Genomic DNA, 53777 nt, shown 5'->3' with positions numbered 1-53777 from the left:
TAACGGCGGCCGCCCATTAAAAATTCCCCCAAATACCCCCGCGGGCGGCACCCCCGCGCCTTTTGGCGTCCAACACCAAAAACGGCGAGACGAAAGGCTTGCGCGTCAGCGCTCAATTCGAAAGCCGCCCGCACCCCCGCGATGTCGCTTTCAGGCAGGCGAACCAGCGCCTTAGCAGCTACCCACGATCCATGACCCGCGACACGACCCTCCAGGGCGTCATCCTGATGCTCGCCTTCTGCGTGATCGCGCCGCTTCTCGACGTGGGTGCCAAGCTTGCTGCCGAGAACGGCGTCCCCGTGGGCCAGATCACCGCCGCTCGCTTCGTGGTGCAGACCGCGCTGATGCTGCCCGTCGTCCTGGTCATGCGGCTGTCGCTCGGCCTGTCGCTGAAGGGCCTTGCCTACACCAGCCTTCGCGCGCTCCTGCTTCTCGTCTCGACCTTCGCCTTCGTCTCGGGGATCGAGGTGATGCCGCTGGCCGATGCGCTGGCCATCGTCTTCGTCGAACCCTTCATCCTGCTGATCCTGGGCCATTTCCTCTTCGGTGACCACGTCGGACCCCGACGCATCGCCGCCTGCGCCGTGGGCTTCATCGGCGTGCTCTTGGTCATCCAGCCCTCGCTCGCGGCCTTTGGACTCGTCGCGCTCTGGCCGCTGGCCACCGCCGTCCTCTTCGCGCTCTACATGCTGGTCACCCGGGCGATCTCGACCTGGATGCATCCGGTGACCATGCAGTTCCACACCTCCTGGACCGGGCTGGTCTTCTGCCTGCCGGTCATGGTGCTGGCCGACGGCTCGGGGATCCTGCCGCTGGACCCGATCTGGCCCGAAGGCTGGAACTGGCTCTGGCTCTTCATGGTGGGCTTCTGGGCCGCCGTCAGCCACATGTGCATGACCTACGCGCTGAAATTCGCGCCCTCGGCGACGCTTGCGCCGCTGCACTATTTCGAGATCGTGACCGCCGTCATCCTCGGCTACCTGATCTTCGACGATTTCCCCAACGCCATGACCTTCGCCGGGATGGCCATCATCGTCGCCTCCGGCCTTTACATCATCCACCGCGAACGCCTGGCTGCACGCGCCAAACGGGCCGGTCCTCCGGTCATGCCGCTTCCAGAAGCGCCCTGATCGCCGCATCGAGCCTGCGGCGCGGCAGGATGACCAGCATCCCGCGGCGGTCGAACTCCAACACCACGCTGCGCGCCACGGCCCGGTTCGAGGTGCCGATCATCCCGTCAGGGGCGAAGCTGATTCCCGCAACGGGCCATTCCAGCCCCTCGCTGCGTCCGGTTATACGGGCCATCGGAAACAATGACACCGGGTCGCCGGGCGCGACGGCCAGCTTGATCCGGGGCGGGGCTGCGAAAGCCAGGTCCTGCGGCCCGATCAGGATGCAGCGCCGGTCAGCCCGGGCGACCAGCGTGGAAAAGGCGGCGAGCCCGTGGTCAAGCCGCGCCCCCGCGAAACCCAGCGCCAGAACCAGCGGGGCGTCGATGGACCGCAGCGCCTTGTCAAAGTCCGTCGTCACCTGCTCGGCCACAAGATGCTGGCGTTCCAAGGGAATCCGCTCCCGCGCGGCGGACGAGATCGAATCCATGTCCCCGATCACCGCCTCGGGCACGACGCCCAGCCGGAGAAGCCGGTCAGCGCCGCTGTCGGCCGCCACGGGCAGGGGCGCGCGGGCGAGGGCCAGCTTGAGGTCACGCCCGGTGAACGGTCCCCCGCCGGCAAGGGTTACACCGTGGGTTGACTGGACAATCGGCGCATTCATGTAAGACTGTATCCAATTAAGGCAGGATTTCTGGGGTCCGGCCACAATCAATTCATCAAATTACCCCCGTCTGTCCATGCAATAGGACGCTGTGCAGGTAGTATGTGCGAACGAGCAAGGCGAAAGGCTGTCCAGCAATGACCAGTGAAAGCAAGATCCTGACCGTGTCCTACGGCACCTTCAGCTGCACGCTGGAAGGGTTTGACAACCCCTTCGACACGATGAAGGCCATTGCGGAATACTTCCGCGACCTGGCAGCGCAGGACCGCCATTTCGGCGCCGAGCCGCCGCCGCCCGATGCCGCCATGCTGCACCGCCTGGCCGAACGGGAAGTGTCGCGGATGGCTTCTGCCCGGGTGGATGAGGCCGCGCGCCTTGCCACGCCCGAGGGGACCGAGGCCACCGCGCCGCGCATCCAGATCAACCCGACCCTCCGCCGCGCCGCGCCGACGGTCGAACCCGAGTCGGCGCCCGCCGCAGCCGCCGATCCCACCGAACCCTCGCTGACCGACGCGATCCCGGAAGGCGTCGCCGCCAAGCTTGCGCGCCTTCGCCGCTCGGTGAACCCCTCGGTCCCGCTGACCGAAACGCCGGTCGAGGCCGATCCCGTGACGACCTTTGCCGCACCGGAAGCGGACCCCGTCGATGCCGTCTCCTCGGTCGAAGCCGAACCGCTGATCGACGCCGACGCGACCGAAGCCGTGACGGCCTTCCTCGCCCCCGAAGCGGCCGATGACGCAGGCGACGTAGCCGCGCGCCTTGGGGCCCTGATCTCCTCGACGCCCGCTGCCGCGGTCGAGGACGAGCCTGCCGTCGAGCTCGTGGCCGACGCCGTCGATCCCTGGTCGGACGATCTGCCCGAGACCGCTTCCGAAGCAGTCGCGCCGGAAGCGGCCTTCGTCGATCTGGATGCGGAAGTGCCGGTGGCTCTTGCCACGGACGACGCGGCTTTGCTCGAGGATGCCCCGCTGCCCGTCGAACCCGAAGACGAACCTGTGGCCCTGGCTGACGAGCCGGCGGAGGCGGCGGACCTGGCCGCGCTGTCGATCCTGGACGCCATGGACGACGCCACGCTTCAGGCACGGCCCGATACCCCCGTCGAGACCGATTTCTCGACCGAAGACGTGGCGCTTCTGGCCCAGCTTGACGGCACCGTCTTCGACGAGGAAAGCCTTGCCGCCACTCTCGACGAGACCCTGCCCGAGGATCAGCCCCTGGCGCTCGACATGGCCGACGCCGCCCTGCAGGATCCGCTGCCCAAAGCCATCGCCGAGGCCGCGACGGCCGACTCCCTGCCGGAAGAACTTGCAGAAGCGGTCGCCTTCGCCCCCACCCCCGCGCCTGCCCCTGCGGAAGCTGCCGAGGAGCCTCAGACGGGCAAGTCCGGCGGGCGTGCGCGTCGTGTCAACTCGCGCGTTGTGCGCATCCATCCGGACGACAACGCCACCCGCGTCTCGGACGCCGGCGACGCTGACGAGGTTTCCCGCCTGATGCAGCAGGCCGACGAGGTCATGGCCGACGAGGAAAACCGTCGCCGCCACGAGGCTCTCTCGCGCCTGAAGGCCGCGGTCGTTGCGACCGAGGCCGACCGTGCCGACATCGACTACGAGGCGCCCAAGGCCGAAACCGCGCTGAACCCCTATCGCGACGACCTGGCCGAGGCGATCCAGCCGCCGCCGCAAGCGGAACCCTCGCCCGCGCCGGACGTGAAGCCTGCACGCCGCAAGTCGGTGACCATCCGCCCGGCCGAGCCGCGCCCCGGCACCATCCGCCCGGGGATGATCAGCCCGCCGCCGCTCGTCCTGGTCTCGGAACAGCGCATCGACCGCGTCGGCCCGGCCGCAAGCCCTGCCCCCGCTCCCGCCCCCGCTCCGACGCCGGCGCCGCAAGTGGCGCACGGGCTCGCCCCCTCGGACGGTCAGCCGATGGTCGCGCTGCGCACCGGACGCCTGTCCGGCGCCATCGGGGCCGGTGCTGCCGTCGCCGCCTCCAGCATGCCTGCCCGGAACATCGTGCTGGAGAAGCCGTCCTACGGTCCCGCCGCTGACGCGGACGAGGATGAGGATCTGGCCGAGGACGCGAAAGAGATCAACGAGGCCGGCTTTGCCTCCTTCGCCGAAATGGTCGGCGCGCGGTCGATGGCCGAGCTTCTGGAAGCAGCCGCGGCCTACGCGACCTGCGTCGAGAACCGCCAGCAGTTCACCCGGCCGCAGCTGATGCGGCGGATGATGGCCTCGGCCGGCGGCAAGCCGGTCAGCCGCGAGGACGGGCTGCGCAGCTTCGGCACCCTTCTTCGGACCGGCCGGATCGAGAAGGTGACGCGCGGCCACTACAGCCTGGCCGAGAACTCGCCCTATCTTGCGGAAGCCCGCCGCCTGTCCTGAGTTTCTTCAGTTTATTTCAGCAGCCTCAGGCGGACGGGCCCTGCCCGTCCGTCTTTTCCGCATCCGGATCGGCCTGACCGATCCCGCGGAAGATGAAGCGGAACGGAAGCGCCCAGAGGAAGCCGAGAGCGACGTAGACCGCCAGCTCCACCAGAAAGGACGGCCGGTCGAAGAGGGCGACCACATTCACTGCCGCCACGATGTAAAGCGGCAGCCCGACCAGCAGGATCACCAGGGACCAGCGCCGCCGGGCCTTGTAACTTAACGCCATCTCGTCACTCCAGGATCGCGCGCGCGCCCCGCTTGCCCGCATCAGGGGAAGCCGCAGGCAAGGCGCTGTCGGTCAGTCCGCGAACGGATCCGTCACCAGGATCGTGTCGTCCCGCTCGGGCGAGGTGGACAGTAGCGCGACCGGGCACTGGATCAACTCCTCGATCCGCCGCACATACTTGATCGCCGCGCCCGGCAGTTGCGCCCAGGACCGCGCCCCGGCGGTGGTTTCCGACCAGCCTTCCATCTCTTCGTAGATGGGCTTGCAGCGCGCCTGTTCATCCGCCGCGATGGGCAGGTAGTCCATCCTCTTGCCGTCCAGCTCGTATCCCACGCAGATCTTCAGCGTCTTGAACCCGTCGAGCACGTCAAGCTTGGTCAGCGCGATGCCCGAGACACCGCTCGTCGCGCAGGTCTGCCGCACCAGCACCGCATCGAACCAGCCGCAGCGCCGCTTCCGCCCCGTCACCGTGCCGAACTCATGCCCGCGCTCGCCCAGGCGTTCCCCGTCCGCATCGTGCAGCTCTGCCGGGAACGGGCCTTCGCCCACGCGGGTCGTATAGGCCTTCACGATCCCCAGGACGAAGTCGATGGCCGTCGGCCCCACCCCCGTCCCGGTCGCCGCCTGCCCCGCGATGGTGTTCGACGAGGTTACATAGGGATAGGTCCCGTAATCGATGTCCAGCAATGATCCCTGCGCGCCCTCGAACAGGATCCGCTTGCCCGCCCGCCGCGCCTCGTTCAGCACCTTCCAAACGGGGCCCGCATAGGGCTTCAGCTTCGGCGCGATCTCCAGCAGTTGCGCCTTCAGCGCCTCGGGGTCCACAGGGTCCAGCCCCAGACCCGCCCGCAACGCGTTGTGGTGGGTCAGAAGCCGCCCGATCCGCGTGTCCAGCGTCGCCGCATCGAAGAGGTCCGCGACCCGGATCGCCCGGCGGCCGACCTTGTCCTCATAGGCCGGGCCGATCCCGCGGCCCGTCGTCCCGATCTTCGCGACCGTCGTCTGCGCCTCGCGGCCGCGGTCCAACTCACCGTGGATCGGCAGGATCAGCGAAGCATTCTCGGCCAGCATCAGGTTCTCGGGGGACACATCCACCCCCTGCCCACGCAGCTTCTCGATCTCGGCCACGAGGTGCCAGGGGTCGACCACCACGCCGTTGCCAATGACCGACAGCTTGCCCCCCCGCACGATGCCGGACGGCAGCAGCGACAGCTTGTAGACCGTGTTCCCGATGACCAGCGTATGGCCCGCGTTGTGCCCGCCCTGGAACCGCGCGATGACATCGGCGCGCTCGGACAGCCAGTCGACCAGCTTGCCCTTGCCCTCATCGCCCCACTGGGCACCCACCACGACGACGTTGGCCATGTCATTCCCCGAGTCAGTCACAAACCACGCGGGGTATATCGACGCCGGGCCAGAGGGGAAACCCTTCAATTGCGCCCCGGCCTGACATAGACCCGTTACAAACCTGTCCTAAGGGGCAAAACATGGACATCACGATCTACCACAACCCCGCCTGCGGCACCTCGCGCAACACCCTGGCCCTGATCCGGGCCGCCGGGATCGAGCCCACCATCATCGAATACCTGAAGACCCCGCCCAGCCGCGACACTGTCTGCGCACTCGCCGCTGCCACGGGGAACCCCTCCGCGCGCTTCTCCGCGAAAAGGGCACGCCCTTCGCCGAGCTTGGCCTGGCCGACCCGTCTCTGACCGACGACCAGCTTCTGGACGCGATCGAGGCGCACCCGATCCTCCTCAACCGCCCCATCGTCGTCTCGCCCAAGGGCACCCGCCTTTGCCGCCCGTCCGAGGCGGTGCTGCCGCTCCTCCCCCCGATGACCGGCACCTTCACCAAGGAAGACGGCGAAGAGGTGCGGCTCGGATGACCCGCCCCCTTGCGGCCGAGGCGCTTGGCACCGCCCTCCTCGTCGCCACGGTCGTCGGGTCCGGCATCATGGCCGAACGGCTGTCGGGCGGGAACACCGGCCTGGCACTTCTGTCCAACACGATTGGCACCGGCGCGATCCTGGTCGTGCTGATCACCATCTTCGGCCCCGTCTCGGGCGCGCATTTCAACCCGGTCGTCAGCCTCGTCATGGCCCTGCGCCGAGCGCTGCCCTGGCCCAGCCTTGCCCCCTATATCCTGGCCCAAATCGCCGGAGGCGCCATCGGAGCAATCCTTGCCAACCTGATGTTCGACCTGCCCGCCGTGTCCCTTTCCGACACCGTCCGCGGCGGCACCGGGCAACTCATCTCGGAAACCGCCGCCACCATCGCCCTGATGGGCGCGATCCTCGGCGGCCTCGCCACGGCCCCCCATGCCATCCCCTGGCTTGTCGGCCTGACGATCACCGCGGCCTACTGGTTCACCGCGTCCACGTCCTTCGCCAACCCCGCGGTGACGCTGGCCCGCACCCTCTCCGACAGCTTCGCCGGCATCGCCCCGGCCTCCGTCCCCGGCTTCCTTGCCGCCCAACTTATCGGAACCCTCATCGGCGCCGCGCTCTGGGGTTGGCTCTTCGCGCCTCAGCGGGACTGAAGCGCCGCGCCGAAGGCCGCCATCGCGGCGATCACCGGACCCATACCGCGGCCAAGCTCGGTCAGCGCATATTCCGTCGTCGGCGGCACCGTCGGGAACACCGTCCGGGTGACCAGACCCTCGGCCTCCAGCATCTTCAGCCGTTCGGCCAACATGCGCGGGCTGATCCCGTCCAGGCTGCGCATCAGTTCGGAATAGCGCCGCACCCCGCCCATCAGGTCGCGGAAGATCAGCGTCGTCCACTTGCCGCCCAGAACCTCATGCGCCCGGGCCACCGGACAATCGGGATTGCACTCCATGCTGCGAACTTTCTTCAGCTATAGAAATTGTAACTACTTCCTTTTTTATATCGACCAGCGCAGAACCCGTCCATAGCCAACCAACGGAGACCCGAACATGCTCAAACCGCTCCTCTGGATCATCGCCGCCTCGCAGCTGGTCCTTGCCGCCCTGACGCTCTTCACGCCGCTGCAGTTCTTCGGCTGGATGGGCCTGACGGTCCCGGCCGCCGACAACGGCTACATGATCGGAATGCTGGGCGCCCGCTTCCTGGCCTACGGGATCGGCATGGCGATGCTGGCGCGATCTGCCCAGCCGTCCCGCTTCTGGATCGCCAACATGGCCCTGATCCAGGCAGTCGATCTGGGACTCGCGCTGGTCTACGTGGGGCTTGGACTTGTGCCGCTGGCGGTGGCGGCCTTTCCAGCAATGAACGCCGCGCTTTTCACGGCGGGCCTTCTGTGGTGCCTGCGCGGCGCCGGCCTTCGCGCGGCTTAGGCAGCCGGCCCGTGGCCTTCTGCGGCCGAAGGCGCGGGGGCCACGGGTGGCGGAGGCGCGACATGCGACCGGGACAGGTACTGCGCCAGCACCCCGCGCACGTCGGGGCGCGCGAAGACATCCTTGCGGACATAGACCAGGTTGTACTGGTGGCGGTATTCGAAGTCGCGCGCCACCGGCATCATCCCCTGCCCGTCCATGTAGGCCATCACATCCTGGACCAGCATCTGGTCCTGCCAGAACCGCTTTTCCTCGACTTCGACGATCAGGCTCAGGCAGGACTTCAGCGCCGAGCCAAAGCCCGAGGTCACCTTGCCCAGCGCCCCCTCGACATCGATCCAGACCGAGAAGCTCTTCTCTGCCAGTCCGTGCCGCGCCAGGAAGCTGTCCAGGCGGCTTGCGGGGACCGTCACCGCCTCGTATTCGGTCTCGGCGCCGCCGCGCGTCAGAAGCGAGTTGTTGGTGGCCCGCCGCATCGGACGACCCGAGGCCGCGCGGCGGATCTGGAACGTCGCTTCGCCATCGGCATCGCTGATCGCCAGGTGATGATATTGCAGCGCCGGGGCGCGACGGGCCAGGCGCCGGACAAAGGCCCCGTGGGTATGGGGGTTGGCCTCGAAGGCATGGGCCTCGATCCCGCGCCGCGACATTTCCTGTGAGAACTGGGCAAAGAGCGCGCCGATTTCCAGCGTGACTTGCGGTTGCAGCACCGTCTGCAGCCCCAGGAACAGCGCCTGGACCGCCGCGGCCGACTGTCTGCGGCTGCCCCGGTCGGAAAGGTTGTGCAGCCGCGCCTGCTGCATCAGGACCAGATCCTGCATCCGGATCAGGTCCGCATGGCTGACACCGGTCTCGGCCATTGCTGCACTCCGCGCTCACAAGGTACTGGAGGATCGCTTAAGGGAAGCGCCGCCCCCGTGCAACGCTGGTCAAGGCGGCCCGGCCTGCAGGCTGGACAAGCGCCCATTCCTTTGTCACCCCTTGCAGCGGACATCACATGGGAACCGGCATCATGGGCTTCCTTCTGCGCTGGCTTGGCGCCTTCCTGCTTCTGGCAGCGATCTTCAACCCGACCTCGTGGAACTATGTCACCTGGGCCCGCGCTGCCTGGGGCGAGGAGACCCCGCTCATCGTCTTCACCGGCCTGATCCTGGGCGTGGCCGCGATGGTCTACCTTGTCGCCACCATGCGCTCGATCGGGATCCTTGGGGCCATCATCATCGCAGCGATCTTCGCCGCCGGGCTTTGGGTGCTGACCGACTGGGGCCTGATCGGCCTCGACAACTCGGCGCTGAACACCTGGCTTGCGCTCATCGTCCTGTCGCTGATCCTCGGCGTGGGGATGAGCTGGTCGATCCTCCGCCAGCGGCTTTCGGGCCAGCAGACCACGGACGAGGTCGATGGCTGAGACCTTCCTCTACCTCACGCTTGGCACCAACGACCTGGCCCGCGCCACCCGCTTCTACGACGCCGTTCTCGCCCCCCTGGGCCTTGTCCGCCGCGCGACGAAAGAGACCGAGGTCGGCTACGGCCACCCCGACGACCGCCGCGCGCGGCTTTGGATCACCCTTCCGTTCGACGGCAAGCCCGCGACGGTCGGCAACGGCTCCATGCCCGCCTTCCCCGCCCCCTCGCCCGAGGCGGTCAGGGCCTTCCACGCGGCCGCCCTGGCCCACGGCGGCACCGACGAAGGCGAGCCCGGCCTCCGACCCTATGGCCCCTCCTTCTTCGCCGCCTATGTCCGCGACCCGGATGGCAACAAGCTTTCGGCGGTGCATGGCGGCTGAGGCATCGGGGGACACTTGCGCCTTTGCCCCCTTCCGCCTAGATAGGCGCGTCAGCGTTCAGGAAGCCTCATGGAAAACGTCATCCTCACCATCCACCTGATCCTCGCGCTTCTCCTCATCGGCGTGGTGCTCCTGCAGCGCTCCGAGGGCGGCGGGCTCGGCATCGGCGGCGGTGGCGGCGGGACCATGTCGGCGCGCGGCGCGGCGACCGCCCTGACCAAGCTGACCTGGCTTTTCGCGACGGCCTTCATCATCACCTCGATCACCCTCACCATCCTGGCCACCAATGGCGGCGACGGTGGCTCTGTGGTCGACAGCGCCGCGACCGAGGGCACCGATACCCCCGCGACCGACCTGCCCGCGACGGGCGGCGGCTTGGCCGGCACCGACCTGACGCTGCCCGGCACCGCGACCGACGCGCCCGCGACCCCGCCCCGCGCGGACGAACCGGCGCCTGCCACCAACGACTGATCCACAACTGCTTGCCCCGCCCCACGGCCAAGCCCGCATGATCTAGCGGGTCGGGCGTTGCTAACCCTTGCGGGAGTCGCTATACCTCGACTCCCGTGGTGCCGCGATTCCACCCCACCCGAATCGCGTTGAAAAACACGGGAGACCGCCTTGGCGCGATACATCTTCATCACCGGCGGCGTCGTCTCCTCGCTTGGCAAGGGCCTTGCCTCCGCCGCCTTGGGCGCGCTTCTCCAGGCCCGCGGCTACACTGTCCGGCTCCGCAAGCTTGACCCCTACCTGAACGTCGACCCCGGCACGATGTCGCCCTTCGAGCATGGCGAGGTCTTCGTGACCGACGACGGGGCCGAGACCGACCTCGACCTTGGCCACTACGAACGCTTCACCGGCGTCCATGCGCGGACCACCGATTCCATCTCGTCCGGCCGCATCTATTCCAACGTGCTGGAGAAGGAACGCCGCGGCGACTACCTCGGCAAGACCATCCAGGTCATTCCCCACGTCACCAACGAGATCAAGGACTTCCTGAAGATCGGCGACGACGAGGTCGACTTCATGCTGTGCGAGATCGGCGGCACCGTCGGCGACATCGAGGGCCTGCCGTTCTTCGAAGCGATCCGCCAGTTCATCCACGAACGCCCGCGCGGCCAGTCGATCCTGATGCACCTGACGCTGCTCCCGTACCTCGCGGCCAGTGGAGAGCTGAAAACCAAGCCCACCCAGCACTCCGTCAAGGAACTGCAAAGCATCGGCCTCGCGCCCGACGTGCTCGTCTGCCGGTCGGAACACCCGATCCCGGACCGCGAACGCGAAAAGATCGCGCTCTTCTGCAACGTCCGCAAAGAGGCCGTGATCCCGGCCTACGACCTGAAGACCATCTACCAGGCCCCGCTGGCCTACCACCAGGCGGGCCTCGACCAGGCCGTCCTCGACGCCTTCGGCATCACGCCTGCCCCGAAGCCCAACCTCGCCCGCTGGGAAGACGTGATGGACCGCATGACCCACCCCGAGGGTGAGGTCCGCATCGCCATCGTCGGCAAGTACACCCAGCTGGAAGACGCCTACAAATCCATCGCCGAGGCCCTGACCCACGGCGGCATGGCGAACCGCACCAAGGTCCGCGCCGAATGGATCGACGCCGAGATTTTTGAGCGCGAAGACCCCGCCCCGTACCTCGAACGCTTCCACGCCATCCTCGTCCCCGGGGGCTTTGGCGAACGCGGCACCGAAGGCAAGATCAAGGCCGCCACCTACGCCCGCGAAAAGAAGATCCCCTATCTTGGCATCTGCCTCGGCATGCAGATGGCCGTGATCGAGGCCGCGCGGAACCTTGTGGGCGTCAAGAACGCAGGCTCCGAGGAATTCGATCACGAAGCGGGCGAAAAGCGTTTTACCCCCGTGGTTTATCACCTGAAGGAATGGGTCCAGGGCAACCACACCGTCCGCCGCAAGGCCACCGACGCCAAGGGCGGCACCATGCGCCTTGGCGCCTATACCGCGAACCTCAAGGACGGCAGCGCTGTCGCCCGCATCTACGGCACCAATGTGATCGAAGAACGCCACCGCCACCGCTACGAGGTCGACATCCAGTACCGCGACGACCTCGAAAAATGCGGCCTGATCTTCTCCGGCATGAGCCCCGACGGCAAACTGCCCGAGATCGTCGAGGTCAAGGACCACCCCTGGTTCATCGGCGTCCAGTTCCACCCCGAGCTGAAGTCCAAACCCTTCGCCCCGCATCCGCTCTTCGCGGATTTTGTGCGGGCGGCGGTGGAAGGGGCGCGGTTGGTGTGAGAAACCCCAATGGTTGAGTTTGGCGAAGACCAGCGATACGGAGTTGAAAACTCGGTCCTTTTGTATGCTGAGAGCTTCTACGTTTTAGGCGCGAACGATTTATATAGTGCAACTGCAAGGGACCTCGCGCGATCATGCTCGGATTCGTTTCATGTGTACCTGATTGGTCGACTTCCAGTAGTTGAACGCATTGATGTCTCCATGGCCAAGGGATACTTCACTACGAGGCTCTTGGTGGCTGGACGCGAGAGGTTTCTGGCGTTTCCATGTCCGTTAGACGCACATATTGAGTGGATTCAAGGGAGGAAGTATATTAGGAATCGAGCCGGTCACATTCTAGCGATTCCAAGCGATCAGGAACTCCACTCTGAACTGACGACTAAGCATAAGTGCTTTGACTTTGAAGTACTATATGTGGGGCAATCCTTCGGTGATGAAGGTGATCGAGATGCTATTGACCGTTTGCTGAAACATGAAACTTTGCAGAAGATATCCATTCTGGAGAACAAGGCAGGACACACGCTTGCAGTTCTTCTATTGAGCCTTCCTCGTCACCATTCATCAATTACGCTCATCAATCCAAGGGCGGCAGATACCACGCAGAATGAGGCAAGGATTGGAATTGGACTTCAGAATAGTAATGTTGCAACAGAACGGGATCGCGTTACACTTTTTGAAGCCTCACTTATTCGACACTTCAGGCCAGAGTACAACGAAAAGTTCAAAGATAGTTTTCCATCAACGAAAACAAAGGCACTTAAAGAATGTTACAACAAGGACATATTGTCAGTTATAGCAGAGATATCTTTTCCAGAGATACCATTCCGGATTTATTCGCAGCATGTTAGACCAGAAAAGTATGTATTTATAAACCACAATTTACATAGTGATTCAGACCGTCGCTTATATTTCTTTGATGAGCCGTCTGGACGATAGCGAGCGTCAGAGGTATTCTCGCACACTCATTCGGCCTTTGAAGACTTTGCGCCTCCATTTCGCGTAGGTCGGGCTTCAGACCGCCCCCCCTCACACCATCTCCACCTTCAACCGCTTCCCCACCGCCTTCGCGTAACGCCTCAGCGTCTCGACCGTCGGCGATACCCGCCCGCCCTCCAGCCGAGCGACCGCCGACTGGGTCGTCCCCATCCGCTCGGCCAAAGCCTCCTGCGTCAGGCCCGCCTCGGCGCGCGCGCGGATCATCGCTTCGATCACCGCATATTCGGCGTCGGCCTCGGCATAGGCCTTGGCGAACTCCGGGTCCTTCATGTTTTCCGCGATCAGATCGGCAAGCTTGGTCATCATTCCATCCTCGTCATCCGCTCAAAGGCCAGTTCGATTGCGCGTCTGGGTGTCTTCTGGGTCTTCTTTTCGAAGACGTGCAGCACCATTACCTTGCGTCCGTTCATCGTGACATACAGTCCGCGTGCGATGCCTTCCGCTGCCGACACACGCAATTCCCACAACTTGCCTTCCAGGTGCTTTGCGTGCGGTTCATGCATCCGCTCAAGCCCGACTTCTTCCACCACTCGCAACAGACGGAGCAGTTTGGCCCGCAACCCGGTCGGCAGTGCCGCAATCTCCGCATCCACGGCGGAATGCGTTTCAACGGCCCATCTCATCTTCGCTATATACCTTATCCGCTATGCCCGGTCAACCTGACAGGCACAAGCTTCCAAGATCATGGTGAAGAGTTGGTTAGCGTAGGTCGGGGCGTGCCCCGACTCTCCGCTCACCCCAGACACACCGCCACCGACCCGTCCTCGCGCGTCAGCCATAGACCCTCGGGCGAGACGACGAACCCCCGCACCTCACCCAGCGCCTTCAGCCAGGCGGCTTCGCGCTTCATCCGCTCCGGCTCCAGGCAGGCCATTTCGGTGACCGCCAGCGGACCAAGCTGCATCCATCCGGCATCGAGGTCCGCCGTGCCGGTGAAGCGGTTGCAGCCGGTGGTGCCTTCGACCTGCCCCTCGAAGTCGACCGTCAGCGACAGGCCCGCGCCGGCAGGCACTGCAACACCGTCGATCAGCAGCGGCTCCCAGCTTCGGTCGGTGATCCGGCCCACGGATACCGAGACGCCGGTCGCCGGATCGCCGTCGAAGGCCGGGGGCGTCGGGCCGCAGGCAAGGACGAGGCTTGGGTGCAGCACCACGGTAAGGGCAAGGAACGGACGGAGCATGGGGACCTCCCTTTGTCCTGCGCATTCTGGCCGCGGTGGAACGGGGCGCCAAGGCAGGTCCTCCCCACCCCGGAACGGAAAGGGCCAGGGCGCTTGCGGCCCCGGCCCTTGGTTAAGCCCACGTAAACGCGCCCGGCCAAGCCCTTGATTTCCCGAAGGCCACCAGGGCTGTCCCGCGTGGTCAGCCCAGCCAGCTCAGAAGCACCGGCTCGACCTCGTGCCAGCCTTCCCACATCATCTTCAGCGCGACGTAGAGGATGATCAGAAGGCCGATATAGGCGATCCAGCGGTACTTGTTCAGAAGGTTCGCAATATAGCTCGCCGCAAGGCCCATCATCGCGATGGAAAGCGCAAGCCCGATGATCAGGACCGTCGGATGGTCCTTCGCCGCACCTGCCACGGCCAGCACGTTGTCGAGGCTCATCGACACGTCCGCCACCACGATCTGCGTCGCCGCCTGCGCGAAGGTCTTCCGTGGCGCGTCGTCGGCCACCGCACCGTCCTTGTCGATGTCCTGGTTCGCCAGCGCCTCGACCGCCTCGACGTCGTGCTGATGCGCCCCGGCACGAAGCTCCTGCCACATCTTCCAGCAGACCCACAGCAGCAGGATGCCCCCGGCCAACAGGAGGCCCACGATCTCGAGCAGCTGCGTCGTGATCAGCGCGAAGCCGATCCGCATCACGGTGGCCGCCCCGATCCCCACGAGGATCGCCTTGGCCCGCTGCTCTTTCGGCAGGCCCGCTGCCGCCAGGCCGATCACGATGGCGTTGTCCCCGGCCAGCACAAGGTCGATGCCGATGACTTGCAACAGGGCGATGAACCCTTCGTAGGTGAAGATTTCCATGCGGGGCTCCCGTTCCGTTTCGCCGGTCCTACGCCCACAACGCCGCCGGTTCAACCCGGTTGCAGGACAGCCGTGGGGCGGTTAGGCAGGGCCATGCTGTCCTACCAACACCTCTACCATGCCGGAAACCTGGCCGATGTGCAGAAGCACGCCGTGCTCGCCTGGGTGCTGGACTACCTCACGCGGAAGGACAAGCCACTTACCTATATCGAGACCCATGCGGGGCGCGGGGTCTATGACCTGGGGGCCGACGAGGCGGTCAAGACCGGCGAAGCGGCTGCAGGGATTGCGCTGGCCGAGGCGCTCTTTCCGCCCGAACACCCCTACCGGCAGCGGCTGGAAGAGGCGCGCTCGGCCTATGGCGCGCGGGCCTATCCCGGATCGCCCCTGATCGCGGCGCTTGGGCTGCGCGAGGGGGACAGCCTCCACCTCGCCGAGCTGCATCCGCAGGAATTCGCGCATCTCCAGACGGCTGCAAAGGACTGGGGCGCGCATGTCCACAAGCGGGACGGGTTCGAGCTGGCGCTGGCCATCACACCGCCGACCCCCCGCCGCGGGCTGATGCTGATCGACCCCTCCTACGAGGTGAAGGCCGATTACGAGGCGATCCCGAAGCACATGGCCAACATCCACCGCAAGTGGAACGTGGGTCTTCTCATCCTCTGGTATCCAATCCTGAAAGGCGGGGCGCACGGCCCCATGCTGAAGGCGCTGGAAGCCACTTTCCCCGACGGCCTGCGCCACGAAGTCCGCTTCCCGCCGGTCCGCGAAGGGCACCGGATGGAGGGGTCGGGCCTCTTCATCGTGAACCCGCCCTATGGCCTGGACGAAGAGCTCAAGACGCTCACAACCCGGTTTGCGCGGCTTTCCAAGGCCGGCCAGAAGCCCTAGGTTTACCGGATGATCGATCTTCTTCGCCGTCTGATGGCCCCCGAACCTGCCCGCCTGCCCGAGCCGGATGCCGAGCTGGCGCTGGCCACCCTGCTTGTCCGCGTCGCCAAGACCGACGGTCTCTACTCGGCCGAGGAGGTGGAGCGGATCGACCGGGTGCTTGCTCACCGCCACGGGTTGGACCCCTTCGCCGCCGCGAAGCTGCGGTCCGAGGCCGAGGAACTGGAGCGGGAGGCGCCCGATACGGTGCGCTTCACCCGCGCCTTGAAGGATGCGGTAGCGCTGGAGGACCGGACCGAGTTGATGACGGCGCTCTGGTCCGTCGCGCTGGCCGACGGGATGCGCGAGGCGCATGAGGACCGGCTGATGCGGCTGGTCGCGAACCTTCTTGGACTGACGGACGTGGAATCGGCGCTGGCGCGACAGAAGGCCGAGCGGGAATGATCGCAAGCCTTGGGATGTACGATTTCGGGGCCGCCCAGGCCGCGAATGACCGGCTTTGGGCGCTGATCCGCAGTGGACTGCGCGGTCGGGGCTTTGAGGCGCCTGAGAGGCTGACCCGGGGCGAACACGCCTATTGGGACGCCTGGCAGTCCCCAGACCTCGTGCTGTCGCAAACCTGCGGCTATCCGTTCCGGGCGCGGCTGCACGGCAAGGTGACCTACGTCGGCACGCCGGACTATGGCGTGGAGGGATGCGCGCCCGGCTACTATCGGTCGGTCTTCGTCGTCCGCGCCGACGACCCACGCCAGACGCTGGCCGACTTCGATGGCGCGCGCTTCGCCTACAACGAGCCCCTGTCGCAGTCCGGCTGGGCTGCGCCGCAGACCCATGCGGCGAGGCTTGGGCTCCGCCTGCCCCCGGTGCTGCGGACCGGCGGACACCGCCTTTCGGCCAAGGCCGTCGCCGAGGGCCGTGCCGACATCGCCGCGCTGGACGCGGTGACCTTCGAGTTGATGCAGGGCCTCGACCCCGTGGCCGCGCGCCTGCGGGTCATCGCCCTGACCGACCCGACCCCCGGCCTGCCCTACATCACCGCCCCTGGTCGCGACCCCGCGCCGATCTTCGATGCGGTCGGTGAAGCCATCGCGGCCTTGCCACCCGCTGACCGGGCCGCGCTGCGGCTGCGGGGTTTCGTCCGCCTCCCGGTCGCGGATTACCTCGCGGTGCCCAATCCGCCCCCACCCGAGCAGTTTGCCGCGCTGATCTGATCAAATCACCGGCGACAGCCCTTGCAAGCGCCCAAATCGCCGTTGCAATGATGCACAATCTGCTTCCTACTGCCTGACCAAACCGCTTCCAGAGCTGGACCCCATGCCCGACGCTGCCACCGATACTCCGGTCATCGAGATCCGCGACCTGCACAAGAGCTATGGTCCGCTGGAAGTGCTGAAGGGCGTCGACCTGGTGGCCCCGCGCGGGCATGTGGTGTCGCTGATCGGATCCTCGGGGTCGGGGAAATCCACCCTTCTGCGCTGCTGCAACCTGCTGGAGGAAAGCCAGCAGGGCGAGATCCGCTTCGAGGGCGAGGCCGTGCGCTGGAAGGGTGAGGGGCACAACCGCCACCCGGCCGACCGCGACCAGGTCACGCGCATCCGCACCAACCTCTCGATGGTTTTCCAGCAGTTCAACCTTTGGTCCCACCTGACGATCCTGCAGAACGTGATGGAGGCCCCGGTCACCGTCCTGAAGCGCGACCCGAAGGAGGTCGAGGCCAAGGCGCGCCAGTATCTGGCCAAGGTCGGGATCGGCGACAAGGCCGACGCCTGGCCCGCGCAGCTCTCGGGCGGGCAGCAGCAGCGGGCGGCCATTGCGCGGGCGCTCTGCATGGAACCCCGCGCGCTTCTGTTCGACGAGCCGACCTCGGCCCTGGACCCCGAGCTGGAACAGGAGGTCGTCCGCGTCATCAAGGCGCTGGCCGACGAGGGGCGGACGATGCTTCTCGTCACCCATGACATGAAGCTTGCCGCCGACTGTTCCGACCATGTGATCTTCCTGCACAAGGGCAAGATCGAGGAGCAGGGCCCGCCGGAAAGCCTGTTCGGCAATCCCCGCAGCGAACGTCTGCGCGGGTTCCTGTCGGCGACGGCGGCCTGATGTCCTGCACGGGCGCAATCGCGGCGGCCGTGACCGGGCTGGTCCTGGCCTCGTCCGAGCCGATCACCATCGGCACCGATGCGCCCTTTCCGGAATACACCTATGTCGACGCCGCCGGTACGATCACCGGCTTCGAGAAGGACCTGATGGACGAGGTCTGCACCCGCTCGGCCTTCCGCTGCGAATGGGAACTGGCGAACTTCGACCAACTGATCCCGGGCGTCATGTCGGGCCGTTTCGACGTGGTGCTGGGCGGCATGGCGGTGACCGATGAACGCCGCGCGCTGGTGGATTTCACCCAGTCCTACCACGGCACCGACCCCGAGGAATGGTACATCGGCCTGCCCGGCGCGCCTTCCCCCTCCGCGGCGCTGGTGGGCGTCCAGTCCGGCACGGTGCACGAGGCGCATCTGCGACGGATGGGCTATCGCTTCACCGCCTACCCCACGGAACCGCAGGTTCTGGAGGCGCTGGCGAAGGGCGAGGTGGACCTGGCGCTCGGGCCGTTCCAGACCCGGTCCGACATCCGCAGCTTCGTCGCGGCGAAGGGCATGGACTACCTCTATTCCGAAATGATCCCTGACGACGGCGTGGGCATGGCCGTCTGCAAGGGCAACACCGACCTTCTGGACACGCTGAATGGCGCCTTGGACGCGATGCGTCGCGACGGAACGCTTGCAAGCCTGGAAGCACGCTGGTTCGAATGAACCATAAACCCATCCGACGTTAAGGGAGACTACAGAATGAGGAAACTTCTGATCGCAACCGCGCTGGTGACCGTTTCGGGGACGGCCTGGGCGCAGGACATCGTCCGCCTGGGGACCGAGGGTGCCTACCCTCCCTACAACTTCATCAATGACGCCGGTGAAGTCGCGGGCTTCGAGCGCGAGTTCGGCGATGAGCTTTGCAAGCGCGCGGGCCTGACCTGCGAATGGACCACCAACGAGTGGGACTCGATCATCCCGAACCTGCAGTCGGGCAACTACGACGTCATCATCGCCGGGATGAGCATCACCGACGAGCGTGAGGAAGTCATCGACTTCAGCCAGGGCTACCTGCCGCCGGCTTCCTCGGCCTACCTTGCTCTGTCGGCCGACACCGACCTGATGTCGGGCCCGGTGGCCGCGCAGACCGGCACGATCCAGGCGTCCTTCATCGCCGAGAACGGGATGCAGCTCGTCGAATACGCCACGCCCGAGGAAACCGTCGCTGCCGTGAAGAACGGCGAGGCGGTCGCGGTGCTGGCCGACAAGGACTACCTGGTGCCGATGGCGGCCGAGTCGAACGGCGAGATGGTGCTGCTCGCGCGCGAAGAGTCGATCGGTGGCGGCGTGGGCCTGGGCTTCCGCGACAGCGACGACGCGCTGCGCGAGAAGTTCGACGCGGCGATCAAGTCGATGAAATGCGACGGCACGCTCGACGCGATGATCACCAAGCCGGAATACTTCGGACCCGAGGCCAAGACCTGGGGCGACGCCGGCAAGGAAGGCTGCTAAGCCTGACCGGGCGGGCCTTCGGGCCCGCCCCTTCCACCACGGGACCCGCGAATGTTCGAAGCCTGCGCCGATCCGAAAGCCATCGAGGGCCTGACCTGGGCCGCCTGCTATCTCACTTCGGCCAAGCATCTGGACTTCTACTGGTCGTTCCTGACCGTCCTTCTTCTTCTCGCGATCACCGCGCCTGCGGCGCTGGGGATGGGATTCCTGGGCGCCACCGCCGCCCGCTCGCACATTCCGCCGGTCAGCTGGATCGGCAAGGTCTACATCTGGATGGTGCGGGGCGTGCCCGACATCATCTTCTTCCTCTTCTTCGTCATCGCGCTGGACCAGGCCATCGAATATTCGAAAAGCCTTGTCGTCTGCCCCAGCCACGAATGGCCCTGGCAGGGCCTGGAATTCCGCGTCTGCCCCGAGGCCAAGGTCCCGCTGGCCAAATCCTCGCCCTTCTGGCACCAGGCCTATGGCTTCATGCTGGCCGTCGTCACCTTCGCCATCGTCTTCGGCGCCTTCGTCGCCAACGTCATCTACGGCGCGATGAATGCCGTCCCTCGCGCCCAGCTTGAAACGGCCGAGGCCTACGGGATGAGCCGCCGCCAGGTTTTTCGCCGCATCCTGATCCCGCAGATGTGGGTCTATGCGCTGCCCGGCCTCGGGAACCTATGGATGATCCTCATCAAGGCCACGCCGCTTCTGTTCCTCCTCGGCGTAAAGGACATCGTCTACTACGCGCGGGAACTGGGTGGCTCCAAGACCCAGGCCTACGAATACCCGCATGGCGACTGGCGGCTGTGGTACTTCCTGGGGCTCATGGTCTTTTACCTCGTCTTCACCCGCATCTCCGAGATCGGCATCGCCCGCATCACCCGCCGCCTGAGCCACGGCCAAGCCACTGCGGGCGGCGAAGCGCTGCGAAAGGCTGCGGCATGACCTGCTGGGAAACCATTCAGGCCTATGGCCTTCGCTCGATCGGTATCGGCGAGAACCTTTTGCCGCGGTCGGACTTCACGCTGTGCCAGCAGTTCACCCTGATCGGCTCGGGGATGCTGTGGAACATCTACTTCGGGGTCCTCGCTCTGACCGCCGGGTTCTTCCTGGCCAATGCCATCGCGCTCGCGAAGAACGCCCGCAATCCGCTGATCCGCAAGCCCGCCGAGTGGTATGTCTTCGTCTTCCGTGGCTCGCCCTTGTTCATCCAGTTCTTCCTGGCCTACGAGGCGCTCGTCCTTCTGCCCAAGGGCGGCGTCGACATCCTGGGCATCCATCTCAACACCGCCTGGACCACCCGCGCTTGGGCGGGCGCGCTTCTGGTCCTGTTCCTGAACACCGCCGCCTATTCGGCCGAGATCTTCCACGGCGCGCTGAAGTCGATCCCGAAGGGCGACCTCGAGGCCGCCGAGGCTTACGGCCTGACCGGCTGGAAGAAGTTCATCCGCATCGAATGGCCGACCATGCTGCGGCTTGGCTGGCCCGCCTACACGAACGAGGCGATCTTCCTCTTCCACGCGACGACGCTGGTCTTCTTCTCGGGCTTCCCCGCCTTCCAGCAGAAGGGCGACGCGCTTTATTACGCGAACTACTTCGCGGACAAGACCTTCAACCCTTTCGTGCCCTATCCCATCGTCGCCTTCTATTTCATCCTGCTGACTCTGGCCGTCACTTTCTTCTACGGACGGGTCAACCGGCACCTGAACCGCCACCTGCCGTCAAACATCCGAGCCAAAATCCGCTTGCGTCCGCAGCTCATCCGATAGTAAGCTACTTTTGATCAAATTATCCGGGCACCCGCCCGGACCTTGCGGAAACGCCGAAAAGAAGGCCCGCGGGGGAGGAGATCGAAACAAGGGGAAGGACCAAGGGCATGGTCCAAACCTTGCGCATCAGGCGGGCACCCTTGTGCCCCGGGCGCGGGGATCGTGCCCTTCCTGTTTGAACATGACGATGAAGGATTGGCTTAGAAAGCACCCCGACGTGCGGACCATTCGCGTGGCCGCCGCGGATTTGAACGGACAGGCGCGGGGCAAGCGCGTTCCCGCCCGCTTTGCGGAAAAGGTCGTGAAGGACGGGACACGGTTCCCCTTCTCGGTCCTGAACCTCGACATCTGGGGCGAGGATATCGACGACAGCCCGCTGGTCTTCGAACAGGGCGACGCGGATGGCGTGTTGAAACCCACCGAACGCGGCTTCATGCCGATGCCCTGGCTGGAGGCACCGACCGCACTCCTGCCGATCTGGATGTTCCGTGAAAATGGCGCGCCGTACGAGGGCGACCCCCGCCACGCGCTGAACGCGGTCGTGCAACGCTACAAGGCCAAGGGCCTGACGCCGGTCTGCGCGATGGAGCTGGAGTTCTTCCTGATCGACGACTCGGGCAAGACGATGCAGGTCCCGGCCTCGCCGCGCTCCGGCAAGCGCCGCAAGGCGGCCGAGACCCTGTCGATCCGCGCCTTGGACGCCTTCGACACCTTCTTCACCGACCTCTACGACGCCTGTGAAGCGATGGACATCCCGGCCGACACCACCACGTCGGAAACCGGCCTCGGTCAGTTCGAGGTGAACCTGATGCATTGCGACGATCCCCTGCGGGCCGCCGACGATGCCTGGCTTTTCAAGATGCTGGTCAAGGGCCTTGCCCGCCGCCACGGCTTTGCTGCCAGCTTCATGGCCAAGCCCTATGCCGAATACTCCGGCTCGGGTCTGCACACGCATTTCTCGGTGCTGGACAGCAAGGGAGAGAATATCTTCGACTCCGGCGGCCCCAAGGGCACCGCGCAGCTGCGCCACGCGGTCGCGGGCTGCCTGGCGGCGATGCATGACTCCACCTTGCTTTTTGCCCCGCACTACAACAGCTACGAACGCCTCGTCCCCGACAAGCATGCCCCCACGGCAATCTCCTGGGGGTATGAGAACCGGACCGCGGCGATCCGCATTCCGGCGGGCAACCCCTCGGCCCGCCGGATCGAGCATCGCGTGGCGGGGGGCGACGTGAGGACGAGATGGAGCCGCCTGCCCCCGTCACCGGCAACGCCTATGCGATGGACCTGCCGCAGATCCCCGCCAGCTGGGAAGCCGCGATCGACGCGTTCGAGAATTCGGACGTGCTCTACCGCTTCCTGCCCAAGGAACTGGTGCGGAACCTGGTGCAGACCAAGCGGCAGGAACTCCACTACCTGGCCGAACTGACCCCGGAAGAGCGGGTGGAGCTTTACCTCGACACCGTCTGACCGCTCCTCGTAGGCCTTCGGCCCTCCTCGCCTCGCGAGGAGAAGCCGAAGGCGCACGACGAGCCCCCTTGACCAAACACCCCCGCCGCACCCACCTTGAAGAAAACCGAAGGACACACGATGCAGATCGGCATCCTCCAGACCGGCGAAAGCCCCGACGCGCTGCGCGACCAGGGCGATTACCCGGATTTCTTCGAGACCCTGCTGGCGGGCAAGGGCCTGACCTTCCGCCGCTGGGCGGTCCTGCGCAACGACTTCCCGGCCTCGGTGCATGAGTGTGATGGCTGGCTCATCACCGGCTCGCGCTTCGGTGCCTATGAACCCCACCCCTGGATCCCGCCGCTGGAAGATTTCATCCGCCGCGCCTACGCCGAGCATGTGCCCGTGGTCGGCATCTGCTTCGGCCACCAGATCATCGCCCAGGCGATGGGCGGCAAGGTCGAGAAATTCGCGGGCGGCTGGACCGTCGGGCCCACAGAATACGACTTCGGCGACCGGACCTACACCTTGAACGCCTGGCACCAGGACCAGGTGGTCAAGAAGCCCGAGATGGCCAAGGTCCTCGCCTCGACCGCCATGTGCGAGAATGCGGCGCTCCTTTACGACGACCGCATGTTCACCGTCCAGCCCCACCCCGAATTCCGCAAGGAGTTCATGGCAGGGCTGATCCAGCACAGGGGGCCGGGTCTGGTCCCCGACGCGCTTCTTGCTGATGCCACCCAAAGGCTCGACACGCCCCTCGACAGCCCGTCGATGGCCGACCGGATCGCGGAGTTCTTCCTGACCCACCAAGCGAAGAAAACTGGGGCCGAGAAGCTCCGCGCCTGACCCGTTCGGCCGCGGGGGCCACCCCCCAACAACGTGTGACCTATGTCCAAGTGGACCGACCAGCTGCCCGAGGCAGCGCGTGACTACATCGGCAACCGCCGGGTAGACGAAGTGGAATGCATCATCGGCGACATCGCCGGGGTGGCGCGCGGCAAGGCGATGCCCGCCGCGAAATTCGCCAAGCAGACCAACTATTTCCTGCCGAACTCGATCTTCCTGCAGACCATCACCGGCGAATGGGCCGACAATCCCTTCGACGCCTTCACCGAACCCGACATGATCCTGGAGCCCGACTGGTCCACTGCGACCGCGGCGCCCTGGACGGCGGACGTGACGCTGCAGGTGATCCACGACGCCAAGGACCAGCAGGGCAACCTCGTCCCCTTCAGCCCCCGCAACGTCCTCCGCCGGATTGTCGACCTTTACGCCGCACAAGGCTGGCGGCCCGTCGTCGCGCCCGAGATGGAGTTCTTCCTGACCGCCCGCAACGTCGACCCCAACATGCCGGTGATCCCGCCCATGGGACGCTCTGGCCGCCGGGCGGCGGGCAAGCAGGCCTATTCCATGTCCGCCGTCGACGAGTACGGCAAGGTCATCGACGACATCTACGACTATGCCGAGGCCCAAGGCCTTGAAATCGACGGCATCCTCCAGGAAGGCGGCGCGGGGCAGATTGAGCTGAACCTCGCCCACGGTGACCCGGTCCGGCTGGCCGACGACGTCTTCTTCTTCAAGCGCCTGATCCGCGAGGCGGCGCTCCGCCACGACTGCTTCGCCACCTTCATGGCCAAGCCCATCGCGGGCGAGCCTGGGTCGGCGATGCACATCCACACCTCGGTCGTGGACACCAAGACCGGCAAGAACATCTTCGCGGGTCCCAAGGGCGTGGAGACGGACGCCTTCATGCACTTCATCGGCGGCCTGCAGAAGCACCTCTCCGGGGCCGTCGCCCTGTTTGCGCCCTATGTGAACAGCTACCGCCGCTATGTCCCGGACTTCGCCGCCCCGATCAATCTGGAATGGGGCCGCGACAACCGGACCACGGGGCTGCGCATCCCGATCTCGGGTCCGGCCGCGCGACGGGTGGAGAACCGCCTGCCCGGCATGGACTGCAACCCCTACCTCGGCATCGCCGCGACGCTGGCCTGCGGCTACCTGGGCCTGATGAACAAGGTGCAGGCGCGGCCCGAGTTCACGGGGTCCGCCTATATCGACAGCGAGGACATCCCGGTCAACCTGGGCGACGCGCTGGACCTTCTGGAAGAGGACACCGCCCTGCAAGAGGTGGTCGGGACCGAATTCGTGAAGGTCTACGACAGCGTGAAGCGGAACGAATACAAGGAGTTCCTGCAAGTCATCAGCCCGTGGGAGAGGGAGCATCTGCTCCTCAACGTCTGATGAACCTTCTGCATGTGAACGACCGGCGGGGCGAATACCCCGCCAGCTATTATGCCGCGACCGCGGCACCCCTGGATCGTTTTCCGGTCCTGAAAGGTGCCCAGATGGCCGATGTCTGCGTCGTAGGCGGCGGCTACACCGGCCTGTCCGCGGCCCTGCATCTGCGACAGCGGGGCTATGACGTGGTGCTGCTGGAAGCGCATCGCGTGGGCTTCGGCGCCTCTGGCCGAAACGGTGGGCAGGTCGGGTCGGGCCAGCGGCAAGACCAGGTCTGGGTCGAGAAGACCGTGGGCCGCGAGAACGCCCACCGCCTTTGGGACCTGGCCGAGGAAGCCAAGACCCTGGTCAAGACGCTGGTGCGTGACCATGCCATGCCCGTGTCCTTCCACCCTGGCATCGCCCATGCCTGCCGCACCGAAGCCGAGGTCCGCGACACCCACGCTTACGCCGAAAAGCTGCGCCGCGACTACGGCTACGAGCACCTTGAATCCCTGGACAGAACCGGCATCCGCCGCCTGATTGGATCGACCGAATATGTCGGCGGAGAAATCGACCGCGATGCGGGCCACCTGCACCCGCTGAACTACGCCATCGGCCTGGCGCAGGCCGCGGCGAAGTCGGGCGTGCGCATCCACGAACTCAGCGAAGTCCACCGGGTCGAGCCGGGCGCGCGCCCCGTGGTCCGCACGCCGTCAGGGCATGTCGATTGCGCCACGGTGATCCTCGCGGGGAACGGCTATCTCGGCCAGCTGTCCCCCAAGGTTTCGGCAAAGGTCATGCCGATCAACAACTTCATCGTCGCAACTGAACCTTTGGGTGAACGCGCCCGCGACCTCCTCTCCGAACCCGTCGCCGTGGCCGACACCCGTTTCGTCGTGAACTACTGGCGCCTCAGCGAAGACAACCGCCTCCTCTTCGGCGGCGGCGAATCCTACGGCTACCGCTTCCCCGACATCATCAAGACCGTCTCCAAGCCGATGCTGCAGGTCTACCCGCAGCTCGCCAGGACCCGGATCGACTACGCCTGGGGCGGCACACTGGCGATCACCGTGAACCGGATGCCCTGCTTCACGCGTCCCGGCCAGAACGTCCTCTCCGCCTCCGGCTACTCCGGCCACGGGGTCGCAATGGCCACGCTCGCCGGGAAACTCATGGCCGAAGCCACCGCCGGCCAGATGGAGCGCTTCGACCTGATGGCCTCTCTCCCGCAATACCGCTTCCCCGGCGGCGCGCTTCTTCGCTGGCCGCTCCTCGTCACCGCGATGACCTGGTACGCGATGCGGGACCGACTGGGGCTCTGACCGCTTCATTCTTCGTCCACAAATATCCCGGGTAGCCAGCAGGTTTCGCCACCGGTTCGAGAAACCGGCTGGCTGGGGGGCTGGCCCCCGGGGGCTGCACAGGGCGCGCGATCTGGTATAAGCGGGCGCATGTCCTTGCCGAACGGATTCCTCGACGAGCTGCGCACCCGGGTCACCCTGTCCTCCATCGTGGGCAGGAAGGTCACCTGGGACATGCGCAAGTCGAACATGGCCAAGGGCGATTTCTGGGCGCCCTGCCCGTTCCACCAGGAAAAATCCGCCAGCTTCCACGTCGACGACCGCAAGGGGTACTACTACTGCTTCGGCTGCCACGCGAAGGGCGATGCCGTCAGCTTCGTGAAGGAGTCGGAGAATACCGGCTTCATGGAGGCCGTGGAAATCCTTGCCCGCGAGGCCGGGATGACGATGCCCGCGCGCGATCCCAAGGCCGCCGAACGGGCGGACCGCCGAACGCAGCTCCAGCAGGTGATGGACGAGGCGATCAAGTTCTACCGCCTGCAGCTGAAGACCGCCGCCGGAGCCGAGGCGCGGACCTACCTGGCGCAGAAACGCCGCCTGACCGAGGCCGCCTGGGACCGCTGGGACATCGGCTGGGCCCCCGCCTCACGCCATGCGTTGAAGGACGCCCTGGCAGCGAAGGGCGTCTCGCCGGATCTGATGTTCGCCTCGGGCCTGATCGCCAAGGGGGACGACGGCTCGCTCTACGACCGCTTCCGCGCCCGGATCATCTTCCCGATCAAGGACACCCGCGGCCGCCCCATCTCGCTCGGCGGCCGCTCCCTCGACCCGAATGCCCAGGCCAAATACCTGAACGGCCCCGAAACCGAGCTGTTCGACAAGGGCCGCAACCTCTTCAACCACGCCCCCGCGCGCGAGGCCGCGGGCAAGGGCAAACCCCTGATCGTCGCCGAAGGCTACATGGACGTGATCGCGCTCTCCGAGGCCGGATTCACTGCCGCCATCGCGCCCCTCGGCACTGCCGTCACCGAAGAGCAGCTCCGCATGATCTGGCGGATCGCGGACGAGCCGATCATGGCGCTCGACGGCGACAAGGCAGGGATCGCAGCGGCGCACCGGGTCATCGACCTGGCGCTCCCGCTGCTGGAAGCGGGCAAGGCCCTGCGCATCGCGATCCTTCCCGGCGGCATGGACCCCGACGACCTGATCAAGGCGCAAGGGGCGCCCGCGATGCAGGCCGTGCTCGACCAGGCGAAGCCGATGGTCCAGCTCCTCTGGCAGCGCGAGACCGAGGGCCGCGTCTTCGACAGCCCCGAACGCCGGGCCGCGCTGGACAAGGTGCTGCGCGCCCACCTGGCCCGGATCACCGACCCATCCATCAAGGCGCATTACGGCGAGGAGATGAAGCGCCTGCGGCTGGAGCTTTTCGGCACCACCCAGGCCCGCCCCTTCCAGCCTGGCCCTTTCCGCCCCGGCCGCGGCAAGTACGCCCCCCCGGGCGGCGCGCTGGCCACAACGCGCTCCTCGCTTCTCGCCCAGGCACAAGGCCCGGTAGAGGAGACGCTCCGCGAAGCGGTGATCCTGGCAACCCTGATCCTGCACCCCGCCCTCATCCATCGCTTTGAATCCGCTCTGGAACGCCTGGACCTGACGGGAGAGGACCACGACACCCTGCGCCAGATGATCCTGTCGGGCGCCGACATGCCCGACCTGCACGCAAAGATCGCCCAGTCCGCCCCCGCCGCCCTTGACGCGCTCCTCTCGCGTCCCCATGTCGCCATCGCCCCCCCGGTCCGCAACCTTCAGGACGACGAGCTTGCCGCGCTCTGCCTGGCCGAGGAATTGGCGAAACTGGAAGCCCGCCGGGGTGCGCGCCGCGAGATCGAAGATGCGATGGAGGATATGGACGGCCTGCCCGACGAAGGCCTGACATGGCGGCTTTCCCAGGCCGCCGAAGCCCGCCACCGCTCGGAAAAAAGCGGGACAAGCGACAGTTCGGACCTCGGCGAAGACCGCGCCGCCCTGTCAAGACATCTGCAATCCCTGATCGATAGCCAGGTCTGGGTCAAGAAAAACCGCTGATTCGGCCTTTCCCCCGGCCTGATTCGCGTTATTGATTCGACCAAGCCTCGCCCCGATTCGCGCCAAGGAGCACTCATGGCCCTCAAGGACACCGACGACGCCAAGCCGGAAACCGACGACGCGGACGTCTCGCTCGACATGAGCCAGGCGGCGGTCAAGAAGATGATCGCCGACGCGCGTGAGCGTGGGTACATCACCTATGACCAGCTGAACACGGTGCTTCCGCCGGAACAGGTGTCCTCGGAACAGATCGAGGACGTGATGTCGATGCTGTCCGAGATGGGCATCAACATCATCGAGGATGAAGAGGTCGAAGAAGGCGAACAGCCCGCGGGCGAACTGGTCGAAACCTCCACCAGCCGCGAGATCGCGGTGGCGGGCACCACGACCGAGACGCTGGACCGCACCGACGACCCTGTCCGCATGTACCTGCGCGAGATGGGGTCGGTCGAGCTTCTGAGCCGCGAGGGCGAGATTGCCATCGCCAAGCGGATCGAGGCCGGCCGCAACACGATGATCGCGGGGCTCTGCGAAAGCCCGCTGACCTTCCAGGCCATCATCATCTGGCGCGACGAACTTCTGAACGAAGAGATCCTCCTGCGCGACGTGATCGACCTTGAAGCCACCTTCGGCCGCAGCCTTGACGGCGAGGAAGGTGAACTCGACGGCCCGGCCCTCGACGAGGTGGGCGTCGGCGAAGCCGCCCCGCGCCGCACCTCCAGCGCGGAACCCGAACTGGACGCCGACGGCAACCCGATCATGCGCGAGATGGACGAGGACGAGGATGACGAAGCCTCGAACATGTCGCTGGCCGCGATGGAGGCCGCGCTGAAGCCGCGCGTGCTGGAAACGCTGGACCTGATCGCTCGGGACTACGACAAGCTGGCCGAGATGCAGGAGCTGCGGATGAACGCGACCCTGTCGTCGTCGCAGCGCTTCTCCACCTCGGACGAGGCGGCCTATCAGAAGCTGCGATCGGAAATCGTGCTTCTGGTGAACGAGCTGCACCTGAACAACAGCCGGATCGAGGCACTGATCGACCAGCTCTACGGCATCAACAAGCGGATCATGTCGATCAACTCGGGTATGGTGAAGCTGGCCGATGCCGCGCGGATCAACCGGCAGGAATTCATCCAGGAATACCAGGGATACGAGCTCGACCCGTCCTGGCTGGAACGGATGGGCCAGAAGGCCGGCCGCGGCTGGCAGGCGCTGATCGAACGCAGCCGCGACAAGGTCGAGGAGCTGCGTGCCGAGATGGCCCAGGTCGGCCAGTATGTCGGCGTCGACATCTCCGAATTCCGCCGGATCGTGAACCAGGTCCAGAAGGGCGAGAAAGAGGCGCGTCAGGCCAAGAAGGAAATGGTCGAGGCGAACCTGCGTCTCGTGATTTCCATCGCCAAGAAATACACCAACCGGGGCCTGCAATTCCTTGATCTCATTCAGGAAGGCAACATCGGCCTGATGAAGGCCGTCGACAAGTTCGAATACCGCCGGGGCTACAAGTTCTCGACCTACGCGACCTGGTGGATCCGCCAGGCGATCACCCGCTCCATCGCCGACCAGGCCCGCACGATCCGCATCCCGGTCCACATGATCGAGACGATCAACAAGCTCGTCCGCACCGGCCGCCAGATGCTGCACGAGATCGGCCGCGAGCCCACGCCCGAGGAACTGGCCGAGAAACTCCAGATGCCCCTGGAGAAGGTCCGCAAGGTGATGAAGATCGCCAAGGAGCCGATCTCGCTGGAAACGCCCATCGGGGACGAGGAAGACAGCCAGCTTGGCGACTTCATCGAGGACAAGAACGCGATCCTGCCGCTGGACTCCGCGATTCAGGAGAATCTGAAGGAAACCACGACCCGTGTCCTGGCGTCCCTGACGCCGCGTGAGGAGCGGGTTTTGCGGATGCGCTTCGGGATCGGGATGAACACCGACCACACGCTGGAAGAGGTCGGCCAGCAGTTCAGCGTGACGCGGGAACGTATCCGCCAGATCGAGGCGAAAGCGCTGCGGAAGCTGAAGCATCCGAGCCGGTCAAGGAAGCTGCGGAGTTTCCTGGACCAGTAACTAAAGGCGCCCAATGGGCGCCTTTTTTGTTTGTTGGAGATTGTCCGATGCCGTCGAACGAAGAGCACGCAGAAAGCATTATTGCCGCCTACGCTCGACTTCGACAGACCACGGATCAGGTCTTCGTCACCTATGGACAACTGGCGACGCTGATTGGGCGAGATGGCCAGCATCGACTGCTTGGTGGGCCGCTCGATCTGGTGCGAGAGATCTGCAAACTGCGCGGCCTGCCCGATATTGCTACGGTCGTCGTCTCGAAGGAAACGCTGGCGGATGGTACGATCAAACCAACCGCTGCAGCTCTTGAAAAATACAACGGTTGGACTGCGCTCCGCGCGGAACAAGCGCGCGTCATTGCCTGGGACTGGTCGTCAAAGGAGTAGGGAGAGTTACAGCGCACCAGCCGACGGTGCGCTGTGAGCCGCACCCTACGAAATCCCTACCTTGCGCCCCTTGCCCCGCCGCCGCACACTCCGCTCAAACGGAGTTTCCCATGCGCACTACCCTTCTCCTCGCCCTTCTCGCCGCTGGCCCCGCCCACGCTGCATGCCAGGGCGATGAAGCCTTCTCCTGTCGGATCGGGGAGAAGACGCTCGAAATCTGCTACTGGAAGGGCATGCTGACCTACAGTTTCGGGCGCGAGGGGAAGCCGGAGCTGTTCCTCAACGAACCCCTGGAAACGGTCGCCTTCACCCCCTGGCCCGGGATCGGCTCCAGCCTTTGGGAAACGGTCGCCTTCCGGAACGAGGGTTACATCTACGAAGTCTGGACCAGCGTCGAGCGCGACCCGGAATCGACCGAACCGCGGGCGGGCGGGGTGCGGGTCATGCAGGGGGACGCCACGGTGGCAGAGCTTGCTTGTGACCGGGGCACGGCGACGCCGATGGATACGCTTTACGACCTGAAGGACGGGATCGGCCAGTGCTGGGACATGGAAACCCAGTCCTGGGGCCTGTGCAACTAGGGCTCCTCGACGAAGGGCCAGACCGGGTAGCTGAGACCGGCCTGCAGCAGGATCCCGCGCAGCCGCAGCGCCTCGGCGCGCATCCGATCTGACCAGGCGAGCATGTCGGTGTTGCGCTGGCCGGGGGCGTTGGCCTCGGTAAGGCGGTCGGTCAGCTTGGTCCGCTTTCGTTCGGGGTCCTGCGAATTGGCGTGGCCGCGGTTTCGCTTTTCCTCGAACTCTTCCAGGGACTTGACCATGTAGTGATGCAGCACCGCCACCTCGCTGTCGACCGACCGCATGATCTGCCCGGTCGCGAACTCTGCCTCTCGACCAGAGGGCGTGACATAGCGACCCTCGCGGACGTCCAGTCGGTGGATGCCGATCCCGGACAGCTTCTCGCGTCGGCCGATGGACTTCATGCTGCGGTTCAAGGGCGCGCGGCGGTGGAGCGACTCGGTAAAGCGTTCGATCACCGGCCGGGCGCGATAGCGTTCCTGCCCGCCACTGTTGAACACCACCCAGTTGATCGCGACGGCACTCACGTCCGGGTCGAACCGGCCCAGGAAGTCCGCGATGCTGTCGTCCTGCCGCAACAGCAGGAATTCGTCCGCATCGAAATAGGCGATCCAGTCGACGGTCGCGTGCTTCCGCATATGATCATAGGCCAGCCGTTGCGGGCGCTCGCCCACGCTGTGCGGCCAGTCGATCCGGATAAGTTCACCCGCATCATCCAGCGCCTGCAGAAGCTCGCCTGTCCCGTCCGTGCTGTCATTGTCGTAGATGACAAAGTCGGTGAACCCCAACGCCTTGTAGTGCGCCAGCCATTCGACGACCGAGCGGACCTCGTTCCGAACGATCCCGCACAGTGCGATGCTCACCCGCCGTCCCCTGCCCTGTCGGGCCCGTCACCCCGCGGCCCCCTGTTCCGCAGCCATCTATGCATCCGCACGAGCACCGTTCAAGCCATGCCTGAGTCCTGCCCGCCACAGTGCTGGCCCCATATTCTGGGCCACAAATATATGCCTTCCCCAAATCAATGCCCCTCTCCTATAGTCAGTGGGGGAAACCGGGGAACACACCCGGCCTTGAGGCAGGTATAACCATAAGCAAGGAGGGGGCCGATGCGCTGCCCATTCTGCGGCAACATCGACACGCAAGTGAAGGATTCGCGGCCGGCGGAGGATCACGTCTCGATCCGCCGTCGCCGTTTCTGTCCGGCCTGCGGCGGTCGGTTCACCACCTATGAACGCGTCCAGCTGCGCGATCTCGTGGTCATCAAATCCTCGGGCAAGCGCGAGGATTTCGACCGCGCCAAGCTGGAACGGTCGATCCGCATCGCGATGCAGAAGCGTCCGATCGACCCGGAACGTATCGACCAGATGATCAGCGGCATCGTGCGGCGGCTGGAAAGCCTGGGCGACACGGATATTCCGTCCAAGACCATCGGCGAGATCGTGATGGAAAGCCTGGCGCGGATCGACACCGTCGCCTACGTGCGCTTTGCCAGCGTCTACAAGAACTTCCAGACGGCGGACGACTTCGACGGCTTCGTCTCCGAACTTCGGCCCGGCGCCGCCCAGGAAGAGTGACGCCGACCCTCCAGGACCCGGTCCACATGGCCCATGCCCTGCGCCTTGCGGCGCGGGGCCTTGGCAATGTCTGGCCCAACCCGGCGGTGGGCTGCGTCCTGGTGCGCGACGGCCTTGTGGTCGGACGCGGCTGGACCCAACCCGGCGGGCGGCCCCATGCCGAGGTGCGCGCCCTTTTGCAGGCGGGGGCATCCGCGCGCGGCGCCACGGCCTATGTCACGCTGGAACCCTGCGCCCACCACGGCCAGACCCCGCCTTGCGCCGAGGCGCTGATCGGTGCCGGGGTCGCCCGCGTGGTGACGGCGCTGACCGACCCCGACCCCCGCGTCTCCGGCAGGGGGCACCAGATGTTGCGCGAGGCCGGGATCGCGGTGACCGAGGGGGTCCTGGCCAAGGAAGCCACCCTGATGAACGCCGGTTTCCTCAAGCGGGTCACCCGCGGCCTGCCCTTCGTGACGCTGAAGCTTGCCGCCTCGCTGGACGGTCGCATCGCCACGGCGAGCGGGGAATCGCGCTGGATCACCGGTCCGCTCTCGCGCCGGAAGGTGCACGCGCTGCGGATGTCGCATGACGCGGTCATGGTGGGCTCGGGCACCGCGGTCGCCGACGACCCCGATCTGACCGTCCGCGACCTTGGTGCGCGCCATCAGCCCGTCCGCATCGTGCTGGACCGTCTGCTCCGCCACGATCCGGACAGCCGCCTTGGACGGACGGCGGGGGCCAGTCCGGTCTGGCTCGTCCACGGCCCGGCTGCAGCGGACCGGCGCAAGGCCGCCTGGACGGCCACCGGTGCAAGCCTGATCGAGGTTCCCGAGACGACCGACGGCCTTGACCTCGCGGCGGCCCTGTCGGCCCTGGCACAGCGCGGGATCACCCGCGTCCTCAGCGAAGGTGGCGGGAGCGTGGCGGCATCCCTGGTCGCGGGCGGGCTGGCCGACGAGCTTGCGCTCTTTTCCGGCGGCCTCCTGATCGGGGCGGACGGCCGCCCTGCCCTGGGCAACCTGGGGCTGGACCTTCTGTCCAAGGCACCCCGGCCCGTCCTGCGGGAAACCGAGACGTTGGGACCGGACCTCTACTCCCGCTGGTCGCTGGCCTGACTCTGCTGGGGGATGTCTTCGGGATCAAGCACGGGCGGAACCTCTTCCCCCGCCAGAACCAGTTCCACCGTTTCGGCGACGGCGGTCTGGCATTTGTTGCAGACCTCGTAGACCACTGCCGACGGGTGCCTTTCGCCGATGTCGTCGCAACTGGTCCAGTCCTGCGCTCCGCCGAAGCGGACATCGCCGCAAAAGCTGCATTTGCAGTCCTTCGCGTTCGGGTCATAGTGCCAGATGTTCAGCGGCGGCGAGAAGTGCCAGGCGTCCTTCAGGTCATGGACCATCAGCGCCCGCGCATCCTTCATCGGCTGGATGGTCAACTGGTAGGATCGCGCCATGCTGGGCGAATCGCAGCGGTACTGCACCCGCAGCGGGCGCTTCGTCGACAGCACGGTCTCGATCAGTTGCGCAGTCAGCCGGCGGGTTTCGTCCCCCGCGATATGGGCCATCAGGGACGTCGAAAGCACATGGTTTGCAAGGGCATGTTGCGCCGCGTTCTGCAGGGCGAACTCATCCCATTCCCCGCCGACCCAAAGCAGCCGGAACTCGCTGTCTACAACGGCGTAGACCTGCTGGAACTTCACTGCTGCCGACCTCCCAAGCGCCTTCCGTCGGGGACCATAGCATGGTCTGCACGGAATGGTGCGAGAAGTTTACACTTCTGCAGCTTTTTTGCACCCCTCGATTGAGGTGTGTCAGCGCAACCTGACAACCTGCGCGGTCGCCGCCTGGGACAGTGTGCTGCGCGCCATGGCGGCGATGTCCTCGGCGGCAAGGCCTGCCCAGGCATACATCTGCGCCGGGCTTGCCTGGTCGATGAAGCGGTCGGGCAGCGTCATCGTGCGCACCGGCGCTCCTCGGTCCAGCTGTCCCGTCATCGCGAGGTGGTGCAGCACCAGCGCCCCGAAGCCGCCGGTCGAGCCTTGCTCCAGCGTGATCAGGCTTCGGTGCGTGCGGTAGAGCTGGTCGATAAGCGCGGTATCCAGGGGCTTGGCAAAGCGCGCGTCCGCGACCGTGGCCGAGATCCCGGAGGCCTTCAGGATGGTCGCGGCGGCCAGCGCCTCGGACAGTTGCGCGCCGAAGGACAGGATCGCGACGTCGGTGCCCTCGCAAAGGACCCTGCCCTTGCCGATCTCCAGCGGATGGCCGCGTTCCGGCAGGGGAACACCCATCCCCTCGCCGCGCGGATAGCGCAGCGCGATGGGTCCGCCGTCATGCGCGACCGCCGTGGCGATCATGTGGACAAGGTCGGCCTCGTCCCCGGCGGCCATCACGGTCATGTTCGGTAGGTTCGCCAGGAACATGACGTCGAAGGCCCCGGCATGGGTCGCGCCGTCCTGACCGACCAGGCCCGCCCGGTCGATGGCAAAGCGCACCGGCAGGTTCTGCAGGGCGACGTCATGCACGATCTGGTCATAGCCGCGCTGCAGGAAGCTGGAATAGATCGCGCAGAAGGGACGCATCCCCCCCGCCGCAAGACCGGCGGCGAAGGTCACCCCATGCTGCTCGGCGATGCCCACGTCGAAGACCCGGGCCGGAAACCGCTTCTGCATCACGTCAAGGCCGGTGCCCCCCGGCATCGCCGCCGTGATCGCCACGATCCGCGGGTCGCGGGCGGCTTCCTCGGTCAGGGTCTGCCCGAAGACCGCCGTGTAGTTCGGTGCATTGGCAGGCGTCTTGTGCTGCTTTCCCGTCGCGATGTCGAACTTCGCAACCCCGTGGTACTTGTCGTCCGCCCCTTCCGCCGGGCCATAGCCGCAGCCTTTCTTCGTGACGACATGCAGAAGGACCGGCCCCTCGGCATGGCTCCGCATCGAGCGCAGCGCGTGCAGCAGCATCGGCACGTCATGCCCGTTGACCGGCCCGAGATAGGAAAAGCCCAGCTTCTCGAACAGCGTGATCCCGCCCGGCCGGTCGCTGACCAGCTCGCGTGCCCGCCGCGCGCCTTCGCGGATCGGGAAGGGCAGATGATCCTCCAGCCCCTCGGCGATGGCCTTCAGGGTCGCCAGCGGTCCGACCCTCGCGATGGAATTCAGGTAGGTCTGCATCGCCCCCACGGGCGGAGCGATGGACATGTCATTGTCATTCAGCACGACGAAAAGCCGCTTGCCCAGGTGGCCCGCGTGGTTCATCGCCTCATAGGCCATGCCGGCCGTGATGGCACCGTCGCCGATCACCGCGACCGTGTCGCCCACGGGCTGGCCCAGCTCGCGTGCCATGGCAAAGCCCAGCGCCGCCGAGATCGAGGTCGAGGAATGCGCCGCCCCGAAGGGATCATAGTCGCTTTCCGACCGCTTGGTGAACCCGCTCAGACCCTCGGCCTGGCGCAGGGTCAGCATCCGGTCTCGCCGCCCGGTCAGGATCTTGTGCGGATAGCACTGGTGGCCCACATCCCAGATCAGCTTGTCGCGCGGCGTGTCGAAGACGGCGTGCAGGGCGACGGTCAGCTCGACCACGCCCAGCGAGGACCCGAGGTGCCCGCCGGTCTGGCTGACGACCTCGATGACCTCGCGCCGCAACTCGTCGGCCAGTTGTGGCAGGTCGTGATCCGGCAGCGCCCGCAGATCGGCAGGGCTGGCCACGCGGTCAAGCATCGGTTTGGGGGAAAGCGGCGACATGGAACCGGGCGCGGTCATGGTTTGCTCCTTTCGGGCAAAAGGTGCCGTGTGGGGTTGGCCACACGGCACAAGTGCCTGTCGTCCGACAGGAAGGGAACCGGGGCCCGGAGGTCCCGACATCCGGACCCGTGGGAGGATCCGGATCGGCAAGACGCGGGCCGCGGGGGCTTCGAACCCCGCGGCCCGCGCAAGGTCACACGATGTCCGCCGTCAGCACCGGCGCTTCAAGCGCGGCCATCGGGTCGGGCGTCTGGCGGCTTTCCTCCGGCAAAAGGAGGCCGACCAGGTAGATCGCCCAGACGAACAGCACGATGGCGATCAGGAAGGCAGCGGCGTAGGCGGCACCCTTCAGCATCTGCCCCAGGCTCCAGAAGACGAGGCTGGTCTGCTTGGTTTCCGAGAAATAGTCGTTCGGCATTTCGACCTCCTTAGTCGAGCGGCGCGTAGCCGTGCTCCTGAGCCCAGACGTACCAGTTGTCGACGACCGTGCCCGTAAGCAGGATGCCGATGCCGCCGGTCAGCGTGACCAGCACCGCAAACCACCAGGCCCAGCGGTGGATCCCTTCCATCGTCGCGTTGAACCCCATGGTCCAGCGCCAGAAGAGAGCCGCCCGTTCGGACGCGGTGCCACGGTCGGCGATCTGCTCAAGCTCCCGGTCGCCGCCAAAGCGGCTGACGGCCAGGATCGTCGCCCCGTGCATCGCGAAGAGAAGCGCCGACCCGTAAAGGAAGACGATGCTCAAGGCGTGGAAGGGGTTGTAGAACAGGTTGCCGTATTGCAGCGAGAAGTTGTTCGTCCAGTCGAGGTGGCTGAAGATGCCGTAGGGCACGGCGTGCGACCAGGACCCCATCAGGATCGGCCGGAAGAGGCCCAGCACCAGGAAGAGCCAGATCGCGGAAGCGAAGGCCCAGCTTACGTGCTTGCCCATACCCAGCGCCTGGGCGCGCAGGTAGGTGCGGACCCACCAGGCGCAGACGCTGACCAGCAGGAAGAAGCTGGCGATGATCCAGACCCCCCCCTCGGCCAGGGGCGCGAAGCCCAGGCCGTATTCCTCGGCCGGGGGTTCCAGGCTGAACCAGAAGAGGTCGCGCAGGAACACGGCCGGGTTGTAGCCCGCCAGGTTCCAGTACCACAGGCCCACCGTGACGAACCAAGCGACGCCGGCGATCAGCGAGATGACCCCCATCGTGCCCAGGTAGACAGGCCCGAGTTGCGCGTTGCCCAGCCAGCCGGCAAGGTTCGAGAAGCTCGCCCCCGTCGTGCGGTTCGACAGCTCGACCTCTTCGGTCATGCCCATTTCGGGGGCGCCGCGCACCTGAACCTGCGTGAAGATGTTCTGATACTCAGCCATTTACGCCTCCCTCGATCCCAGCCCACCAGGGCAGTTGCAGCCACCAGTCCCACCAGACGACCCACTGGTCGAACCAGATCGTGCCCGAGATGACGATGCAGACCGCCGACCAGAACCCGGCGTTCAGCGCGAGAAGCAGGCCCAGTCGGTGGATGCCAAGCGTGCCGACGGAATAGCCGATGAGGTCCCGGAAGTAGGTGTCCTCGTGGTCCGGCGTCCGCATTTCCTTCCCCTTCTCGGGGTTGGCCGCCGACAGGATCAGCGCCCCGTGCAGGGCAAGCGCCAGCGCGTTGGTGAAGAAGAAGCTCACCGCGATCATGTGCGCCGGGTTGTAGTGGAAGTTGCCGTAGGTGTAGCCGGTGTTCGACACCCAATCGAGGTGCGTCCAGATCCCGTAGGGGAAGGCATAGCCCCAGGCCCCCATGAGGACCGGGCGGATCACCACCAGGGTGATGTAGGCGAAGATCGCGACGCCGAAGGCGAAGGGCACATGGAAGCCCATGCCAAGCTTGCGGCAGATTTCGACCTCGCGCAGAGCCCAGGACACGAAGGCCCCGATCGCGCAGATCGTGACGATCTGCCAGATTCCGCCCTCGCGCAGGGGCGCCATTGCCAGTCCCGCCTCGACGGGCGGCGGATTGATCGAGATCAGCCAGGGGTTCCAGGTTCCCTGCAGCACCGCCCCGTACAGGATCAGCATGGTGCCAAGCGCCGCAAAGAAGAAGGTCAGGACCCCGAAGAACCCGACGTAGAAGGGGCCGACCCAGAAGTCGAATAGGTTGCCCCCGATCAGCGTGCCTCCGGGCACGCGGTATTTCCGTTCGAAGCTGAGCAGTGCCATGCTTCCCTCTCGTTTTCTTCCGGTCACGGCCGCCGTCGGGCGCAGGCGGTGGACCTGCCGGATGTGTCTATGGCGTCAGGTTGTCAGGGGCGGCGGGCCTGGGCTTCGCCGCCCCCAACGGTAGGCATGACCTATTCGCTGGCAGGAGCTTCGGCCGCGACGTAGCCATGCTTGGCGGCCGCGATGTCGAACCAGTTGTAGGCAGGCGTGCTGAGCAGCACGAGGTGGATCATGGCGGCCAGGAGGAACAGGAACACGCCCTGTGCCACGAAGACGCGACGAGGATCGAAGATGAGCCAGATCTTGTAGAATTTGGACATTTATCGTTCCTCCTCAGAACCACGGGCGCCAGATGAACACCGCCAGATGAGCGATCACGGCGATGACCGTGAACAGCCAAAGCCCGCTCATGTAGACGGAGTGCAGTTCTTGCGCCTGCTCGTCGGTGAGACCTGTGAAACTCAGGTCGGATTTATCAGCCATTCTATCCTCCGGATTGGCAGACTGACGCCGCATCCCCTGCGGCTGGGTACACGGGGCAGCGGAGTGCTGCACCGTTGTTTCCGGAAAGGCCGGGTTTCCCCGCCCTCCCCGAAGGCTTCACCGGACGGGCGGGCGCACCGCGTCGGTCATAGGCTCCGGCCCTTTTCAGGGGCGGAAGATCGAGGGCGTGATCTCCTCGGCATCGCGCAGCGCGCGTGCGAGGGGACCTTCCGCCGGAAGGCTCATGTGCCGCAGGGTCGAGATCAGCCAGACCAGGCACTGCACCGGCAGCGCGAGGATCAGGATCAGCGCGAAATAGGTCGCGTATTCGGCCTTCGGCGTGCGCTTGTGATGCGCCGTCTTCAGCTGAACATGGCTGATGTAGCTCTGGTCGCTCATGCTTTCTCTCCCCTTTCAGACCCTTGGGCGTTGCCGCCGGCCAGGGTCTCGACAAATTCCAGGACGACACGTTCGGCCCCTTGGTCGAGCGCGGTCTTTTCGGCCGCATCGCGCAGGGTGCGCGCGGCGGAAATGCGGGTCAGCACCGGGTGCTGCTGCAGGATGCGGTCGAGCGCCAGCTGCGCGTCGGCATCCCAGGGCATGTCGCGGCGCAGGGTCGTGGGCGTGGACGCCGCACTGTCCATGTCGCTGCCAAGGGGCAGGATGTGGAAGAGCGCGTCGAAAAGGCCGTTGCAAACCTCCTGCAACAGGTAGACCGCGCCGGCATAGCCCATGAACGGCGTCCCCGTGGCGCGACGGATCGCGGCGCCCGGGAAGCTTGCCGGAATGAAGCTGGGCGCAGGCCCATGCCCGCCCTTCAGCTCGGCCAGGTAGATCTTCTCGTTGATCGACCCCATCACGATCAGCGGCCGGTGCTGCTTCATCAGCGCGCGGACGCCTTCGTTGTTGGTCTTCTGACCCGCCAGCCGCGGCACCGCGAAGGCGCAGGGCAGGCCAAGGTCTTCCTCCAGATACTTGCGGATGCCCCGCGTATAGGTCTCGTTCGCGACGATGGCGAAGCTTGCCGTGGCAAAGAAGTCCTGCGTGACGGAGCGCCACAGGTCCCACAGGGGCTTCAGCGTCGAATGCTTTTCCTGCGCGATGAACGGCTCGGGGTCGAGCCCCAGCATCTCGCCCAGCGTCCGCAGGAACAGGGTCGTCGATTCAAGCCCGATGGGCGCCTGCAGATAGGGCTTGCCCAGACACTCGGCCAGACCCCGCCCGAACTCGCGGTACATCACCACGTTGGCGTCGGCATTCACGAGGTTCCGCATCTCGGCCAGGTGCGCGCCCAAGGGCATCACCATGTTGATCTCGGCCCCGATGCCTTCGACCAACCGCCGGATCTCGGCCAGGTCCGAGGGCATGTTGAACGTGCCGTACATCGGCCCCAGGATATTGACCCGCGGCTTCGCGCCTTCGGCACGCGGGGTTTCCGGAGGCATCCGCCCCTTGGTCATCCCGAATTCGGTGAAGATCCAGGTCATCGCGCGATCCGCGCACTGCCACTGGTCCTCGTCGATGGTCCGCGGCAGGAAGCGCTGGATGTTCGTCCCTTGGGGCGTGACCCCGCCCCCGATCATCTCGGCAATCGACCCCGTGACCACCACCGCCGGCAGCGCCGGGTCCAGCGTCTTCCACGCCCGCGCCATCGAGCCTTCGGTGCCCGAGGTCATCTCGCCCTCGCCCAGCCCCGTCACCACGATGGGCAACTCATGCGGCGGCAGCGCGTCGGTGTAGTGCAGGACGGACGTCACCGGCAGGTTCTCGCACCCCACTGGGCCGTCGATGACGACCTGCAGGCCCTTGACGGCGCAGAAGGCATAGATCGCCCCCCAGTAGCCGCCCGCCCGGTCATGATCCTGCACCAGCATCAGATCATCTCCTCGGCCTTGGCAGCCTTGGCGGCCTTGTCGAGTTTCTTCTGATGGATCGCCCGGAAGTCCGGCCGCAGGTTCGGCGCGCCTTCCCAGATGCCCGAGGTATCGCCCGAGCCGACCCCTTCGAAGAAGGCCTTCATCCCCTCCATCCGGGTCTTGTTGCCCATCGCGGCGTTCACCACCTGAGCCAAAGACCCCGCCCCAGCTGGTCCCATCAGGGGCCGCGCCGAGATCAGATTTGTGAAGTAAAGCGAGGGGATAGCCTTTTCCTTGGCCTTCTGCACGACCGGAGTGGTCCCGACCGCCAGGTCCGGCTTGAACGCCTCCATCGCGGCCAGGTCATCCTCCAGGCTGGCGCGGTACTTCACCACACAGCCCCTGGCCTCCAGCCACTCGCGGTCGGCTTGCGACCATTCGTTCTTTGCGCAGGCCGTGCCGACATAGGGCACCTCGGCCCCGCTCTCGATCAGCAGGCGGGCCACCAACAGCTCGCTGCCCTCATAGCCCGACAGCGTGATCCGCCCCTTGATCGGGTTCGCCGCCAGCGCGCCCTTGATCGCCGGACCAAAGGCATTCTGCGCCGCCGCCACCTGCCCGGCCGAGACGCCATAGGCATCGCCAATCGCCGCCAGCCACGCCATCGTCCCGTCATGCCCCACCGGGGCCGAGCCGACGATCTTGCGCCCCGCCGCCTGGAACTCGCGGATCGCCGCCGTGTAGAACGGATGGATCGCCGCCACGACGCCTGAATCCAGCGCCGCATAAAGCTCACGCCATTCGCGGCACGGCACCACCGGCCCCGCCGCCAAGCCCATCGGGGCCAGCATCGCGCCGATCATCATCGGGTCGGCGGGGAACATCTCGCCCAGCAGCGTGACCGTCGGACGGTCGCTACGACCAGCCGCAGGGGCCGCCACAGGACCAGCCTCGATCTCCGACCGCGCATAGGCGAGCATCGCCCCTGCGAGGACATCCTTCGCCTCGGCATGGGTCGGAACGCCAAACCCCGGGACGTCGATCCCTATGATCCGCACCCCGTTGATCTCGTTCGGCAAAAGCCGCAGCGGCACGCCCGAGGCGGTCGGCACGCAGAGGTTCGTCACCACCACCGCGTCGTAGCGGTCCGGATCCGCCAGCTCATGCACCGCATCGCGGATGTCCTCGAAGAGCTTGCCGGTCACCAGCGTTTCCGAGTTGAACGGCACATAGCCGACCGACCGCCGCGCCCCGTAGAAGTGGCTCACGAAGGACAGCCCATAGACGCAGCAGGCCGACCCCGACAGCACCGTCGCCACCCGCCGCATCCTCAGCCCCACGCGAAGCGAGCCGAAGGCCGGGCACATCGACTGCGGCTTGTCATGCGGCCCCTGCGGATAGTCCGCCGCGTAACGGTCCAGCACCTCGGAATTCCCCGCCGCCCGCGCAGCCTCGGCCATCTCTGCACCAGAGTGGCAGCCAAGTCCGTCGATGGGGGCGGAAGAAGAGGTCACTTGCGACCCTCCCGCGCCTTCAGCGCCGCTTCGATCTGGGCCAGGGCGTCGAGGTCAAACATTGTCGTAGACCACTTCCAGGCTGGGTTTCACGGCGGCAAAGGCACCGCGCATGTCGGCGTCCGAGGCAGGCTCCAGCACGAAGTTCGATCCCGTCGTCTCGGCATCGAAGAGGCCCAGAAGCCCGTCCTGCGTCAGCGGCTTCGGCCGCAGCGGCGGGGCATCGGCAACGGCGTTCGCCAGGATCTCGAACAAGGGACCCCACTGCGTCGCATTGCTGCCAACGATCTGATAATTGGCCGATTTCCGCCGCAGGTCGTCATCCGCCGGGATGCTGGCGAGCACGGGAATGTTCACCGCCTTGGCAAAGGCCGCAGCCTCGCCCGTGCCGTCATCCTTGTTGATGACCAGCCCCGCGACGCCGACATTCCCGCCGAGCTTGCGGAAGTATTCCACCGCCGAGCAGACGTTGTTCGCGACATAGAGCGACTGGAGGTCGTTCGACCCGACCACGATCACCTTCTGCGCCATGTCCCGCGCGATGGGCAGACCGAACCCGCCACAGACCACGTCGCCCAGGAAGTCCAGAAGCACATAGTCGAAGTCCCAGTCGTGGAACCCCAGCTTCTCCAGAAGCTCAAACCCGTGGATGATCCCCCGGCCCCCGCAGCCGCGACCGACCTCCGGCCCACCCAGCTCCATCGCGAAGACCCCGCCCCGCTTGAAGCAGACGTCGCCGATCTTCACCTCTTCCCCCGCCAGCTTCTTGCGGGTCGAGGTTTCGATGATCGTCGGGCACGCCTTGCCGCCGAAGAGCAGAGAGGTTGTATCCGACTTCGGATCGCAGCCGATGAGCAGCACGCGCTTGCCCATCTCGGCCATCATGTGGCTCAGGTTCGCCAGCGTGAACGACTTCCCGATCCCGCCCTTGCCATAGATCGCGATGATCTGCGTCTTCTTCGACGGCGGGTCCTGGGGGATTTCCAGCGAGGGCTCGACCGCAGCCTCATCCCGCAGGCGGGCGTCGAAATCCTTCAGATTGGGAACTTCGGTCATGCAGAGGCACTCCAATCCAGGATCATTTTCAGGCAGTTGGCGTCGGTGAAGGCGGTCTCGTAAGCCGCCCCGGCATCGCTAGCGGCGGCGCGGTGGGTGATCAGCCCGGCCAGCGACAACCGGCCCTCGTCCAGCAGGCGACGCGTGGCATCGAGGTCCGCGGGCTGCCATTCGGCGGCGACGCGGAGCCGCAGCTCCTTCATGAAGGCGGGCGGGAAGGCGAAGCTGATGGCCTCGGTGTAGAAGCCGCACAGGACGATCTCGCCGCCCTTGGCGAGGCGCGGAACCAAGGTATCCAGCAGGCCCGAAGCCCCCGATGCGTCGAAGATCACCTTGTAGTCGCGGCGCGGATCATTCTCCGGCGCGACGACGTCATAGCCTTCGGCGCCCTGGCGGCGCGTGACGTCGATCTCCCACACCGTCGGAGCGGCGCCCATCGCAACAGTGATCCGGGCGAGCAGGCGGCCCAAAGTTCCGTGGCCGATGATCAGGTCCGGCAGCGCCCCACCCGCCAGCGCATGATAGGCCGTCGCGGTCAGCGCCAGCAGCGCACCTTCCGCGCCGTAGCCACCGTCCAGCTTCGCCACCCGGGCGGCGGGCGTCACCAGCAGGCCCGCGGCCCCGCCGAACAGCCCGCGCACGCCGCCTTTATAGCAGTTGGTCCCCGGCACGAAGACATGGTCGCCGACCGCAAGGCCCGTCTCGCCACAGGTCTCCACCACCTCGCCAAAGGCTTCGTAGCCCGGGACCAGCGGATAGCCCATGCCCGGGAAGGGCGGCATCGTGCCCTGCCAGAACAGCTTTTCCGTCCCCGTGGAAATCCCCGAATGCCGAACCTTCACCACCACATCGCCCAGGGCCGGAGCCTTGAGTCCTACCTGTCCCAGATGCAGGGAGCGGGGGCCGGAGAGGATGACGGCATGGGTGTCCACGTGTTCGGCCTTCTGAATCGGCACGGTTCCCGCGCCTTATGTAAGTCTAGACTGACAGTTTAGGATGTCAAACTAAATGGACACTTTTTCGGCATTAGGCGGAACAAACGGCAAAAGGAACGCGTTGTTATCCTCGCGCCGCGGTCACGGCCGAGGTGACATAGGGCCGATCGCCCGCCCTTGGCCGCACATCGCTGAAACCGGTTGCACGGAGAAGGCCCCCGATCTCGGCCGCCGACCGCGTCCGCCCCGTCCGCATCGCCAGCGTGTAGATGGCGAAATACACGTCCGTCGTCGGATCGGGCCGATCGCCGCCCGACATGGGTTCCGAGACCAGGATCATCCCGCCCGGCGGCAAGGTGGCGTGGACCTTGGCCAGAAGCGCCGCGACCGTCGCGTCGTCGTGGTCATACAGCACCCGGATGAGGCTTATCGTATCAGCGCCCTGAGGCAGCGGATCGCTGCGGAAGCTGCCGGGATGCAGGCTCAGCCGGTCGCGCAAGCCCACAGGCACCCCGGCCAGCACCGCGGGCATGTCGAAAAGGGACAGCTTCAGCCCGGGATGAGCCTTGCCGACCTCGGCCAGGAAGGCCCCCGTGCCACCGCCCACATCCAAGAGATGCCGCCGCTTCGAGAGGTCCACCAGCCGCAGCGTATCTTCGGCCACCAGCACCTGGCTTTCCGCCATCAGGCGGCTGTACCGCGCGGCCAAGGCAGCATCCTCTTGCGCGAGCGTGCCGAAGACATAAGGCCAGAACCCGGCCAGCTCCGTCTCGGTCTGTCCCCGAAAAAACGCAAGCGGATCAGACAGATCGCGGTAAAGCACATGGTGATGCCGCACCATCGGCTCCAGCCCCGGCACGCTCAGGAAGGCCGCCCCGCGCGGGGCGAGGTGCCAACGGCCCCCACGCTCGGCCAACAGCTTCAGCGCCGCCCCGGCGCGCAGAAGCACGACCAGAGGTGCGGGAGGAATCGCGCAATGCCGCGACAGCTCGTCCGTCGTCTTCGGACCCGAGGCGAGGACATGCAGTACCCTTCCCTCGACCAGCGCCACCAGCGCCTGGCTCTGGACGAAGCCCGAGAGGATCGAGAACAACTCCGCCCCCTCGGCCCGTGCCTTCCAGCGCAGGCCGGGGATGCGGGATGCCAGCTTGTGGAACCGGGGCGACAGCGCCAACCGCGTGAGGAACCCCAGCGCCTCGGGCCGCGCGGGCGGCGGGCGCGGCTCGGCGTTCATCTGGTGGTCTCGGGCAGGACGGTCATCTTGCGGGCATAGGCGGTGACGAGGTTCGCCAGCATCGCCTCACCCGGACAGGACGGAATCGAGGCAATCGCCCCCGCCAGGATGTCCTTCATATGCGCCATCGCGCCGTCGACGCCCATCTGCGCCACGGCATTGGGCCGCAGGTGCGCCGCATCCTGCCCCGCCGGCTTTCCGGTCTGGTCACTGGTAAGCAACGCATCCTTCAGATCGTCCGCCACCTGGAAGGCCGCGCCGATCCGGTCGCCCAACTCACCCCAAGGCTCCGCCTCCTGCCCCGCCGCGACGGCCCCCATCTGGGTCGCCGCAACGAACAAGGCTGCCGTCTTTGCCCGGTGATAGGCCGCAAGGTCGACCTTCGACTCGCTCTCCCAGGCCTGCCCTGCGCAGATCCCGAACGGGGCCCCCGTATGCCGCGCAAGCGCCCCGGTCAGCGCCAAGGCCCGGTCCGGCGCGACGTGGCCCGCCCGCGCAAGCACTTCAAAAGCCAGCACAATCAGGCTGTCCCCCGCCAGCACCGCCAGCGGTTCGGAAAACGCCCGGTGCAGCGTGGGCTTCCCCCGACGCAGGTCCGCATCGTCAAACGCGGGCAGGTCGTCATGGACAAGCGACGCGCAATGCATCAGCTCCAGCGCCACTGCCGCCGCCGTCGCGATCTCGGGCCGGTCGTCGCCGCAGGCCGTTGCCACCGCCAGAAGGATCGTCGGCCGGATCCGCGCCCCGCCCGGAAACACCGCATAGGGGATCGCCGCCGACAGCTTCGGCGGAGCGTCCTTGCGGTTCAGGGGCACCAGGCTTTCGTGCAGGGCCTTCTCGATACGGTCGGCGAACGGCATGGGCGCACTCCTGAGGCCTGTCGATTCAGTTTGGCATTACGACCCGCATGTGTAAACTTGAATTTACACTGTGTTGTCATCCAAAGCTGACAAGAGGCCGCCCGCGATGCCCTCCGCCGACCTCAAAGGCCAACCCCGCGCCGTGGTGATCGGCGCCGGGATGGGGGGCCTCGCCGCCGCGATCCGGCTCGCCGCCGGGGGCTGCCGTGTGACCGTGGTGGAAAGCGCCAACGCGCCCGGCGGCAAGGCCCGCGCCCGCGCGACCGAGGCGGGCCCCGCCGCCATGGGCCCAACGGTCCTCACCCTGAAATCCGAAGTCGACGCCCTCTTCACGCTCTGCGGCACCACCACCGAGGCCGAGGTCCAGGTGACCCGCCTCCCCCGCCTCGCCCGCCATTGGTGGCCGGATTCAGGCCCCCTCGACCTCCACCCCGACGCCGAGGCCAACATCGCCGCCATCCGCGCCTTCGCCGGGGACCGTGAGGCACTGGGCTTCGCCCGCTTCGACACCGCGGCCCGTGCACTCTACCAAGCCTTCGAACACCCCGTGATGCGCGCGGCCAAACCCGACCTGTCGGCCATCGCCCGCACCACCCTCCGTCAGCCCAAACTCTGGCCCGCGCTCCTCCCCGGCATGACCCTTGACCGCTGGCTGAAGCAGTTCTTCCACGACCCCCGCCTCCGCCAGCTCTTCGGACGCTACGCCACCTATGTCGGCGGCCGCCCCGCCCACACCCCCGCCGTCCTGTCGCTCGTCTGGCAGGCCGAGGCCCAGGGGGTCTGGGCCGTCACCGACGGCATCCAGGCCCTCGCCGCCGCCCTCGCCCGCGCCGCAGAAACCCTGGGCGTCCGCTTCCATTACGCCACGCAGGCCCGCCGCATCACCCGCCAGTCCGGCCGTGTCAGCCTGGTGGAGACCGACCAGGGCCACCACCCGGCCGACATCGTCGTCTTCAACGGCGACCCCCGCGCGTTGACCGACGGCCTCCTCGGCGAGGCCGCCCAGACCGCGCTGAAGCCCCCCGGCAAACCCAGCCTCTCCGCCTGGGTCTGGTCCTTCGCGGCCACCGCCGAAGGCCCCAAAGCCGCGGACCTCCTCCACCACAACCTCTTCTTCACCGCCGACCCCCAGGCCGAATTCGGCCCCATCGGCCAGGGCCGCATGCCCGAAAGCCCCACCCTCTACCTCAACGCCCAGGACCGTGAGCTGGGAACAACACCCCAGACCGAACGCTTCCAGATCATCCTGAACGCCCCCGCGAACCGCCCCGACCACCCGAACGAGGACCCATCATGCCACGACTGCACCTTCCCCGCCTTGGCACGGATGGGCCTGACCTTCTCGCCCCCGCCGGGACCGGAGGCCCTAACCCGACCGAAGGACCTGGCGCACCGGTTCCCGGCCTCCCAAGGGGCGATCTATGGCGCCTCGCCCGAGGGGGCGCTGGCGGCGTTCCAGCGGCCGGTGGCGCGGACGGGCCTGCCGGGGCTCTACCTCGCGGGGGGCGGGGTGCATCCGGGGGCGGGGGTGCCGATGGCTCTCCTCTCCGGCAAGCAGGCCGCCTTACAGGCGCTGATGGACCTGACTTCTCGCTCCCCGTCGGGCCGGACGGTTACGCCTGGTGGTATGTCGACGGCATCTCCGAGGACGGCACAAAAGCCGTCTCGGTGATCGCCTTCATCGGCTCGGTCTTCTCGCCCTGGTACAAATGGTCCGGCCGCCGCGAGCCGCAGAACCACTGCTGTCTCAACGTCGTGACCTCGGGCCTGAACGGCCGCTTCACCATGACCGACCGGGGGCGGCAAGCGCTTAAGCAGTCCCCCGACCGCCTGGAGATCGGACCCTCCAACGTCACCTGGACCGGCCGCCAACTCATCATCGAGGTCAACGAATGGGGCGCGCCCCCGATGGTGACGCCGGTCAGGGGCCGCATCACCCTCACCCCCCGCGCCGTCACGGAAACCGAAGTCTGGCTCACCCCCGACGGAGCCCATCTCTGGCGCCCCTTCGCCCCCATCGCCGACATCGAGGTCGACCTGACCCAAGGCCACACGTGGAAAGGTCACGGCTACTTCGACGCCAACTTCGGTACCCGCGCGCTGGAGACGGACTTCGCCTTCTGGACCTGGGGCCGCTACCCCCTCAAGGACCGCGCCATGTGCTTCTACGACGCCGAACTCCGCGACGGCCGGCACTTCGACCTTGCGGTGGAAATCACGCCGGACGGCCAGGTCCGCGAGACCACCGCCCCGCCCCGAACCCGGTTCAAACGCAACCCCTGGGCCGTGCGCCGCGAAACCCGCGCCGATCCCGGCACCATGCCCCGCCCGCACCTGTCGCTGCTGGAAGCCCCTTTCTACTCACGTGCTTTGGTCGAGACGACAATCGACGGGGAAAGGACCATCGGGATGCACGAGGCGCTGGACCTCACCCGCTTCCGCCAGCCGCTTCTGAAACCGATGCTCGCCTTCCGCGTCCCCCGACGCGCGCGCTGGCCCTAAGAGCCTTCCCTCCCCCTTGGTGGGGAGGGGACGGGGGTGGGGGCTTACACAGCCACCGGGCCCTTGGCCTGCTCGGGGTTCAGCGTCATCACCGACCAGTTCAGCGCCCCGGCCACCGTGACCCAGGTCAGGTAGGGCACGAACAAAAGCCCTGCCACCCAGTCCACGCGCCAGAAGGCCACCAGCGTCGCCGCCACCGCCAGCCACAACAGCGCCAGCACCAGCATCCCCGCCCGCATCTTCCGCAACCCGAAGAAGACCGGGGTCCACAGGCAGTTGAGCCCCATCTGCAAGGTATACAGCGCCAGCGCCATCCCCACCGCAGGGTTCACCCCCGCCTGCCGCGCGACACGTTCGCCCGCAAGGGACATGCAGATATAAAGCGTCGTCCAGGCCACCGGGAACAGCCAGTCCGGCGGCGTCCAGCTGGGCTTCCTGAGCGCCCGGTACCACTCACCCGGCGAAAACATCGCCCCCGTGGCAGCGGCAGGCCCGCAGGCCAGAAGAAACACTAGAAATACCCAGATATCCATGACGCGATCCTACCGATGTGACCCCGGAAACGCCAGCGCTTGCGTCGAGGTTCCGTCAGCCCGCAGCGCCACTCCGGTCGCGCGCCTCGAGTTGCGCCAGGATCTGCAGCAATGTCTCCGACCGCTGCGGCCTTGGCGCGCGCTGACCGGCCGCCTCGACAAGGAAGGCCGTCGCGGGGTCGGGACGGGCATGAAGCACCGCCGGTTGCGGCAGGACATGGGTCAGGGCCGAGGCCCCTAGCGCGCGGGCCATCAGCACCAGCTTCTGCCCCCGGCTGGTCCGGGCCCGCCGCGTCACGCTGTCATGACCCGCCCGCGCCACCTCGGCCCCGATCGCCGCATAGATGTGTCGCGCCGCCGCGATCCCCAACCGGCAATCCGCGGGCAGTGAGGACACGCCGGCCGATGCCCGCCGGTAAAGATCCTCCGCCACGTCCAGAAGCCGTCGCACCACCCCCGCCAGCGCGTCCGAAGGCCGCGGGTTCGCCAGGAATGCCTCCGCCTCGATCCCGGCCTCCGACAGCCAGTCCACCGGCAGGAACAGCCGCCCCGCCCGCGCATCCTCGCCCACGTCGCGCGCGATGTTCGTCAACTGCATCGCCAGCCCCAGGTCCGCCGCCCGCGCCAGCGCATCCGGGTCGCGCACCCGCATCAGCACGCACATCATCACGCCAACGCTCGACGCCACCCGCGCGCTATATCCATGCAACTCCGACAGCGTGTCATACCGCCGCCCCATCGCATCCCAGGCCAACCCCTCCAACAACGCATCCGGCAGCGCGCGCGGCATGTCGAAGTCCTGCACCACCGCCGCAAAGGCCCGGTCCGAGGGCCGCTGTTCCGGCCGCCCCGCATAAATCAGGTCCAACCGCTCCCGCAGCCGCAAGACCGCATGGGCCTTGTCCTGCACTTCGTCCACATCATCATCGGCCACCCGGCAGAAGGCATAAAGCGCCAAGGCCGGGTCCCGCACCCGTGCCGGGAGCAGCCGCGAGGCCGCATGAAACGACAGGCTCCCCGTGCGGATCATCGCCCGGCAGGCCGCCATGTCCTCCGCCGGGATCATTCCGCCGCCATCCGCATCGGCACCACCGCCCGCACGGGAGCATCCGGCACCAGCGTCGCCAGGACCTCCGCCGTCCCGATAACCCCCGGCACCCCGGCCCCCGGATGCGTCCCCGCCCCCGCGAGGTACAGCCCCGGCAGCTCCTCCGACACATTGTGTGGCCGGAACCAGGCCGATTGCAGGATACGCGGCTCCAAGGAGAACCCCGCCCCATGCGGCGAGAGATACCGGTCGCGGAACGTCTCGGGCGTGAATACCAGGCTCTCCGTCACCCGCGAGGACAACCCCGGCAAAAGCCGCTCTTCCAGCACCTTCAGCATCTTCTGCCGGTAGGGTTCGGCCTCAACCGCCCAGTCCACCCCGTTCTTGTGCCCCAGATGCGGCACCGGCGACAGGACATAGAAGGTATCATCCCCATCGGGCGCAACGGACGGGTCCGTCACCGAGGGCCGGTGGACATAAAGACTCATGTCCTCCGCCAGCACACCCGTCTGGAAAATGTCCCGGATATGCTCCCGATACCGCGGCCCCACGACGATGGAATGATGCCCGGCCCCCGGCCACATCCCCTTCGTCCCCTTGGTGCCAAAGTACCAGACGAACAGACTCATCGACCAGCGCGACCGCATCAGCTTCGGCGCCGTCCACCGCTTGGCCGGCTGCTTCCGCAGAAGCCGCGTATAGGTCGTCGCCGGGTCCGCGTTCGACACCACCACCTCGGCCGGCAGCACCCGCCCATCGGACAGCTTCACCCCCGAGGCCCGGCCCTGCGAGACGAGCACTTCGTCTGCCTCGACGCCTTGCAGGACGAACCCGCCCTGACCTTTGACCACTGCAGACATCGCCTCGGCAATCGCCTGCACGCCGCCCATCGCGTAGTGCACCCCGAAGGCCCGCTCCAGGTGGCTCACCAGCGCATACATCGACGTCACATGGAACGGATCGCCCCCGATGAACAGCGGATGGAACGACAGCGCGAACCGCAGCCGCTCATCCTTCACCCGCCGCGCCGCGTGGGCATAGACCGACCGGTCCGCCCGCATCATCGCGAACTTGGGCAGCACCTTCACCAGGTCCATGAACCGATGCATCGACCGCCGCCCCAGATCCTCGAACCCGAACCAGTAGCGCGCCTCGGCATCCTTCAGGAACTTGCGGAACCCCGGCAGATCCCCCGGCGAGAGCCGAGCCACCTCGGCCTCCATCCGCGCATCCCCCGGGCCCATTGTAAAGCTTGACCCGTCCTGCCAGAGGATCTTGTAGTAGGGGTCCATCGGGACCAGCCGCACGTCCCGGTCGAAGTCCCGTCCGCACACCGCCCAGAGCTCCCGCAGCGTCTGCGGCACCGTCACGATGGTCGGTCCCAGATCGAACCGATGCCCTCCTTGCGTGATCGAAGATCCCCGTCCGCCCGGCCGGTCCAGCCGGTCCACCACCGTGACCTGCCAGCCCTTCGCGCCCAGCCGCATGGCCGAGGCAAGGCCGCCAAGCCCCGCGCCGATCACCACGGCCCGGCCCTCGCCGCCCCGCGCAGACGGCAGGCTGTCAACCTGCCCCAACCTTGGATGCTGTGTCATTCTCACAGCCTATACTGTCTACCCAGATTTACAACTTGGGTTTTATGCCACAGGAAATAAGGCTGTTTTGACTTCCCACCCGCTGCATTAAGTGTAATCTTGTCCTGACACCCGCGCCCGGGAGGACCGACTCATTTCCGTTGCCACGCTCAGCCTCTTCCGCTTCTCGTCCCCCATGAGCCGGCTCTGGGTGATCGGGCAGATGGCGCTTGCGCGGCCGCGGCACCTCTGGACCGGCGCGCGCTTCGTGAAACTCTGCGGCTCGGGCACGGGCGAAGGCTTCACCCCGAAACCCAACTGGTCGGTCTGGGCGATCTTCGCCGTTTGGCCCGACATTGACCGCGCCCGCGACCATATCGCCCACCATCCGATCCTCACCCGCTGGCGCAATCACGCCGCGGAAAACTGGACCGTGTTCCTGCAACCCTTCTCCGCCCGAGGCTCCTGGGCCGGGGTCAACCCGCTCACCGACACCACCGACGCGCAGTCGCGCCAAGGACCCATCGCCGCCCTGACCCGCGCCACGGTCAAACCCCAGCACGCGCCCTCCTTCTGGAAGCGCGTCCCCGACATCTCCTCCCGCATCGGGTCGGACACGAACGTCCTCTTCAAGATCGGCATCGGAGAGGTTCCCCTCCTCCACCAGGTCACCTTCTCGATCTGGCCCGACGCCGCCCGCATGGCCGAATTCGCCCGCCACATGGGCCCCCACGCCGCCGCGATGAAGGCCGCCCGCGACAACGGCTGGTTCTCCGAAGAACTCTACGCCCGCTTCCATGTCCTTGAAACCCAAGGCAAATGGAACGGAGCCGACCCCCTGGCAGACGCCTGGACCACAGAAAGGCACGCCGCATGACCGCGCTTCACCGCCAGAAGGCCCCCGCCCAGGCCGCCACCGGCAAGCCGCCTTTCCCCTTCACCGCCATCGTCGGCCAGGACGACATGCGCCTCGCCATGGTCCTCACCGCCATCGACCCGATGATCGGCGGCGTCCTCGTGTTCGGAGACCGCGGCACCGGCAAATCCACCGCCGTCCGCGGCCTCGCCGCGCTCCTCCCTCCCATCCGCGCCGTCGCCTCCTGCCCGGTCAACAGCGCCTCGCCAGACCAATGCCCCGCCTGGGCGCAGATCCCGGACGCCACCGTCATCGACAAGCCGACCCCCGTCGTCGACCTCCCCCTCGGCGTGTCCGAGGACCGCGTCACCGGCGCCCTCGACGTCGAACGCGCCATCGCGGCAGGCGTCAAGGCCTTCGAACCCGGCCTCCTCGCCCGCGCCAACCGCGGCTACCTCTACATCGACGAGGTCAACCTCCTCGAAGACCACATCGTCGACCTCCTCCTCGACGTCGCCCAATCCGGTGAGAACGTGGTCGAACGCGACGGCCTCTCCATCCGCCACCCCGCCCGCTTCGTTCTGGTGGGCTCCGGCAACCCCGAGGAAGGCGACCTCCGCCCCCAGCTTCTCGACCGCTTCGGCCTCTCCGTCGAAGTCCGCTCCCCCCGCGACATCGGCACCCGCGTCGAGGTGGTGC

Annotated in this window: 57 protein-coding genes and 2 pseudogenes; 32 read left to right on the top strand and 27 right to left on the bottom strand. The window is 66.5% G+C overall.

The genetic code is table 11. From position 1 onward, the window contains the following. Positions 1–191 precede the first annotated feature (191 nt). Positions 192–1130 (top strand): DMT family transporter, encoded by a 939-nt coding sequence (locus ACE3Q6_RS02555; protein WP_374427966.1) that lies wholly within the window; start codon positions 192–194, stop codon positions 1128–1130. On the opposite strand, the gene ACE3Q6_RS02550 is transcribed toward ACE3Q6_RS02555, so the two are convergent. Next, positions 1105–1773: a thiamine diphosphokinase gene (locus tag ACE3Q6_RS02550; protein ID WP_374427963.1), complete on the bottom strand. Its 669-nt coding sequence runs from the start codon at positions 1771–1773 to the stop codon at positions 1105–1107. The two genes, ACE3Q6_RS02555 and ACE3Q6_RS02550, sit on opposite strands and share 26 nt — an antisense overlap. A gap of 137 nt (positions 1774–1910) precedes the next feature. Here ACE3Q6_RS02550 and ACE3Q6_RS02545 point away from each other — a divergent pair, with 137 nt between their 5' ends. Next, entirely contained in the window at positions 1911–4157 is a 2247-nt protein-coding gene (locus ACE3Q6_RS02545; protein ID WP_374427960.1) for a hypothetical protein, read from the top strand. A 25-nt stretch (positions 4158–4182) separates the two neighbouring features. Here ACE3Q6_RS02545 and ACE3Q6_RS02540 read toward each other — a convergent pair whose 3' ends face one another. Together ACE3Q6_RS02540 and ACE3Q6_RS02535 are read right to left on the bottom strand one after the other, a co-directional pair. Further along, positions 4183–4428: a DUF2842 domain-containing protein gene (locus tag ACE3Q6_RS02540; RefSeq protein WP_374427957.1), complete on the bottom strand. Its 246-nt coding sequence runs from the start codon at positions 4426–4428 to the stop codon at positions 4183–4185. 72 nt (positions 4429–4500) lie between these two features. Next, positions 4501–5793: an adenylosuccinate synthase gene (locus tag ACE3Q6_RS02535; RefSeq protein ID WP_374427954.1), complete on the bottom strand. Its 1293-nt coding sequence runs from the start codon at positions 5791–5793 to the stop codon at positions 4501–4503. Positions 5794–5915: 122 nt separating this feature from the next. Between ACE3Q6_RS02535 and arsC the strand changes: the two are divergent. Continuing rightward, a pseudogene (gene arsC / locus ACE3Q6_RS02530) lies at positions 5916–6316 on the top strand (arsenate reductase (glutaredoxin)). Then, positions 6313–6969: an aquaporin gene (locus ACE3Q6_RS02525; RefSeq protein WP_374427951.1), complete on the top strand. Its 657-nt coding sequence runs from the start codon at positions 6313–6315 to the stop codon at positions 6967–6969. Before arsC ends, ACE3Q6_RS02525 begins: the two are co-directional and overlap by 4 nt. Here the strand turns inward: ACE3Q6_RS02525 and ACE3Q6_RS02520 are convergent. Beyond that, positions 6957–7268: a winged helix-turn-helix transcriptional regulator gene (locus ACE3Q6_RS02520; RefSeq protein WP_374427948.1), complete on the bottom strand. Its 312-nt coding sequence runs from the start codon at positions 7266–7268 to the stop codon at positions 6957–6959. The two genes, ACE3Q6_RS02525 and ACE3Q6_RS02520, sit on opposite strands and share 13 nt — an antisense overlap. Before the next feature lie 97 nt (positions 7269–7365). On the opposite strand from ACE3Q6_RS02520, the gene ACE3Q6_RS02515 reads away from it, so the two are divergent. Then, positions 7366–7746 (top strand): hypothetical protein, encoded by a 381-nt coding sequence (locus ACE3Q6_RS02515; protein ID WP_374427945.1) that lies wholly within the window; start codon positions 7366–7368, stop codon positions 7744–7746. Here the strand turns inward: ACE3Q6_RS02515 and ACE3Q6_RS02510 are convergent. Further along, positions 7743–8606 (bottom strand): FkbM family methyltransferase, encoded by an 864-nt coding sequence (locus ACE3Q6_RS02510; protein WP_374427941.1) that lies wholly within the window; start codon positions 8604–8606, stop codon positions 7743–7745. The genes ACE3Q6_RS02515 and ACE3Q6_RS02510 overlap by 4 nt on opposite strands. Positions 8607–8743: 137 nt before the next feature. On the opposite strand from ACE3Q6_RS02510, the gene ACE3Q6_RS02505 reads away from it, so the two are divergent. From ACE3Q6_RS02505 to ACE3Q6_RS02485, 5 genes are all read left to right on the top strand, one after another. Then, a complete protein-coding gene (locus tag ACE3Q6_RS02505; protein ID WP_374427934.1) occupies positions 8744–9154 on the top strand; it encodes a DUF6524 family protein in 411 nt (136 codons plus the stop codon). After that, a complete protein-coding gene (locus ACE3Q6_RS02500; protein ID WP_374427925.1) occupies positions 9147–9533 on the top strand; it encodes a VOC family protein in 387 nt (128 codons plus the stop codon). Before ACE3Q6_RS02505 ends, ACE3Q6_RS02500 begins: the two co-directional genes overlap by 8 nt. A 69-nt stretch (positions 9534–9602) precedes the next feature. Then, a complete protein-coding gene (secG, locus tag ACE3Q6_RS02495) occupies positions 9603–10004 on the top strand; it encodes a preprotein translocase subunit SecG (protein WP_374427916.1) in 402 nt (133 codons plus the stop codon). A 150-nt stretch (positions 10005–10154) separates the two neighbouring features. Beyond that, entirely contained in the window at positions 10155–11798 is a 1644-nt protein-coding gene (locus ACE3Q6_RS02490) for a CTP synthase (RefSeq protein WP_374427906.1), read from the top strand. Between the two features lie 201 nt (positions 11799–11999). Beyond that, positions 12000–12734: a hypothetical protein gene (locus tag ACE3Q6_RS02485; protein WP_374427899.1), complete on the top strand. Its 735-nt coding sequence runs from the start codon at positions 12000–12002 to the stop codon at positions 12732–12734. Between the two features lie 90 nt (positions 12735–12824). Here the strand turns inward: ACE3Q6_RS02485 and ACE3Q6_RS02480 are convergent, their stop codons facing one another. The 4 genes from ACE3Q6_RS02480 to ACE3Q6_RS02465 all read right to left on the bottom strand — a co-directional run bounded on the left by ACE3Q6_RS02480 (position 12825) and on the right by ACE3Q6_RS02465 (position 14818). Further along, positions 12825–13097: a helix-turn-helix domain-containing protein gene (locus ACE3Q6_RS02480; protein WP_374427892.1), complete on the bottom strand. Its 273-nt coding sequence runs from the start codon at positions 13095–13097 to the stop codon at positions 12825–12827. After that, positions 13097–13417 (bottom strand): type II toxin-antitoxin system RelE/ParE family toxin, encoded by a 321-nt coding sequence (locus ACE3Q6_RS02475; RefSeq protein WP_374427885.1) that lies wholly within the window; start codon positions 13415–13417, stop codon positions 13097–13099. Before ACE3Q6_RS02475 ends, ACE3Q6_RS02480 begins: the two co-directional genes overlap by 1 nt. A gap of 110 nt (positions 13418–13527) precedes the next feature. Then, a complete protein-coding gene (locus ACE3Q6_RS02470; protein WP_374427877.1) occupies positions 13528–13974 on the bottom strand; it encodes an META domain-containing protein in 447 nt (148 codons plus the stop codon). Positions 13975–14155: 181 nt separating this feature from the next. Next, complete coding sequence (locus ACE3Q6_RS02465) at positions 14156–14818, bottom strand: TerC family protein (protein WP_374427874.1); 663 nt, start codon at positions 14816–14818, stop codon at positions 14156–14158. Positions 14819–14911: 93 nt separating this feature from the next. Between ACE3Q6_RS02465 and rlmJ the strand changes: the two genes are divergently transcribed. The 16 genes and pseudogenes from rlmJ (at position 14912) to ACE3Q6_RS02385 (ending at position 31148) form a co-directional block, all read left to right on the top strand. After that, entirely contained in the window at positions 14912–15709 is a 798-nt protein-coding gene (rlmJ, locus tag ACE3Q6_RS02460) for a 23S rRNA (adenine(2030)-N(6))-methyltransferase RlmJ (protein WP_374427871.1), read from the top strand. Between the two features lie 9 nt (positions 15710–15718). Continuing rightward, complete coding sequence (locus ACE3Q6_RS02455) at positions 15719–16153, top strand: TerB family tellurite resistance protein (RefSeq protein ID WP_374427866.1); 435 nt, start codon at positions 15719–15721, stop codon at positions 16151–16153. Next, complete coding sequence (locus ACE3Q6_RS02450) at positions 16150–16920, top strand: phosphate/phosphite/phosphonate ABC transporter substrate-binding protein (RefSeq protein WP_374427857.1); 771 nt, start codon at positions 16150–16152, stop codon at positions 16918–16920. Before ACE3Q6_RS02455 ends, ACE3Q6_RS02450 begins: the two co-directional genes overlap by 4 nt. 103 nt (positions 16921–17023) lie before the next feature. Then, complete coding sequence (locus ACE3Q6_RS02445) at positions 17024–17806, top strand: ABC transporter ATP-binding protein (RefSeq protein ID WP_374427850.1); 783 nt, start codon at positions 17024–17026, stop codon at positions 17804–17806. After that, positions 17806–18513, top strand: a complete 708-nt coding sequence (locus tag ACE3Q6_RS02440) for a substrate-binding periplasmic protein (RefSeq protein ID WP_374427842.1) — start codon at positions 17806–17808, stop codon at positions 18511–18513. Before ACE3Q6_RS02445 ends, ACE3Q6_RS02440 begins: the two co-directional genes overlap by 1 nt. A 36-nt stretch (positions 18514–18549) precedes the next feature. Then, a complete protein-coding gene (locus ACE3Q6_RS02435; RefSeq protein WP_374427835.1) occupies positions 18550–19302 on the top strand; it encodes a transporter substrate-binding domain-containing protein in 753 nt (250 codons plus the stop codon). A 51-nt stretch (positions 19303–19353) separates the two neighbouring features. Continuing rightward, positions 19354–20232 carry an ABC transporter permease gene (locus tag ACE3Q6_RS02430; RefSeq protein WP_374427828.1) on the top strand — a complete coding sequence of 293 codons (879 nt, stop codon included), beginning with the start codon at positions 19354–19356 and terminating at the stop codon, positions 20230–20232. Further along, positions 20229–21056, top strand: coding sequence for an ABC transporter permease (locus ACE3Q6_RS02425; protein ID WP_374427821.1), 828 nt, complete (start codon positions 20229–20231; stop codon positions 21054–21056). The genes ACE3Q6_RS02430 and ACE3Q6_RS02425 overlap by 4 nt, the downstream gene beginning before the upstream one ends. A 187-nt stretch (positions 21057–21243) precedes the next feature. Further along, positions 21244–22526 (top strand): annotated as a pseudogene (locus ACE3Q6_RS02420) (glutamine synthetase family protein). 120 nt (positions 22527–22646) lie between these two features. Then, on the top strand, positions 22647–23354 hold the full coding sequence (locus ACE3Q6_RS02415) for a type 1 glutamine amidotransferase (RefSeq protein WP_374428831.1): 708 nt from the start codon (positions 22647–22649) through the stop codon (positions 23352–23354). A gap of 42 nt (positions 23355–23396) precedes the next feature. Further along, on the top strand, positions 23397–24752 hold the full coding sequence (locus ACE3Q6_RS02410) for a glutamine synthetase family protein (RefSeq protein ID WP_374427815.1): 1356 nt from the start codon (positions 23397–23399) through the stop codon (positions 24750–24752). Further along, on the top strand, positions 24752–26053 hold the full coding sequence (locus ACE3Q6_RS02405; RefSeq protein WP_374427809.1) for an NAD(P)/FAD-dependent oxidoreductase: 1302 nt from the start codon (positions 24752–24754) through the stop codon (positions 26051–26053). The genes ACE3Q6_RS02410 and ACE3Q6_RS02405 overlap by 1 nt, the downstream gene beginning before the upstream one ends. A gap of 129 nt (positions 26054–26182) precedes the next feature. Then, complete coding sequence (gene dnaG / locus ACE3Q6_RS02400; protein ID WP_374427806.1) at positions 26183–28114, top strand: DNA primase; 1932 nt, start codon at positions 26183–26185, stop codon at positions 28112–28114. A gap of 75 nt (positions 28115–28189) precedes the next feature. Next, positions 28190–30184 carry an RNA polymerase sigma factor RpoD gene (rpoD, locus tag ACE3Q6_RS02395; protein ID WP_374427803.1) on the top strand — a complete coding sequence of 665 codons (1995 nt, stop codon included), beginning with the start codon at positions 28190–28192 and terminating at the stop codon, positions 30182–30184. Between the two features lie 47 nt (positions 30185–30231). Then, positions 30232–30567 carry a hypothetical protein gene (locus ACE3Q6_RS02390; RefSeq protein WP_374427800.1) on the top strand — a complete coding sequence of 112 codons (336 nt, stop codon included), beginning with the start codon at positions 30232–30234 and terminating at the stop codon, positions 30565–30567. 110 nt (positions 30568–30677) lie between these two features. Then, on the top strand, positions 30678–31148 hold the full coding sequence (locus ACE3Q6_RS02385) for a hypothetical protein (RefSeq protein ID WP_374427793.1): 471 nt from the start codon (positions 30678–30680) through the stop codon (positions 31146–31148). On the opposite strand, the gene ACE3Q6_RS02380 is transcribed toward ACE3Q6_RS02385, so the two are convergent. After that, positions 31145–32008 carry a glycosyltransferase family 2 protein gene (locus ACE3Q6_RS02380; RefSeq protein ID WP_374427790.1) on the bottom strand — a complete coding sequence of 288 codons (864 nt, stop codon included), beginning with the start codon at positions 32006–32008 and terminating at the stop codon, positions 31145–31147. The genes ACE3Q6_RS02385 and ACE3Q6_RS02380 overlap by 4 nt on opposite strands. 243 nt (positions 32009–32251) lie before the next feature. Here ACE3Q6_RS02380 and nrdR point away from each other — a divergent pair, with 243 nt between their 5' ends. Then, a complete protein-coding gene (gene nrdR, locus ACE3Q6_RS02375; protein ID WP_295073644.1) occupies positions 32252–32719 on the top strand; it encodes a transcriptional regulator NrdR in 468 nt (155 codons plus the stop codon). 26 nt (positions 32720–32745) lie between these two features. Further along, positions 32746–33816, top strand: coding sequence for a bifunctional diaminohydroxyphosphoribosylaminopyrimidine deaminase/5-amino-6-(5-phosphoribosylamino)uracil reductase RibD (ribD, locus tag ACE3Q6_RS02370; protein ID WP_374428829.1), 1071 nt, complete (start codon positions 32746–32748; stop codon positions 33814–33816). Here the strand turns inward: ribD and ACE3Q6_RS02365 are convergent. From ACE3Q6_RS02365 to ACE3Q6_RS02300, 14 genes are all read right to left on the bottom strand, one after another. Further along, positions 33792–34400, bottom strand: coding sequence for a hypothetical protein (locus ACE3Q6_RS02365; RefSeq protein ID WP_374427780.1), 609 nt, complete (start codon positions 34398–34400; stop codon positions 33792–33794). The two genes, ribD and ACE3Q6_RS02365, sit on opposite strands and share 25 nt — an antisense overlap. Before the next feature lie 111 nt (positions 34401–34511). Continuing rightward, positions 34512–36452 (bottom strand): 1-deoxy-D-xylulose-5-phosphate synthase, encoded by a 1941-nt coding sequence (gene dxs, locus ACE3Q6_RS02360; protein WP_374427775.1) that lies wholly within the window; start codon positions 36450–36452, stop codon positions 34512–34514. Between the two features lie 175 nt (positions 36453–36627). Beyond that, entirely contained in the window at positions 36628–36852 is a 225-nt protein-coding gene (gene pufX, locus ACE3Q6_RS02355) for an RC-LH1 core complex protein PufX (RefSeq protein WP_374427772.1), read from the bottom strand. A 10-nt stretch (positions 36853–36862) separates the two neighbouring features. Further along, on the bottom strand, positions 36863–37786 hold the full coding sequence (gene pufM, locus ACE3Q6_RS02350) for a photosynthetic reaction center subunit M (protein ID WP_374427769.1): 924 nt from the start codon (positions 37784–37786) through the stop codon (positions 36863–36865). After that, a complete protein-coding gene (gene pufL / locus ACE3Q6_RS02345) occupies positions 37779–38627 on the bottom strand; it encodes a photosynthetic reaction center subunit L (protein ID WP_374427766.1) in 849 nt (282 codons plus the stop codon). The genes pufM and pufL overlap by 8 nt, the downstream gene beginning before the upstream one ends. A 131-nt stretch (positions 38628–38758) precedes the next feature. After that, positions 38759–38947 (bottom strand): light-harvesting antenna LH1, alpha subunit, encoded by a 189-nt coding sequence (gene pufA, locus ACE3Q6_RS02340; protein ID WP_374427763.1) that lies wholly within the window; start codon positions 38945–38947, stop codon positions 38759–38761. Between the two features lie 13 nt (positions 38948–38960). After that, entirely contained in the window at positions 38961–39110 is a 150-nt protein-coding gene (gene pufB, locus ACE3Q6_RS02335) for a light-harvesting antenna LH1, beta subunit (RefSeq protein WP_374427761.1), read from the bottom strand. Positions 39111–39275: 165 nt separating this feature from the next. Then, positions 39276–39509 (bottom strand): cytochrome PufQ, encoded by a 234-nt coding sequence (gene pufQ, locus ACE3Q6_RS02330; RefSeq protein WP_374427758.1) that lies wholly within the window; start codon positions 39507–39509, stop codon positions 39276–39278. Beyond that, positions 39506–40984 carry a chlorophyllide a reductase subunit Z gene (gene bchZ, locus ACE3Q6_RS02325; RefSeq protein ID WP_374427755.1) on the bottom strand — a complete coding sequence of 493 codons (1479 nt, stop codon included), beginning with the start codon at positions 40982–40984 and terminating at the stop codon, positions 39506–39508. Before bchZ ends, pufQ begins: the two co-directional genes overlap by 4 nt. Then, positions 40984–42426: a chlorophyllide a reductase subunit Y gene (gene bchY, locus ACE3Q6_RS02320; protein WP_374428827.1), complete on the bottom strand. Its 1443-nt coding sequence runs from the start codon at positions 42424–42426 to the stop codon at positions 40984–40986. The genes bchZ and bchY overlap by 1 nt, the downstream gene beginning before the upstream one ends. Positions 42427–42534: 108 nt before the next feature. After that, positions 42535–43536, bottom strand: coding sequence for a chlorophyllide a reductase iron protein subunit X (locus tag ACE3Q6_RS02315; RefSeq protein ID WP_374427747.1), 1002 nt, complete (start codon positions 43534–43536; stop codon positions 42535–42537). After that, positions 43533–44468, bottom strand: coding sequence for a chlorophyll synthesis pathway protein BchC (gene bchC / locus ACE3Q6_RS02310; RefSeq protein ID WP_374428825.1), 936 nt, complete (start codon positions 44466–44468; stop codon positions 43533–43535). The genes ACE3Q6_RS02315 and bchC overlap by 4 nt, the downstream gene beginning before the upstream one ends. A gap of 127 nt (positions 44469–44595) precedes the next feature. Further along, the gene (locus tag ACE3Q6_RS02305; RefSeq protein ID WP_374427738.1) at positions 44596–45705 is read right to left on the bottom strand and encodes a methyltransferase; all 1110 of its coding nucleotides are present in this window, start codon (positions 45703–45705) and stop codon (positions 44596–44598) included. Next, the gene (locus ACE3Q6_RS02300) at positions 45702–46565 is read right to left on the bottom strand and encodes a polyprenyl synthetase family protein (RefSeq protein ID WP_374427729.1); all 864 of its coding nucleotides are present in this window, start codon (positions 46563–46565) and stop codon (positions 45702–45704) included. The genes ACE3Q6_RS02305 and ACE3Q6_RS02300 overlap by 4 nt, the downstream gene beginning before the upstream one ends. Positions 46566–46671: 106 nt before the next feature. Here ACE3Q6_RS02300 and crtD point away from each other — a divergent pair, with 106 nt between their 5' ends. Further along, positions 46672–48237: a 1-hydroxycarotenoid 3,4-desaturase CrtD gene (gene crtD, locus ACE3Q6_RS02295; RefSeq protein ID WP_374427720.1), complete on the top strand. Its 1566-nt coding sequence runs from the start codon at positions 46672–46674 to the stop codon at positions 48235–48237. Further along, positions 48234–49067, top strand: a complete 834-nt coding sequence (gene crtC, locus ACE3Q6_RS02290) for a carotenoid 1,2-hydratase (RefSeq protein WP_374427712.1) — start codon at positions 48234–48236, stop codon at positions 49065–49067. The genes crtD and crtC overlap by 4 nt, the downstream gene beginning before the upstream one ends. A gap of 44 nt (positions 49068–49111) precedes the next feature. On the opposite strand, the gene ACE3Q6_RS02285 is transcribed toward crtC, so the two are convergent. Genes ACE3Q6_RS02285 through ACE3Q6_RS02275 form a run of 3 tightly spaced genes read right to left on the bottom strand, consistent with a single transcriptional unit; the run spans position 49112 to position 52243 of the window. Then, positions 49112–49600, bottom strand: a complete 489-nt coding sequence (locus ACE3Q6_RS02285) for a TspO/MBR family protein (RefSeq protein ID WP_374427704.1) — start codon at positions 49598–49600, stop codon at positions 49112–49114. A 55-nt stretch (positions 49601–49655) separates the two neighbouring features. Then, positions 49656–50666, bottom strand: coding sequence for a 15-cis-phytoene synthase (crtB, locus tag ACE3Q6_RS02280; RefSeq protein WP_374427696.1), 1011 nt, complete (start codon positions 50664–50666; stop codon positions 49656–49658). Then, entirely contained in the window at positions 50663–52243 is a 1581-nt protein-coding gene (locus ACE3Q6_RS02275) for a phytoene desaturase (RefSeq protein WP_374427689.1), read from the bottom strand. Before ACE3Q6_RS02275 ends, crtB begins: the two co-directional genes overlap by 4 nt. Positions 52244–52376: 133 nt before the next feature. Between ACE3Q6_RS02275 and crtA the strand changes: the two genes are divergently transcribed. Beyond that, positions 52377–53099 carry a spheroidene monooxygenase gene (crtA, locus tag ACE3Q6_RS02270; protein ID WP_374428823.1) on the top strand — a complete coding sequence of 241 codons (723 nt, stop codon included), beginning with the start codon at positions 52377–52379 and terminating at the stop codon, positions 53097–53099. Beyond that, the coding region (locus ACE3Q6_RS02265; RefSeq protein WP_374427680.1) for an ATP-binding protein at positions 53096–53777 on the top strand (682 nt) is incomplete at its 3' end. The genes crtA and ACE3Q6_RS02265, both read left to right, overlap by 4 nt.

This window comes from Tabrizicola sp., assembly GCF_041913445.1.
In the GTDB taxonomy this organism is placed as follows: domain Bacteria; phylum Pseudomonadota; class Alphaproteobacteria; order Rhodobacterales; family Rhodobacteraceae; genus Tabrizicola.
Note: the sequence above shows the minus strand (reverse complement) of the source record. Positions and strands in the feature narration are given on the sequence as shown.

Coding starts and splice junctions, on each gene's coding strand:
- ACE3Q6_RS02305 (WP_374427738.1), bottom strand. CDS start 45,705: ATGAACGCCGAGCCGCGCCCGCCGCCCGCGCGGCCCGAGGCGCTGGGG.
- ACE3Q6_RS02285 (WP_374427704.1), bottom strand. CDS start 49,600: ATGGATATCTGGGTATTTCTAGTGTTTCTTCTGGCCTGCGGGCCTGCC.
- pufB (WP_374427761.1), bottom strand. CDS start 39,110: ATGGCTGATAAATCCGACCTGAGTTTCACAGGTCTCACCGACGAGCAG.
- ACE3Q6_RS02390 (WP_374427800.1), top strand. CDS start 30,232: ATGCCGTCGAACGAAGAGCACGCAGAAAGCATTATTGCCGCCTACGCT.
- pufQ (WP_374427758.1), bottom strand. CDS start 39,509: ATGAGCGACCAGAGCTACATCAGCCATGTTCAGCTGAAGACGGCGCAT.
- dnaG (WP_374427806.1), top strand. CDS start 26,183: ATGTCCTTGCCGAACGGATTCCTCGACGAGCTGCGCACCCGGGTCACC.
- ACE3Q6_RS02485 (WP_374427899.1), top strand. CDS start 12,000: ATGGCCAAGGGATACTTCACTACGAGGCTCTTGGTGGCTGGACGCGAG.
- pufL (WP_374427766.1), bottom strand. CDS start 38,627: ATGGCACTGCTCAGCTTCGAACGGAAATACCGCGTGCCCGGAGGCACG.
- pufX (WP_374427772.1), bottom strand. CDS start 36,852: ATGCCGAACGACTATTTCTCGGAAACCAAGCAGACCAGCCTCGTCTTC.
- bchY (WP_374428827.1), bottom strand. CDS start 42,426: ATGGCCGAGGCTGCGCGGGCGGCGGGGAATTCCGAGGTGCTGGACCGT.
- rlmJ (WP_374427871.1), top strand. CDS start 14,912: ATGCTGTCCTACCAACACCTCTACCATGCCGGAAACCTGGCCGATGTG.
- ACE3Q6_RS02405 (WP_374427809.1), top strand. CDS start 24,752: ATGAACCTTCTGCATGTGAACGACCGGCGGGGCGAATACCCCGCCAGC.
- ACE3Q6_RS02410 (WP_374427815.1), top strand. CDS start 23,397: ATGTCCAAGTGGACCGACCAGCTGCCCGAGGCAGCGCGTGACTACATC.
- dxs (WP_374427775.1), bottom strand. CDS start 36,452: ATGACCGCGCCCGGTTCCATGTCGCCGCTTTCCCCCAAACCGATGCTT.
- ACE3Q6_RS02445 (WP_374427850.1), top strand. CDS start 17,024: ATGCCCGACGCTGCCACCGATACTCCGGTCATCGAGATCCGCGACCTG.
- ACE3Q6_RS02430 (WP_374427828.1), top strand. CDS start 19,354: ATGTTCGAAGCCTGCGCCGATCCGAAAGCCATCGAGGGCCTGACCTGG.
- ACE3Q6_RS02440 (WP_374427842.1), top strand. CDS start 17,806: ATGTCCTGCACGGGCGCAATCGCGGCGGCCGTGACCGGGCTGGTCCTG.
- ACE3Q6_RS02435 (WP_374427835.1), top strand. CDS start 18,550: ATGAGGAAACTTCTGATCGCAACCGCGCTGGTGACCGTTTCGGGGACG.
- ACE3Q6_RS02300 (WP_374427729.1), bottom strand. CDS start 46,565: ATGCCGTTCGCCGACCGTATCGAGAAGGCCCTGCACGAAAGCCTGGTG.
- ACE3Q6_RS02275 (WP_374427689.1), bottom strand. CDS start 52,243: ATGACACAGCATCCAAGGTTGGGGCAGGTTGACAGCCTGCCGTCTGCG.
- ACE3Q6_RS02540 (WP_374427957.1), bottom strand. CDS start 4,428: ATGGCGTTAAGTTACAAGGCCCGGCGGCGCTGGTCCCTGGTGATCCTG.
- crtD (WP_374427720.1), top strand. CDS start 46,672: ATGCCCTCCGCCGACCTCAAAGGCCAACCCCGCGCCGTGGTGATCGGC.
- ACE3Q6_RS02545 (WP_374427960.1), top strand. CDS start 1,911: ATGACCAGTGAAAGCAAGATCCTGACCGTGTCCTACGGCACCTTCAGC.
- ACE3Q6_RS02315 (WP_374427747.1), bottom strand. CDS start 43,536: ATGACCGAAGTTCCCAATCTGAAGGATTTCGACGCCCGCCTGCGGGAT.
- ACE3Q6_RS02480 (WP_374427892.1), bottom strand. CDS start 13,097: ATGACCAAGCTTGCCGATCTGATCGCGGAAAACATGAAGGACCCGGAG.
- ACE3Q6_RS02500 (WP_374427925.1), top strand. CDS start 9,147: ATGGCTGAGACCTTCCTCTACCTCACGCTTGGCACCAACGACCTGGCC.
- ACE3Q6_RS02520 (WP_374427948.1), bottom strand. CDS start 7,268: ATGGAGTGCAATCCCGATTGTCCGGTGGCCCGGGCGCATGAGGTTCTG.
- ribD (WP_374428829.1), top strand. CDS start 32,746: ATGGCCCATGCCCTGCGCCTTGCGGCGCGGGGCCTTGGCAATGTCTGG.
- ACE3Q6_RS02465 (WP_374427874.1), bottom strand. CDS start 14,818: ATGGAAATCTTCACCTACGAAGGGTTCATCGCCCTGTTGCAAGTCATC.
- pufM (WP_374427769.1), bottom strand. CDS start 37,786: ATGGCTGAGTATCAGAACATCTTCACGCAGGTTCAGGTGCGCGGCGCC.
- ACE3Q6_RS02525 (WP_374427951.1), top strand. CDS start 6,313: ATGACCCGCCCCCTTGCGGCCGAGGCGCTTGGCACCGCCCTCCTCGTC.
- ACE3Q6_RS02555 (WP_374427966.1), top strand. CDS start 192: ATGACCCGCGACACGACCCTCCAGGGCGTCATCCTGATGCTCGCCTTC.
- secG (WP_374427916.1), top strand. CDS start 9,603: ATGGAAAACGTCATCCTCACCATCCACCTGATCCTCGCGCTTCTCCTC.
- ACE3Q6_RS02505 (WP_374427934.1), top strand. CDS start 8,744: ATGGGAACCGGCATCATGGGCTTCCTTCTGCGCTGGCTTGGCGCCTTC.
- ACE3Q6_RS02515 (WP_374427945.1), top strand. CDS start 7,366: ATGCTCAAACCGCTCCTCTGGATCATCGCCGCCTCGCAGCTGGTCCTT.
- ACE3Q6_RS02550 (WP_374427963.1), bottom strand. CDS start 1,773: ATGAATGCGCCGATTGTCCAGTCAACCCACGGTGTAACCCTTGCCGGC.
- nrdR (WP_295073644.1), top strand. CDS start 32,252: ATGCGCTGCCCATTCTGCGGCAACATCGACACGCAAGTGAAGGATTCG.
- ACE3Q6_RS02450 (WP_374427857.1), top strand. CDS start 16,150: ATGATCGCAAGCCTTGGGATGTACGATTTCGGGGCCGCCCAGGCCGCG.
- crtB (WP_374427696.1), bottom strand. CDS start 50,666: ATGATCCCGGCGGAGGACATGGCGGCCTGCCGGGCGATGATCCGCACG.
- ACE3Q6_RS02470 (WP_374427877.1), bottom strand. CDS start 13,974: ATGCTCCGTCCGTTCCTTGCCCTTACCGTGGTGCTGCACCCAAGCCTC.
- ACE3Q6_RS02535 (WP_374427954.1), bottom strand. CDS start 5,793: ATGGCCAACGTCGTCGTGGTGGGTGCCCAGTGGGGCGATGAGGGCAAG.
- ACE3Q6_RS02510 (WP_374427941.1), bottom strand. CDS start 8,606: ATGGCCGAGACCGGTGTCAGCCATGCGGACCTGATCCGGATGCAGGAT.
- ACE3Q6_RS02425 (WP_374427821.1), top strand. CDS start 20,229: ATGACCTGCTGGGAAACCATTCAGGCCTATGGCCTTCGCTCGATCGGT.
- rpoD (WP_374427803.1), top strand. CDS start 28,190: ATGGCCCTCAAGGACACCGACGACGCCAAGCCGGAAACCGACGACGCG.
- ACE3Q6_RS02415 (WP_374428831.1), top strand. CDS start 22,647: ATGCAGATCGGCATCCTCCAGACCGGCGAAAGCCCCGACGCGCTGCGC.
- ACE3Q6_RS02455 (WP_374427866.1), top strand. CDS start 15,719: ATGATCGATCTTCTTCGCCGTCTGATGGCCCCCGAACCTGCCCGCCTG.
- pufA (WP_374427763.1), bottom strand. CDS start 38,947: ATGTCCAAATTCTACAAGATCTGGCTCATCTTCGATCCTCGTCGCGTC.
- bchZ (WP_374427755.1), bottom strand. CDS start 40,984: ATGCTGGTGCAGGATCATGACCGGGCGGGCGGCTACTGGGGGGCGATC.
- ACE3Q6_RS02385 (WP_374427793.1), top strand. CDS start 30,678: ATGCGCACTACCCTTCTCCTCGCCCTTCTCGCCGCTGGCCCCGCCCAC.
- ACE3Q6_RS02475 (WP_374427885.1), bottom strand. CDS start 13,417: ATGAGATGGGCCGTTGAAACGCATTCCGCCGTGGATGCGGAGATTGCG.